Source organism: Algoriphagus sp. A40, assembly GCF_002002735.1.
GTDB lineage: Bacteria > Bacteroidota > Bacteroidia > Cytophagales > Cyclobacteriaceae > Algoriphagus.
On the sequence record NZ_MUNY01000052.1, the window covers coordinates 57,672 to 114,439 of the forward strand.

The following is a 56,768-nucleotide window of genomic DNA, read 5'->3' on the forward strand; positions in this document are numbered from 1 at the left end:
TTGTCCACACTTACGCTCCAGTCAAGTCCGTCCAATGCGTTTTTGGAGATGCGGATGGCCATGAGCAAGATCGGCATGATCACCGGAAAGCTCAAAATCGCCATCAGTGTGGCATTGTTTCCAGCCTTGGAAGCAATGCCGCTGACCATCGTTAAACTGGCCGAAAAGCCCACCGATCCTAAGACGAGATTGAGCAGAAACAAGCCTTGATCTTGTACGGGATTCCCCAAAATCACCGAAAAAACCGAATACCCCAACAAGGCCAAAATCAAGGTGAGTCCGGTGTTGTAGAGGATTTTGGAAAGGATGATCGATTCTGGCGAAGCAATCATGTAGTAATACAATTGCCTTCCTTGATGCTCCTGTACAAAGCTTTTGGCCACGGCATTCACAGCCGAAAACAGAATAATGATCCAGTAAAGGGCATTCCAAGTCGGAACGGAAAGGCTTCCCATTTTAGCCCCTACACTTAGATAGGTGATAAAAACCGCAGAAACTACATAGAGCAAAATCCCGTTGAGCGCATACTTTTGGCGCCATTCCAGGGTAATTTCCTTCCGGATCAAAACCGAGATTTCCTTCCACATGACCTAAAGGTAAGCAAGGAAAGATTGGCCACAAAGACACAATGGCTGAGAGGACTTTCTAAAAAGAACATCGGTCTAAAAAATCTCTCAACATCCAAACAGTATACGATCACTCATCGTATCTTTGACAAAAATAGAACTCATGAAGGTAACCGCATTATTACCAGATGAAATGATCAAAGAAGCCATGGAACTTTCGGAAACTTCCACGGTGACCGATGCGCTGAAAACCGCACTTGTGCATTACATTTCCATTGAGAAAATCAAAAGAGCTGCAGCGAGCATCGCAGCAGAACCACTTGAATTTTACTTTACAGCTGATGAGCTTCGATCCAAGAACCAGTCATGAATGAGGTGATCTTTGACACATCAATCTGGATCGAATATTTCAAAGGAAACACGGAATATTTCGAAACTTGCCAGCAGCTTTTGGATTCTGGGTCGGTTTATACTCTTGAGGTGATATTTGCGGAACTCATGCAGGGTGCTAAAGGCAAGCGGGAACTGGATATAATCCAACTTTTTTACCAAAATCTCCCCAAACTGGATGCACCGGATCAGATCTTTGAAGCAGGTGTCTTTTCTCAAAAAAATCAGCTTGTCAGCAAAGGAATCGGTTTGATTGACTCCATAATCATCTTCTCAGCAATCCAAAACCGAAAAAAAATCTGGACGCTCGATAAAAAAATCAGAATGTTTTTGGCCTATCAAAATTTTTGAAAGCATTTTTTTGCTCTAAACACCGAACAGGAGATTTATCCTTAAAATAGATTTGGAGTCTAGGAGACTTTGTGGCAAAATAAAAATCAACGATCTTCTGGAGACCAAAACCACCCCAAAATGACTTCCAAAGCTCCTGCCCTAGCAATCGCGATCTGTCTCCTGTATTTTTCCTGCAACGAAAAGACGCCCGAAATCGACTACACCGATTGGTCGCACTATGGAGGCCCGGAGGACGGTTCTCGCTATTCTTCTTTGACCCAAATCACCAGAGAAAACGTTGCACAACTCGAAGTCGCATGGACTTACCACACCGGTGACGCAACCGAACGCAGTCAGATCCAATGCCAACCCATCGTAGTCAATGGTTTGCTCTATGGCACCAATCCCAAATTGAATGTCTTTGCGCTCGATGCGGCCACGGGTGAGGAAATCTGGCGTTTCGATCCCTTTCAGGTTTTGGGTGGCGAAAATTCCTGGGCCGGCACCAACCGTGGAGTCAGCTATTGGGAGGAAGGAGCAGACAAGCGGATTCTCTTCACCGCAGGAAATTGGCTATTGGCCGTTAATGCACTGACCGGAGAACCTATTCTGAGTTTTGGGGATCAAGGTAAGATTGACCTGCGAAAGGATCTGGACACCGACCTCGAAGATTTCCTGATCGTTTCCAATTCGCCGGGAGTGGTTTTTGAAGATAAACTGATCCTGGGAATGCGGCTTTCCGAAGGATTGGATGCCGCCCCCGGACATGTGCGGGCCTACAACATCAAGACAGCCAAAAGGGAATGGATTTTTCACACTATACCCCAGGAAGGTGAACCAGGGTATGAAACCTGGGATCCAAACTACATCCGCCAAATCGGAGCAGCCAACAATTGGGCTGGCATGACGGTGGATCAGGACAGGGGCATCGTTTTCGTTCCGACAGGATCAGCTACTTACGACTTCTGGGGTGGATACCGACACGGGAATAACCTTTACGCCAATTCACTTTTGGCATTGGATGCCCGCACTGGCAAGCGAATCTGGCATTTTCAGGCAGTGCACCATGACGTTTGGGACCGGGATTTCCCAGCAAATCCCAATCTGGTCCGCATCCAAAAAGACGGCAAATGGATCGACGCGGTGGCTCAGATTTCCAAACAGGGCATGACTTATGTATTTGACCGGGAGACGGGCGAACCCGTATGGCCAATCCTAGAAACACCTGTGACCCAATCCACTTTGCCTGGGGAAAAAACTTCACAGACTCAGCCTATGCCGACTCTGCCGGAACCGTTTATGAATATGGTTTTTGAAGAAAAAGACATCCTCAACCTCAAACCGGAATGGGAAGCAGATATCAAATCTCAACTCAGCAATGCAATCATCGGCGACACCTGGGCGCCTCCACATCCAGAAAAACCCATCGTGCTTTTCCCAGGAATGGATGGAGGCGGAGAATGGGGCGGCGCGTCTTTTGACCCAACTAACCAAACGATGTACATCAATGCCAACCAGATTCCCTGGATCATTGAGATGACCCCAAATGCCAGCTTCGGAAATGTCGGCCAGTCCGTTTACACCAACTATTGCGGCAATTGCCACGGATTGGAACGGAAAGGAAATCCCCCGACAGTTCCGGGATTGATCGGTTTGAAAGACAAATACACGCCAGATTCCCTGGATTTACTTTTGCAAAAAGGAAGGGGTGCTATGCCAGCATTTGGTCACATTTCCAAGGAGGAGCGGGGAGTTTTGATCGATTACCTGTTGGGAAAAGCCGACGCAGATGACAAGCAGGAACTGGAAGCCGAAAGCTCCAAACTCTATCCCCGCTATTACATGAAAGGCTACAAACGCCTGACTACCAAAGAGGGAATTTACGGATCAAATCCGCCTTGGGGCTTGCTGACCGCTATCGATATGAATACCGGTAAGAAAAAGTGGCAAATTCCCTTGGGTTCGATTGATTCGCTTGCGGCTAAAGGCTTTGAAAACACAGGAATTGAAAACTACGGAGGCCCTGTAGCAACTGCGGGAGGAGTACTTTTCATCGCCGCCACCAAAGACGAAAAGATCCGGGCTGTTGACAAAGAAACCGGCAAACTCCTCTGGGAAGCCCAGCTTCCTGCAGCCGGACATGCCACTCCAGCTGTCTATGAGAAAAACGGCAAACAGTTTCTCGTCATTGCCTGCGGAGGTGGAAAAGGAACAAAAAGCGGGGATGCTTATGTTGCTTTTGCCTTGCCCGATTGAGAAGGTGATGGGCTTTTCTGTAGCTTTAGCGGGATGAGAATACTGATGATTTTAACGCTGCTCACGGTTGGCATGCTTCCTTCCGAATCATCACAAAATGAGTTTCATGAGGCTTTTCGGGAGGAATTTTCCGGCAGATATCCTGATTTTTTCCGCTATGGATCCACCGGGAAAAAGGCTGGGTTCAAATGGAAATCCGGAAAAAAATCAGGTGAAGCAGAGGACACAAAAATCCTTTCATTCAAACTCAATCCCAAAGACGAAGCTGGTCCGGGAAAAGGACCGGAGATCATTTCAAAGAAATTCACTCATTTTGGCACCTACTCCACTCGGCTCAAAGTCCCCGATCCACGTGAATCTCATCCCAATCTTGGAGCTGTGGTTGGCTACTTCACCTATCACAATGACGCCGAAAAAGGACTGAGCGAAATAGATTTCGAATGGCTTCCCGCTGATCCTGAGGTAATCTACATGGGAACTTGGACGGGTGAATCCGGGAAACTTCGCCGAGTCGGGCGGACAATCAATGTGGCAAAAGGCATCATCTACACCACCGAGGAGCGTGAAGATCATCTGAAGAAAAGGATTGAACTCACCGATGACGATAATTTACCGAAAAAGCTGGAGCCCATTGAAGGCTTTGATGCTTCGGCCCAATTTCACATCTATGGGTTCGACTGGCACCCGGATCAGATCCGCTGGTGGATGCTTCATCCGACCACAGCTGACACGGTGGTGCTTTGGGATTATCAGGGAGAAAGAGGAATTCCTCAGCATCCCTCCAAATACCGGATGAACTTCTGGCATACCGACAACTGGTCGGTAGAGACCAATCCGAATTCGCTGGAAAAACCAATCAAACGCTTTGAACTGGAAGTCGACTGGATGGAATATCGACCGTTTTGAATCTTCACTATTCGACATTCTTTAATCGGCGTTCATAATTGAGGTTTTAAAATTTCGAATAACCAATGCTAAATTTTAAACACCGATCGATTTTCAAAAACCTACCTTTGCCACATGTCCACCCCACAAAAAAGCCAGGCAGAAATCCTAACCAAACTAGGAATCGAGCAACTCAACCCCATGCAGCTCGCTGCCAAGCAGGCCATTGAATCTTCGAATGAGGTCATCTTGCTATCACCCACTGGCACTGGAAAAACCCTCGCTTTTCTTCTGCCACTGATTCAAAATCTTGATGCCACTTGTGAAGAAATCCAGCTCGTGATCATCGTACCTTCCCGGGAATTGGCGATTCAGATTGAGCAGGTGATGCGGGGAATGGGTACAGGCTACAAAGTCAATGCTGTGTATGGTGGTCGGGCTGGCTCCAAGGATCGGATCGAAATCAAACATCGTCCTGCCGTCTTGGTTGGGACACCCGGGAGAGTGGCTGATCACTTGCGAAGAGAAGCTTTTGACACTGCTTTTATCAAAACTTTGGTTCTGGATGAATTTGACAAATCGCTGGAAATCGGATTCGAAAATGAGATGAAAGATATCCTCTACCTACTCCCCAAAGTGAAGAAAATGATCTTGACTTCGGCTACGTTGGGTGTGGAGATCCCCAGATTTGTCGGGTTGAAATCCCCCGTCACAGTTGACTATTTGGAGGAAAAAATCTCCCACCTTGAGATCAAAAAGGTCCTTTCCCCGACCAAAGACAAACTGGAAACGCTCCTGGATTTGATTGCGCATTTGGGCGGTCAGAATGGGATCATCTTTTGCAATTTCAAGGATTCCATTCAGCGAGTGAGCGATTGCTTGGAGGAAAATGGAATTTCGCACGGGACTTTTTCCGGAGGAATGGAGCAAACGGACCGGGAAAGATCCCTGATCAAATTCCGAAATGGAACTCACCAAATCCTTTTAGCCACTGACCTTGCCGCAAGAGGGATCGATGTACCTGAGATCAAGTTTATCATTCATTACCATCTCCCACTCCGGAGCGAGGAATTCATCCATCGAAACGGCCGGACTGCCCGGATGAACAGCGACGGAACAGCCTATGTCCTGCATTATGAAAGGGACCCGCTACCTGATTTTATTGGAAATTTACCAATTGAAAAACTGACCAAATCTCCCCTTCCCGGTCCTTCGGAGTGGTCCACCCTGTTTGTTTCCGGTGGGCGCAAAGACAAAATCTCCAAAGGCGACGTCGCCGGCCTATTTTTCAAGCAAGGAAATCTCACCAAAGAAGACCTGGGCGTGATCGAACTGAAGACGGATTGTGCTTTCGTAGGTGTGAAAACCTCCACTTTGGAAAAGCTTTTACCCAAAGTCAACAACATGAAGTTGAAGGAAAAGAAGGTGCGGGTTACCGTCATCTGAGAATTCCTGAAATTGGATACTTACTTTTTTCCAAATCCAAAAGGACTGATTTGGAGTTCGATTGCGATAGGCAAAAAAGTCTTTCCTGAGAAAAAGTTGTACTTTGAAGACTATGGATCGAAATCAGTTTTTGAAATACGTTGGGGCATTTGCAGGGGCAACTCTGCTGCCGGATTTGGGATTTGGCTTTTCCAATTTTCCGGAAAATAAACCTGCGATTTTTGACTTACACTGCCATACCGGGAGATTTTTTGCCAAGGGAGGTCCAACCTATCCCGGAGATGAAGCCTTCTCCAAAGCAGTTACCGAAATGAATCAATCTGGGGTTATAGGAGTGTTTCTGAGCATCGTTTCTGACATCAGTTTGCTCAAAATCACGGACAAAGGCGTAGTCGTCGACAGTAAACTGGAAAAAGGAGTCGCCTGGGAATCTTACAAAAATCAGCTTGGAATTTTGAAGGAATTGGCAAAAGGCCAAAATGCCCAAATTGGAAAAACTTCCGGAGATCTGAAAAACCCGAAAAAGGTTAACCTGTTTCTTTCATGCGAAGGGGCGGATTTTGTCGAGGAGGACATTGATCGGATCAACGAAGTATATGAGCAAGGCGTCCGATCAGTCCAACTGGTGCACTATGTCCCCAACAATATCGGCGACCTCCAAACCGCCGATCCGGTGAATGGAGGGCTTTCGACCCATGGCAAGTCCATCGTGAAGCGCTTGACCGAACTTGGGATGGTCATCGATTTGGCCCATGCTTCATTTGATACCGTGAAGGGAGTGGCCGAAGTCTCAGGAGCACCACTTTTGCTTTCGCACAGCATCCTGGCAGATGAGCCCAATCGACCGATTGCTGCACGAGCTATGAGCCGGGATCATGCCAAGTTGATCGCTGAAACCGGAGGCCTGATCGGGGCCTGGCCGTCTGGATTTTCCAAAGATTTCGATGATTTTGTGGAAAACACTCTCCGATTAATCGATGCCGTCGGAGTCGATCACGTTGGTATCGGCACGGACATGGATGCGAATTTTCAGCCGGTGATCAACGATTATTATGGTGTGGAAAAATGGCTGGAAGCCCTTGCGGCAAAAGGACTTTCAAGCTCAGAAGTAGAAAAAATAGCGGGTGGAAACGCAGGGAAGTTGCTCCAAACCGTGCTAAAAGACTAATCTATTTTACCTTTTTCCTCTCTCAATTTCATCCCTTCCACCTGTAGCTTGATGACCTCAAGTTTTTCATCCGTTTTTTCCCTGATATCTTGATGTTGATAGATAGCGTGAGAAAGTGATTGAGACCGGTTGATTTCAAGATTTATCAGTTTTTCAAAGTCTTTATACCGTTGGATTTGGTTTTTTTTCTGTTCGACATATTCCCTGAATAGCAAATAGTGCAGCAAAGCCAAGCACCCAATTACCAAAATGGCCAGTATCCAAAATGCCCCATTTTCAAAATTTGATACCAGCATAGTCAGTCTCTAAATGTTCCAAAACTAACCCCGCTCCAATTCAAAAAAAATACGGCAAAAGGCCTACTTTTTCATCCAAAAGATTGTCCCACCAATACCTGAAAGTTTGATTGTGACTTTTCTAGCTTACCGGCCAAATCAACAAAACAGAGGTTCCCAATCCCAACTCAGAGTGAATCTCAAGGCTTCCCCCAATTTCCTCAGCTCGTTTCCTCATGTTGTAGAGTCCGTTTCCTGGAATGATCTCATTTTCCTCAAAGCCCTTTCCGTTGTCATGGATATTGACCAGATTTTCCTTGCCCGTGGAGTCAATTTTGATTTCTATCCGATCAGCTTCGGAGTATTTAATCGCATTTTGAACCGCTTCCTGTACCACTCGGAGTATTTGAATACTCATCGCCGATGGCAGCACCGCATCTGGACTGATACTGTCATTGATTTCGTAGTCAAATGTAATCTGGGAAGCCGAAAGCCCCGCCTTTTGCACATAATCCCGGATCCGGGAGGATAGCTGGTCCCAGGAAACTGAACCGCTGTTCATCGCCCAAATGGTATCCCGAAGTTCGGTAATTGTTTGTTTGGTAAAATTGGCAATCGTGTCGTAGCGTTGGGTGAGCTGGTCCTTGATCGGCTCAAAGTATTTCAGATTTTCTATGGCGGAAATGATAAAGGTCAGCTGGGCTCCGATGTTGTCGTGAAGATCCCGGGAGATGAGCATCCGCTGCTCCTGGAGCTTATTTTGGGTTTCGATTTGTGCCAAAGCTGCCTTCAGATCACCCTCTTGCTGAAGCTGACGATTTTTGAGTTTTTGTTGATTGTAAAGGAGATAACCGACGATTCCCAGTGCCAATGCCAAAAATAAGGAGCCATACAACTGGATATTTTTGTTTCGGATGGAGAGCTGTTGCTCCACGATTTCCCGGTCCTTTTTCTCTGTTTCATATTTGGTCTGGAGCTCGCTGGTCAATTGCGCCACTTGTTCCTCCGTCAGGGAATTTTGATAATCGATATATAAATCGGTGAAATACTGGGCACTGTCCGGCATATTGAGTGCCGCAAAGACAGGCACCAAGCGCAACTGCATCGAAGCTATTTCCTCCTTTGCTTCCAATTCAGTCAGGGTTTTGATCGCTTTTTGATATAGGTTTTTGGCTTTGAGGTATTCTCTTTTCTTCGAATACGAATTGGCCAAAGCGTACTCCATCATCGCCTGATCGTAGTAGGAATTGACTTTTGAGGCGATTTTAATTCCTTCAGTGGCTGCCTCGATGGCATCATCCGGCCGATCTGCGGCATTGTAAAGTGCCGCCAGGTTGAGGTATGTAACCGAAAGCACTAGCGAGTCTCCAGCCTTGAAGCCGTTTTCCATCGCTCGTTTGAGGTATTCTTCTGATTTATCGTATTCTTTGGTGCTTTTGTAAATGTTGCCCATGTTGTTGTACAGCATAGCCAACTCGGGAATCATCTGGTTTTTTTCACGATACTCCGCCACTTCGGCGTAGATTTCCAGTGCTTTTGGATAGTTGCGCATGTCCTCGTGAAGGACACCGAGGTTATTTTTGATAAAGTTGATATTGTGTTCATGGCCAATGCTTTCGAAATAAGCCAATGCCTCCATATAGTACATCATGGCCGAGTCCGTTTGAAAAAGTCGCTGATGCACTGAGGCCAGGTTACTTTTGGAACCTGCCATTCCGGCCGAATCAGCGATTTGAGTGCGTATTTCAAGGGATTTTTTGTAGCCAGCTTTTGCCTCTGCAAATTGCCCCTTTTGGTTGTACACGTTGGACAAGTCACTGTAAGCTTGTCCGATTGCTTTCTGATCACCCAGCTTTTCGGTCAATTCAAGCGATGCAGTTCCATAATGCAAGGCCGAATCCAAGTTTACCATAGTCCAAAACCAGGTCAATTCAGAGTATAAACCAACTCTTTCTGCATCGGTTTGGGAGGATTTGAGTTGAACTTTCAGACTGTCAATGATGTATTTGGGACTCTGGGAAAAAGACTTTTGCCCTAAAAGAGCCAACACGATCAGCAGGAATACACTTCTTTTTGACATTGATGAAAATCTGAAAATAAGTTTAAAATATGGCTTCGGCCCTGAAAGTAAGGATTTATGGAATTTTTGGGACTACCTGCTCTAAAAAAGAATGGAATCAATTCATTTCCAAAATTTTCTGAATTTTTTTGAATTAGAATCTGCCATTTATTCGGAATGCTGGATTTGGAGAAGCAAAACCTATTTTAAATCTTGGGGTTAGAATAGCTATATAAACCCAAGATTAACTGATGTTTGATTTTAACCTCACTGAAAATCAGCAAATGATCGCTGAAATGGTCCGGAGTTTTGGGGCCAAAGAGATCACTCCCTTTCGCAAAGAATGGGATGATCGGTCCTTTTTCCCAATGAAAGTCTTCAAAAAATTGGGAGAACTCGGCCTGATGGGTGTTCTGATCCCAACAGAGTACGGAGGTTCGGGCTTTGGCTACGACGAATATGTCACCGCAATTCTAGAGCTTTCCAAAGTCGATCCCTCCGTTGGCCTATCGATGGCTGCGCACAATTCCCTTTGCTCCGGCCATATCCTGAAGTTTGGCAATGAGGATCAAAAGCGCAAGTATTTGCCAAAACTCGCTACTTGCGAATGGCTCGGCGCCTGGGGTCTGACCGAACCGAATACAGGTTCGGATGCCGGAAATATGCGTACAGTGGCAACCGAAGAGGGAGATTTCTTTGTCCTAAACGGAGCAAAAAATTTCATCACGCATGGCATTTCAGGTGATGTGGCTGTGGTCATTGCCCGAACTGGAGAAGTCGGCGATTCGCATGGAATGACCGCCTTCATTATCGAAAGAGGAACGCCTGGGTTCAAAGGTGGCAGAAAAGAAGACAAACTTGGGATGCGCGCCTCAGAGACTGCGGAGATGATTTTTGAGGATTGCAAGGTTCATAAAAGTCAGGTTTTGGGAAAAGTCGGGGAAGGATTCATCCAGTCCATGAAAATCCTGGATGGAGGGAGAATTTCCATTGCAGCACTATCTCTCGGGATTGCCGAAGGAGCCCTGGAAGCCGCCATCCAATATTCGAAAGAACGCCATCAATTCAACAAGCCGATTTCCAGTTTTCAGGGAATTTCGTTCAAACTGGCAGATATGGCCACGAAATTGGAGGCGGCAAAATTGCTGACTTTCAAAGCAGCCGACCTGAAAAACAGGGGCCAAAATGTCACACTTGCCAGTGCTCAAGCCAAGTATTTTGCCTCAGAAGCTGCAGTTTCACTTTCCAATGAAGCAGTGCAAATTTTTGGTGGGTATGGATTTACCAAAGATTATCCTGTGGAAAAATTCTATCGGGATTCCAAACTTTGCACCATCGGTGAGGGAACTTCAGAAATTCAGAAAATGGTGATTGCCAGGGAAGTATTGAAGTGATCAGTGTTCAGTCCCAGTAGGCTGCTGCAATACTGAAGACTGGGACTGCAAACTGATCACTGAATTTCCTCCAAAATCCCCAAAACCAATCTCGCAGAATTGACCGATGCAGGACCCACGAACTGGTTGAAATTCACCCTTGCGTGATTGTTTGCATTGTCGCTGCAGCTGCGGATGATGACAAAAGGAATCTCCAGCGTCCTGCAAATATGAGCTATCGCCGCACCTTCCATTTCAGTAGCCAAAGCATCAAACTCTTCGTAAAGCCATCTGGCCTTTTCGTCGCTGCTGACAAAAATATCCCCGGTGGCAATCACACCGGAAAAGACCTTCGGCTTCCTTCCGGAAATCGGGACCAATTCGATGCGATTGGCGACTGTTGTACTTTTCTCCAATAAATCTGCGTCAGCTTGAATGTACAAATCCTCATGTCGACCACCGGTGAGTTTACGGAATGGAGACACTGTAAAACCCGTGGAATTCACCTGTCCAAAGTCAAACTGAACCAGCTTTTCCCCGATCACAATATCCCCTGGCAATGCCTCCGGATGAAGACCTCCTGCGACTCCGGTGAAAATCAACGTTTCAGGATCAAAGTTTTCCACCAATATCGCCGTGCTATAGGCTGCATTGACTTTGCCCACACCGGCTTTCAGGATGACCACTTTCTTGCCTTTCAGTTTGCCGGTGTAGAAGTCAATTCCTCCGTGATTTACTTTTTTGGAAGTCTTCATGGAATCCAACAAAATGGCAATTTCCTGATCCAAAGCTCCCATAATCGCAATTCTCTGAGCTTGGAGGTTCAGAGAAAAAAAGCACAAAAAAAGGAAAAGCCACTTTTTCACAGCCATAAAAAGAAGAGCGAAAGTACACTGATGATGGCCAGGATAGGGTTGATTTCAGCAGTTTTTCCTGTAATCAACTTCAAAACAGTCCAGCTGATAAAGCCAAAGGAAATCCCGACAGACAGACTGTAGGTGAAAGGAATCAAGACAATGGTGAGAAATGAAGGGAGGGACTCTTCGAGATCGGACCAATTGATTTTGGTCAGTGGAATGACCATAAACGACCCCACCAAAACCAGGGCAATCGAACTCGCAATGGAAGGAATCACAGAAAGCAACGGAGAGAAAAACATAAACGGCAAGAAAAGCAATCCGGCCGTAATCGCTGTAACTCCGGTTCGGCCACCCTCCTCGATCCCAACAGCCGATTCGATGTAGGCTGTTCCCGAACTGCTGCCTACCAAACCCGCGAAAAGCGTCGCCACGGAATCGGTCATCAGGGATTTGCGCATATTCTGCGGACTTCCGTCAGGATCTTTGAGGCCGGAAGCCTCTGCCAATCCTACAAAAGTGGAAATGCCGTCAAATAAAATAGTGAAAGTAAAGACGAAAACCACTGGCAGATAGGCATAGCGTAGTGAACCTAAAATATCAGCTTTGCCCACCAGACTGAAATCCGGCCAGGCAAAAAACCCGGTGTAGTTGACCAAGGTAGAAACTCCAAAATTTACTCCCGAAGCATCTCCCCAAAATCTCCCGATCGGCCAAGCCAAAGCCGTGGTGAAAAGGATCCCGAAAATAATCGCCCCAGAGACCTTTCGGATTAGCAAGCCACCGGTGAAAAGCAAACCTGCCAAAAACGTCAAAGTCACCGGATCTTTGAACAAGGCCATACCAACCAGTGTCGCCGGATTGTCAACGATAAAATGGGCATTTTGAAAGCCGATAAAGCAAATAAATAAGCCTATCCCCGCTGAAACTGCATGTCGGATCGCCGATGGAATGGCCTGAATGATCTTTTCGCGCGTTTTGAAAACGGAAAGAATCAGGAAAATCACTCCTGACCAAAAGACCGCGCCCAAGGCTTCCTCAAAACTCAGCCCGAATCCTTTGACTGCAGTGTAAGTAAAAAAGGCGTTGATTCCCATGCCGGGAGCAACGACGATAGGGTTTTTAGCATAAATCCCCATCATCAGGCTACCAAAAGCAGACACCAAAACAGTGGCGGTCAGCACGGCTGAAAATGGCATTCCTGCCTCAGCAAGAATCGCAGGATTGACGATGATAATGTAGAAGCAGGCTAGGAATGTGGAAATTCCGGCGAGGATTTCGGTTTTGATGGAAGGAGTTTTAGGTTTCATTTAGCTTTTGTAATTAAGCTGACTATTCTAAAGCATCTCTGAATTTTAAAAGAAGATTTGTATCGATCACCTGATCAAAACCCAAAAGCAGGAGACCATTTTTCAATTTTTTGTCCCCTGTCCAGAGATAAGTGTTCATTTTTAGGCTTAATGCGACAAACGGGGCATCAAACTCATCGATCTGCTCTACCAACCAATTCTATGGCTTTTCTCCAGGTATCTTGATCTATTGTTTCCAGGTCAACCAAAACCAATTTGGAGATGACCAGCTTTTTTAAAAAAGAAATATCCTCTTCAGAAAATTTAGAGATGGAAATCAATTTCTGATGATGTCTATCTAATTCAGTTAACAAAAAATCTGGGGCGAAAAAGGTAAAATGGTCAGCGGGGTCAAGTAGCAAATCACTGATTTTTCCGTTCGGGTTAAGGATTGCGCTAAAAATAATATTAGTATCTACGACAATATTCACTTAATGAATCGGGATTTGTTTTCCTTCCACCAAGTGGATTTGGATTCCTTTGCCAAATTCTCAATTTCCTTTTCCGAAACAGTACTTTCTGAACCGATCTCTTTCACCCTGATAAAATCAAGAATTCTCTGCAAGCCACTGAGATCAGTCTTTGAGGAAACTCTGATAATGATTTCTTTTTCAGTACGTTCTATTTGCATAACTCAATGTAAAAAGAATATTGGTTTTCTGTTAATCGTCTGTCTGGAAATAAAGTTCCTCACAACCTCCCCACCATCATTCCTCCATCCAAAACCAGAATCTGGCCGGTGGCATAAGGCAAATCCCCGCGGAGCAATGCCGCCACCACTTTGCCAATATCCTCGGGCTGCCCCATTCTTGGCTCAAGAGTTAAGCCTTTTTCGATCCGCTCCTGATAGACGGACTTCACTTTCTCGGTCATGTCCGTCTCAATAACTCCTGGCTGGATTTCATAGACCGGAATGTTGAATTCCGCCAGGCGAACCGCCAAAACCTTGGACATCATCGATAGCCCGGCTTTGGCCATGCAGTAGGCAGCGCGGTTGGTCGAGGCCAAAACCGCCGATACGGAAGTGATGGAAACAATCGAAAGCGGAATATCTGCATCTGATTTCCGGATTTCCGTCATCCACCTTGCAAAAGCCTGACTAAGAAAAAAAGTCCCCTTCAAATTGATGTCCATCAGGTGATCAAAGTCTTCCTCAACCACTTCCAAGACATCCGCCCGAATTCTGGGAGCGACGCCGGCATTATTGATTAGGAAATTGATTGTCCCGAATTTCGCTTTCACTCCGTTCAGGATACTCTCTCGATCAGCTTTTTGAGCAATATTTCCGGGAAAATATTCGACTCGGACACCGCTTTTGAGAAGCTCTTCCAAAACACCGCTGACCTCTGACTCGGCTCTCACGCCGTTCAGGGCAAGATCGATTCCTTCCTGTGCCAGTTTTTTGGCTATGCCCAATCCGATTCCTCGGGTTCCACCAGTGATCAAAGCGACGTTTCTCATTCTCCTTTCAAAACTTTAAGCTGATCGTATTCCGGCATTTCCTTGTAAAAAGGATCGAGTGGAAAGCAACCAGAAATCATCCCGTTTCTTGGTGCCGTGGTGCAGTCGGAAAAGGTGCGGCAGATTTTGGCACGCTTCAGCCCATTTCCCGAAACAATATCCGCCGGCATATCGGGATAACTGAGCACCATCCTTCCAAATCCGATTGAGTCGGCTTTTCCAGTTTTCAAAACGTTTTGTCCAACATTTGGAAGCCACTCTTGAAGGTAGGAATAGGCCGAGCCTACCACATATAGCCCGGGAAAAGCTTTCTTGATTTCGGCCGTAGCCTGGATCTGTCGCGCAACTCCGCAAAGCGGATCTTCCGGTGGCAAGTACCCATCCGAAGGTGGGAAAAGCGCCGGTCGTTGAATGTGGGGATTGTAATAGGGGCTGCCAGCTGTGGTGCAGAAGAGCTCGATTTCCAGTTTTTCAAAATCCTGAAGGAACATGAAAGTTTCATTCAAATCAGCTTTTGTTCCGCTCTTTTCTCCTCCGAAGGCATAGTTGTACGGTTCGGATTGAGCAGGAATTCCTGTTTCTTCAGGCCCTTTTTGAAAAGGAACCCAGTCAAAAATGCTCATCCTGACCCCGATCTCCAAACCTGGAGCCGCAGTTCGGATTCCAGATACAATATTCCGGAGAAAGCGGGTCCGGTTTTCAAAACTCCCTCCGTATTTCCCTTCCCGGTCATAAGCACTCAGGAATTCATGCCCCAGATACCCGTGGCAATGTTTGATATCCACAAAATGAAACCCGGCTTTTTGGGCAAGTACAGCCGCTTTCACATAGTCTACGATAATCGAATCTATCTCCGAATCGGTCATCAGCGGGTAGTCCTCACCCAAGCCAAACTTCTGATTCAATACCGGATGCGGATAAAGAATTTTAGGCTCCATCCGCTTCTTGTCATTAGGCTTGCAAAAGCGTCCTGAGTGGGTCAACTGCAAGCCAACGAGCAGATCCGAGGTGTCTCCGAAGTGCTCCTGATGGGTAGTTTTCACAAGCTCAAAAAGGTCGACAAAATCGGGAAAAGTCTGCTCATTGAGCATTAACTGATTGGGATTAGCCCGTCCTTCCGGTCTCACAGCCACTGCTTCACAACCCCAAAGGAGTTTTGCTCCGCTGAGCCCAAAATGCTTCCAACGTCGCTTTGTAAATTCTGTCGGTCTGCCGTCTTCAGTTCCATCCCAGCCTTCCATGGGCAAGATGCACATCGCATTTCCGATTTTCTGCCCGGACCGTAGGATATGGCTTTTGGCAAAAGGTGAATCGGGGCCGGATTTCAAATCTGAATCAAATTCCATGACAATGCCTTCCTTAGCCAGATGCTGTGCAAAAAGCTCGGCGGTTTTTAACTGCGCGATTCTTGGAAATAGAGGCTTATACTTTCCGCTCATTTCGGCACACAGTTTAGAAATGAATAGTATGGCTCGTTTCTCAGCATCCGCTGAACCAAAACTGCCAGCTCGCGGGCGTGATAATCTCCCCACATGCTGGATTCACCATGGGCAACTTTTCCAGCTTCGGGTTTATAATCCCAACCGTTGGGCTGGTGGTAAATCGAGTGCAAAATCAGACCCTGATGACTTTCTCCAGTAGAGAGGTAAGGCTCAGAGAATAGCGCTCCTGCGAGCTGAATTCCAGCATTTTTATACTTCTCCCCACGTTCGGGATCACTTGCTTTCAGCCAATTCCCAATTCGGATCATCCCCTGCGCTGCGATGCAGGCTGCCGAACTGTCGACAGGTTCAAATTCATTGAAGGGATCAGCCGGTCGGCTAAGATAATCCCCAAGCTTATGTAGGTTTGGCGCCCCGGTATCCCAATAGGGAATCCCGTCAGTGGGTGTATGCTCCAGATAAAATTCAGAAGTGGCAATCGCTGCCTGCAAAAGTTCAGCAATCAGATCCTGTTTTGAAATGATTTCAGAATAATCTGATTCGGGAATTTGATCCAGAATCTCAAGGGTTTCTCCCAATCCGCAAATTGCCCAAGCAAGTCCCCTTGTCCAAGTACTGAAGCCGGTATATCCCTGTTGGGAATTGGGGCAGCGATAGGCTCCGTCGTTGGTATTGAAGATGATCTCGTGCGCAGTTCGTCCGGATTCGTCGTAACTGTCCCGACCTTTTCCATAAAAAATCGAAAAGCGAACGGTACTCAGAATGTGCTGAATGGCTCGCTGGATCAAGGAAATCCGTTTGTCATTTTCGACCTGAAGCACATGCCCAAGCTGATGCGAAACGACCAAAGCCCGGCAGCTGCGGATCGTATCCACAAAGAGTGAATGCGGCCCGTTGAAGGAGTAAATAAATCCCCCGCCTGGTATCGAGGTCCAGCGGGTGGCCTGTACCGCACCGGTGACCTTCAGCGCCAGTTTATAGAATTCTTTTTCCCAGTCCGAACCCTCAATTTTGCCTTCATTGATCAGGCGGAGGAGGTTGCCATAAGTGCTCACATTGTTGAATCCATGATCGTGTACGCCGATATGGGTCAGATGGGGAGCCATTTTTTGGACTGTGTTTTGCCGTCCGATATCCAGAAATTCTCTTTCGCCAGTCGCATCAAACTGGAGAATGGCCGAGCCAAACTGGAAGCCCTGGGTCCATTCGGTCCAGCCCCGGGTCACATATTTTCCTTTTTCAGTGAATACAGGAGCGCCTTTTTGAGTGTCAAAGGAGGCTTCGATCATCCGGATTTTTTGCCCGGAAAGGTTCCAGAATCGCTCTAATAGGGATTTTAAATCAGAAATTGAAAAAGCAGAATCAAGCTTCATGGGTAGATTTTTGGGTAAAATGGTGAGCGAGCATCAAGACCGCAGTCACCGGAATCAGAATACAATACATCGCCGCATCGGTCTCCAAGCCGGCAAATCCGGCAGGCACCAACTTAAGCAATGACAACACGAAATAGCCTAAAGCAAGTGCTGAAACAACAAGCAGGGATTTGGGAGGATTTTTGAATATCACTGCTCCCAACACCACCGGAGCAATCATCGAGGTCCCGGCAAAACTCACTCTTGCCAAAAGCACCAATTCATCGCTCATGTAGGTAGAAAACACCAAAACGATCAGCGAAAAAACCAAGATTGCCAATTGGGTAATCCTCATATTTTTCTTGTCAGAACCGGACAATAGTGATCTCAACTCAGTGCCTAAAGCGAAGATTTGAGCATTGGTGGTCGAAAGACAGGCTGCAAAAAGCCCGACCACAGCCAAAGCAGCAATTGGATTCGCCTGATCAAAAAGCAAGGCTGCCGATATAAAATCAGCAGTCGAGCTATCCGGGTATTTTACCGCTCCATACAAGCCAATAAAAGCCGTGGGTAGAATCACCAAAATCGCAAATATACCTACAGCATAGGCCATTTTATGGACGGATTTCAGGTTTTTCATCACAACCAATCGCGTAGTAAACTGAGGCTGAGACACCGGAATCAAGACTATGGCAATGGCTGATGCGATCAGAAATGGGCTTGAAAAAAGTCCTTTCGGGCCGGGAAGTGACAGCAAAGCTGCATTGGTTTCCTCCACTTTGGCCAAGCCTGCTTCCAGTCCACCAGCCATTTCTAGGCAAGTCAAACCAATAATCCAAATCACAGCAAGCATGATCACTCCTTGTATCGCATCGCTGTACATGATGGCCTTCAGGCCGCCAATTTCTGAGTATACCAGCATCAGGATGACCAACAGCGATGACCAACCCCAATCCGGAATCAAATCAGGGAAAGCTGCATTGAGAAATATTGAAATCCCGCGAATTTGAATAGCTACATAGGGAATCAGGAATAGGAAGGAACTTATAAAAACCAAATATCCTGCCCAGCGGTTATTGAAGCAGCTCTGAACAAAGCCAGCCACACCTTTGTAACCGACCTGAGCAGCTTTTTTGCGAAGCGCAAAGCCAAACCAAATCAACAGAAAAACCATCAAGGCATCCGAAAAGGCCAAAAAGACCCAGGCACCTACTCCATGGACTCTGAAAAAATCGGGCATTCCCATAAAGGTAAATGCACTAAATAACGCAGCCGAAAATGTCAGAAATCCAAGGATCGAACCGATGTTGGACCCGGCAAGCATAAACTCATCCGAGCTTCGGTTTTTATTGTAAGATCTATAGGATGCGTAGCCAAGCGAGGCCAAAAAGAGCGTGAAAAAGAAAATCAGCCAGCCCGTCATGATTTTTTGGATTCTTCATGCGGAAAAAATCGGGAGGCCAAAAATGTCAATCCCACCAGCAAAACAGTCACCAGCAAACCTGTCCAAAAGACAAAAGGAACGCCCAAGAGCCTCGGGTCTACTTTGTTTTCTCGAAAAAGAAAAAGAAATGAGCCGACCGAAAGTACGAGGACAGCAAGGACAATACTATTCCAGATTTTGGGTTTCATTGATTAAGCGCGGGTTAAATGGGCAGTTTGTGAAAAACCTGAAAAAACCTTTTCAAGTCCGGCTTAAAGTAGCAATAATCTTCTGTTTTGCTAAACAGATAGAATTGGAAATCCCGAGAAAGAGCAGGGTATTTACGGAAACAATTTCGGAAAAGGAACTTCTCCAGATTACTGGAAATTCAGATAAATCGTAATCCCTTTGCGCTTGACAGATGAAATCACATCGCGGATTTCTGCAGGAGTTTTTTCTGCATAATAGATATTGTTCAGGCCGTGAGAGAACCTGATTTCGGGGGCAAACTTGAAATATTTGAAGTAGATCTCAAATCCCATCCCTGCTTCAATCGTAAAATCTTGCCCGGTGGTTACGATAGGATCAAGGTTAGCCTCGTCCTGGCCTTTGGTTCGGAATTGGTAGCTCGCACCGCCGATGAAATACATCCGAGTATTATTAAAGCGCTGTGAGCGATACTTGAATAGCAGCGGAATCTCCACCATCGTGGCTTCAGTCACTACTTCTTCTGTACGATAGCCCAGATTATTGCCGCTTGAGTTATCTGTACCCGGTACATTACTTGTCAATGGCACGTAATAATTGATGTCCGCCCGGTATTCATAGAATGCAATCTTCGGGGTCAAAAGTATATTCACCTGATCGTGCAGCCTCAAAATCCCGGTAAATCCCAGCGCAAAGCCGGGAGTATATTTGGGATAAATCGAATAAACCTGATTGTTGGCGGTGTTGGTAGGATCGAAAAAGGCCTCTGAATATTTAATCTGGTAGGTGGAAGTATGCCCTGCCAGGAAAAAACCGTAGGAAAGCAATTTATCATCCGAGCCTGCCGTGCTGGTCAATCCGAAGAGCCCCTGAGAAAATCCCGAAAAACTAATCCCGAAAAATGTCAGAATCAGGAATCCTACTTTTGTCCGACGTAGATAGAGCTGATTCCGAAAGTGAGTGGTTTGCATACAGTGCTGTGAAATCCGACTTTTTTCAATACTGCCAGAAAATCCTCCCCATCCGGAAAGGCTTGAACCGACTCGGGAAGATAAGTATAAGCAGAATTGTCTTTGGATACAATTTTACCTACTTGGGGAAGAATGGTGTTGGAATAAAACGAATAGGCCTGCTTCATTGGAAATGCTTTAGGCTTACTGAACTCCAAAATGACCGTCTTTCCTCCAGGTTTTAGCACCCGATACATATCCGCGAGACCTTTTTCTAGGTTCTCGAAGTTTCTGACTCCAAATGAAACGATGACCGCATCAAACTTATTATCCTCAAAAAGCAGTCCTTCAGAATCTCCCAGTTGCAATTCGATCTTGTCCTGAAGGCCACGCTTGATCATTTTCTTTTTTCCTTCGGAAAGCATCCCTTCAGAAATGTCCACCCCGATTATCTTATCGGGATTCAATGCAAGTGCCTCAATCGCAAAATCTCCCGTACCGGTGGCTATGTCCAAAATCAGCTTTGGCTTATCATTTTTGAGAAATTTGATTGCCTTTTTTCTCCAGATAATATCGATCCCCATACTTAGCACGTGGTTGAGTAGATCATACTTCGCACTGATGTTGTTAAACATCTCAGCGACCTGTGCCTTCTTGGGGTCTTGCTTATCTTTGTAGGGGACTACGGACATCACGAATCTTCTTTGGTGGGGCAATATTACTACAGAAACCCGAGGAATCGAAAAATGTTGCCTTTTAAGGCGTCCGAGCCCTTCTAAAATAAAAGCGTATTTTTGCAGCCAATTGAGAAAGTCATGATCCGAAAAGCAGAATTTGTTGTCAGCAATACCAACCCTGAGAAATGTCCCAAACCTGACCGCGCCGAAATCGCCTTTATCGGCCGATCCAACGTGGGCAAAAGCTCTTTGATCAATATGCTGACCGGCGTCAAAGAACTCGCAAAAACCTCCCAAAAGCCAGGAAAAACTCAGTTGGTCAATCACTTCATGATCGACGACAGATGGTATTTGGTCGATTTGCCAGGCTATGGATTTGCCAAAGTCAGCAAAGACCGAAAGGAAAAGTGGGAGAAAATGATCAGTACTTACCTCACGACTCGATCAAATCTCTGCGGTGTTTTTGTGTTGATCGACACACGTCTTGAGCCTCAGACGATTGATTTGGAGTTTTTAAATTGGTGCGGGGAGGAAAATGTGCCTTTTGTAGTCGCTTTTACCAAAGCCGACAAGCAATCCAAATCGCAAACAGATAAGAACGTGAAAGCTTTCCTCAATAAAATGGAAGACATTTTTGGAGACATCCCGGATTATTTTGTCACTTCTGCAGAAAAAGGTGGCGGGAAAGACGAGGTCTTGAAGTTTATCTCCCAACTCGTTTCGGAATATGAATCAGAGCGGACAAATTGATTGATAGTTCTATATTTGCAGCCTGAAAAGTAAAAACCATGAATTTCAAAGACATCGCAACTGTAGCCGGCAAGCCGGGTTTGTATAAAATATTGAAGCCAACCCGATCTGGTGTTGTGCTGGAATCAATGGATGACAAGAAGACCAAACTTGTGGCGGGAATGGCTCAGCGCGTATCCATCTTGAGTGACATTTCGATTTATACGCTGACAGAAGAAGGTGCTGAGCCTTTAGAATCTGTGATGAAAAAAATCGAAGCCGAGTACAAAGGCGACACCGGCGTAGAAAGCACTTCTCCTGAAAGTGAACTGAGAGCATTTCTCAAGTCTATCCTCCCTGAATTTGACGATGCCCGGGTTTATACATCCGACATCAAAAAACTGGTAACTTGGTACAACATCATCCGTGCAGCGGCTCCTGAGGTTTTACAGGAAACCAGCGAGGAACAAAAAGAAGCCTAATCCATCCGCCCCGACCCAAATCGGGGCTTTTTCATTTCATTATGAGTCAGTCCATTTCCGAGGAAACTTTTACGCTCGTCACCAAAGACTTTCAACTTCCCGAAATCAAAGAAGAATTTTCGGAAGAAAAAGCACTCTTAATTCTGACAAAAGCAATCAGTCAGCTGATGGACCGCAATTTGGAGCGACTGCTGCAGGTTTGCTACCGGGTGGACCTTGCGGAAAATAAGCTGAAGCAAATCCTGCATGAATCCGAACCGGATCATGTAGCAGCTGATTTGGCCAAAGCGCTTTGGGAGAGACAAAAGATAAAAGTAGAGATCCGGAGGAGGTATTCTCAGGGTTAAAATCACCTGGATTTATTCATTTTTTCGGGATCACGACGAGTGTCAAAAATGTCTGTAATAAAAATATGGTCTAGCTGAGGCATGTAAATGATTTTAAAATTTCCCGCCACCAAATACCTGAATTCAAACCCAGATTCCTTCAAATTCGGCTCAATTTGTCCCATTTCGGGTCGAGAAATCAGCATTTTCACTTTTCTGAATACTTCAGATTTTATCTGATTCGCCACTTTTAAACTGGCTTTTTGAGAATAATAGTGATAAATCTCCCTCAATTGATTTTTGGCAAATTCAGACCAAAAAATCTTCATTTCACCAGTTTCGGGATTCTTTTTCCAGATCGTCTTGACTTAAATATTTTCCTTTTCGGATATCTTCCTCAGCTAACATAGCCCGCTCCACAAGCTCTTCCCTCGTCAAAGGATATGGTTTCTGACCAAAATAGGCCTCAAGAAAATCAAGTGTTGTCTCGTTTTTGAGCTCCTTCACCTGATTGATTAGCTTAAGCTTTCTCTCCTCGATATTCATACAACCTGTAGTTTTTATAAATATAACCCAAAATCTACCGGTTTGGATTCCAATTATCTTGGAATCCATTTCCTGGAAGTGGATCAATTCCTAATTTTAACAAAACCCCAAACCCATGGCGAATCCCATTTGGATCATGACTTCGGCCTTTGACCAGCTCAACCTGGATCAGACCATCCAAAAAGCAACAGAAATCGGCGTGCAGGGACTGGACCTCTGTGTGTTCCGAAAAGATGGCACCAGAGATGACTTTGTCGCCACACACCTGGATTATGAAAACTTTGGTCCCGATCAGTCCAAGGCACTGATTGATCAATTCAACGGAGCTAAACTCCGGCTTTCCATCGGTGCTTTTGAAAACCTGATCGGCGGAGATCCGATACATCGCATCAAAAACCAAAACCATCTACTTCGCCTGATCCGTATCGCCTATCTGCTTGGCGGAGATGAAAACGATGTCAAAGTTGGCACTTTCGTCGGCTACAACCATGAATTGGGCAATCAGGAAGGCGGTTTTGAGAAAAATATGCTTGAATATCAGCGGATCTTTGGGCCCATTATCCGCTATGCAAACAGCGTTGGAGTCACTGTTTTGTATGAAAACTGTCCGATGGAAGGATGGAGAAGCTCTGGCCATTTTGGCACTTTCAACAACCTCACTGGAGTTCTTGCAGCCCGCAAACTCATGTACGAACTCGTCCCGGAGAAAAATCACGGGGAAATCTACGATCCCTCTCACGATGTCTGGCAGCACACAGATCCTGTGGAAGTCATTAAGCATACCGATATCGACAGGTTGAAGCGCATCCATGTCAAGTCCACCCGGAATGTTCCAGATCCATTTTGGGGAAATATGTATCCCATGCAGCAAATCCGTCCCGAATGGGCTGAGAAACTGGGCATCCCGTCCAGCACCAACCCTTGGGATCGCCATCATTACGAGGCGACTTTGCCGGGTTTTGGATTGGGTGACTCAATGGACTGGAGGGCTTTTGTTTCGATTTTGAAAGAAAAAGGCTTCTCAGGACCTTTTGAAATCGAAAACGAGGCTGTTCTTTCCAAGCAAACCGGGAAATTGGGAGCAATTGTGCAAGGTTGCAAAGCGGCAGTTCAAAACCTGGCCCCGCTTTTATATGAGCTGGGAGACGAAGGTTGGCAGTATCCTGCCTCTTCATATCATGCCCTCCAAGACTTAGACCGCAAAGACATTCCCCTGCAAACGATGGATTCTCTAGGCTGAGATCAGCTAAAAGAGTGAATCAATTTAGTTTACGTTTAAAACGTAAACTATTGTATTTTATAAATGTACACTTTTATACTTTCTCAAAATAAATGCTATCTTTGAGTATCTAAAAGGCTTAGATCATGATACTTAAGGAGGAAATAGCAGCGGCAGTAGAAGGACAGCAAAAGGTGATAACCAAGCGTTTTCCGCTTACCAAACGTGAAGCGAGCGGCAAAATAAAACCCACCAGCACCCATATCGAAGTAATCACTGGAATACGTCGCTGCGGAAAAAGCACCCTCATGCGGCAACTCATCGCCGAAACGCATGCTTCGTATTCCTACCTGAACTTTGAGGATCCGAGAATATTCGGCTTCGAAATAAGCGACTTTCCGAAGCTCGACGAGGTGTTTGGAGAGGAGACTTCCGTCTATTTCTTTGATGAAATACAAAACGTCCCCGGTTGGGAAGTGTATGTCCGGCAGCTGCACGACCGGGGCGAAAAGGTCTACGTCACAGGTTCAAACGCCTCCCTTCTCAGCAGCGAACTGGGCACTCGACTGACGGGCAGACATCTCGCTTACGAGATATTCCCTTTTTCCTACCCGGAATTTACAGACTATAGTCAGTTGCAAGACAGCGCCGAAAGTTTTCTGGAATACTTGCTCTCGGGTGGCTTTCCCGAATACCTGCGCGACAGAAATCCCGAAGTCCTGCAAAACCTCCTCAAAGACATCGTCTTTCGCGATATTGCCATACGGTATGGGATAAAAAACACAAAAACCCTCATGGACATCACGCTCTTTTTGATATCCAATGTCGGCAAGACGATGAGCTTCAACAGCCTGAGAAAGACCTTCGAAGTGGGTTCCCCGACCACGGTGTCAGATTATTTGTCCTGGCTGGAAGACGCGTACCTGCTCTTTTTCCTTCCGAGATTCAGTTGGTCTGCCAAAAGCATCTCCAAGAATCCGAAGAAAGTCTATTGCATAGACACCGGCTTTGCGAGAGCAAACTCGCTTAGCTTTAACGACGACCGAGGAAGGTTGCTGGAAAACTTGGCATATATCCTACTGCGAAAGACCAAGCTTGACCTCTATTATTTCAAAGAAATGAAAGAGTGCGATTTTGTGGTTTTTGAAGGAAATACCTGCAAATGGCTGATCCAAGTGACTGAAAAACTTCACGTAGATAATCAAAAGCGGGAAATGGACGGATTATTGGAAGCGATGGAGTTTTTTGGAAAAACCGAAGGCTATATACTCACGCTAAACCAAACAGACTCATTTTCTTCTGATGGAAAAGCAATCCATATCCTGCCGGTAAAAGACTTTCTACGGGACTATCTCCAAGCTCTTTCTTAAGAAAAGTCCCTACAAACTCGCCTCGTACCCTGTATCAGCGGGCAAATTACGACCTTCCGCAGCTGCCACGGCGAGTTGGTCGCAGCGCTCGTTTTCCGGGTGACCCGCATGGCCTTTTACCCAAAAAAACTTCGGCTTGTATTTGAGATGAAGAGGAATGTATCTCAACCAGAGATCGGGGTTTTTTTTGTCCTTGAAGCCTTTTTTCTGCCAGCTCCAAAGCCAACCCTTTTCGATTGCATCCACGACATATTTGCTGTCGGAATAAATCTGGACGGGAAATTCGGTGGATTTGAGTTCCTGCAGAGCCCGGATTACTGCCAATAGCTCCATACGGTTGTTGGTTGTGAGGCGAAAACCCTCCGAAAGTTCTTTGCGGTGCTGCCCAAATTTTAAAACTGCTCCGTAACCGCCTGGCCCGGGATTGCCCTTGGCTGCACCGTCGGTGAAAATGATAATCATGCTGCAAAGAAAAGAAAAAAGCTGTGAGTCCGACCATGAGAAGGCCTATCCTACAGCGATGGGAAAGGCATTTGTCTTGAAAATTTTGACTGCAATGGACAAAAGGATAATTCCAAAAATCCTTCTCAGGACATCCAAACCTGTTTTTCCAAGTTTGCTTTCCAACCAGGTCGTGCTTTTCAAAACAGCATAGACAAAGATCAGATTGAGCAAAATGCCGACGGCAATATTGACTTGCTCGAACTCTGCCTTCAAAGTCAAAATCGTAGTCAAGGTACCTGCTCCGGCAATCAGCGGAAATGCGATCGGAACAATGGATGCACTGGAAGTTGCCTCAGGATCCGGCTTGAAAAGCTCGATACCAAGGATCATCTCAGCTCCCAAAGCAAAGATGATCAGCGCACCAGCTATCGCAAAATCGCTGACTCCGATTCCAAAAAGCCTCAAGATCGATTCCCCCACCAGCAAAAAAGCAAGCATCAACAATCCCGCAGCAAGTGTCGCCCGCTCAGACTTGATGTGACCGACTTTTTTGCGAAGGTTGATCACGATCGGGATTGAACCCAAAATATCAATCACCGAAAATAAGATCAGAGAAACGGAGAGAATCTGCTTGAAATCTAACATGGCGCAAAGGTATAGGATTTCGGATCTGGGAGGTGGGATTTCGGATTTGAGATTCTTTGAGGAGTGGAACCCAACATCATGCATCTAAAGCTGAAAACCTCTTGAAAATAATAAAAGCCCGGATTACCGAGCTTTTATTTCCAAAATCGAAATTCCGAAATCCGAATTATTTTATTCCAGTCCTTTGTCTCTCATCTTTTGGAATTCGTCAAAACGGCGGAAAATCGCCACTGAAAATCCAATCAACATGATGATCGTCCCTATCCAAAGCACATTGATGTATGGCTTTACGATTGCCTTCATCACCACATAGTCTTTTTGGTATTGATTGACCTTGAAGACAAATTTGTTTTGCTCTGGCAGAATATTTTCCAGACTGACTTTTAGTCCCAATTCGGTATCGATCACAGGAAGTTTTCCAACCTGATTATTTCGGATAATAAAGGTCGGTTCCAGAGTTTTTTCCACATCATAATCCAAAACGCGAAGTTTGGCTTTCACAGCTACATCACCCTCCTGGAGCTGGTATCCTTCGATTTCCTTGAGAACTTCTGCCCCGTCGAAATACGTCACAAAATCGGCAATGTGAAATTGGTCCCCGGGGGCGACTTCGTAATTTTCGTCTTCTTTCCACTCCGGATCTTCGTAATCGTTCATCGCTGCAACATACGTATAAAGGTCCCTGTTGAGGTAAATCTTGGAATCCGGCGAGGAGATCAAGCCTCCCATCCCTTCATTGAATTGAGACATTGGGCTGAGTGAAAATTTCAAGACCTCATTCTGCATGTAATCGATCTTGAAGTAATCATTCTCTTCAAGCACAATTTTCACAGAATCCCCTTTTTTGAAGAAATCCTTGTAGTCCTCGAGTGCCAAAGCTTCATTAACGTTGCCTGTGGATTCCAAAATCTTGGCAGGAACGTACTCAGGAACACCGACCACCTTTTTCTGACGGCCACGATAGATGACCGTATAATCCTTCATTTGGGTTGGTTTATTGATCCAAAGCAGAACGTGCTCTTTGTTCATTTCGTCTTCCCAGCTGTTGCTGTAAGTCAGACCTGACATGTTGATCGAAATCACATCAGAATATCCCGAGCTGAACATGATCCCAATCAAAATCATCCCTAGTCCGATGTGTGCCAATGAGCCCCCAGCGAGTTTGAAGGTTGATTTTTTGAGAATTTTCGCCAAAATAACTGCGTTGGCAACAATAGTAAACGTGCCAGCCAATACAATAATGATGTATTTCCAGTCATATACTTTGGCCAAAACTATGATCACCGCCGAAAGCAAAACCGAAATAATATAAGGCAATACCAAGGCATCCTTGAGGGCTTTCTTGTCGATTTTTTGCCACCAGAAAAACTGGCCTACCGAAGTCAGTAAGGCAATCGCAACAGCGAACCACAACTGGAATTTCGTGTAAAATTCAATCTGATCTGCCGGAGGCGCCATGTTGGAAATGCCTCCAAAGCTTTCGACCAAAGCATTCCATGCAGGGATTGAAGTAGGCAAAATGACTTGAAAAGACATCAACCCAAGCGTAACTGCACCCAAGAAAATCCAGAATTCACGGGAATAAACAGAAGCTTCCTTTTCGGAAGTGGGAATATGTTTCCATGCTCTTGCTGCCAGAAAAATTGCGATAACCATGAAAAATAACATGTAAATCAGCAATTGTCCGGAAAGGCCCAAGTCCGTAAATGAGTGAACAGAAGCATCGCCCAAAACTCCGGATCTTACCAAAAACGTCGCGTAAAGCACCAGGATAAAGCTCATAATCACCAGCACGATCGAGGTTTTCAGTGCAGTTGCGCTTTTCTTGAAAGTGATCATGGTATGGATCGAAGCCACCAAAATCAACCAAGGAACATAGACGGCATTTTCCACCGGATCCCAATTCCAATAACCTCCAAAATTCAAAGTGACATAAGCCCAGTAAGCACCCATGATTATTCCCATGCCCAGGATCATTGCTGAGAAAATCGCCCAGGGCAATGCCGGACGAATCCACTCAGAATATCTTTTGGTCACCAAACCGCCAATCAAAAAGGCAAATGGCACCAGAGTAGAAGCATAACCCAAGAATAGGGTCGGAGGGTGGATCACCATCCAGATATTTTGCAAAAGCGGGTTTAACCCTGTGCCGTCTTCAGGAACAAAATCCGGGTTCATCTCGAAAATCGGTGCCTGAGTAGCGTCCCTCAGAAGCATGAAAGGCGAACTTCCAATCTTCAAATCTCCGATCACAACTCCCATGATCATGGAAATCAAAAAGGCTTGAACCAAGGCAAATACCACCATAACCGGTGCTTCCCAGAATTTGTTGGTTTTGATCAATATCAATCCCAACACCACATTCCAAAAGGCCCAAAGGATGAATGCTCCTTCTTGCCCTTCCCAAAAACTGGAAATCATGTAATGAACCGGAAGTGCCTTGGAAGAATGGGAATAAGCGTAAAAGTACTCGTAGCGGTGATTGTAAATGATTTCAAAAAGTGATGCCGCAATCATGGTGGTCGCTACGGCATGAATGTAAAAGCTGATCCGGCTGAATCGTCTCCAGCTTGCCTTTTCAATTTCGTTTGCCCGGAAATACTGGATATAGGCGTAGGCCGTGACCAAAGCACTGACAAAAGCCACGATGGTCATCAGGTGGCCCATATTACCCACAAAGGTATTGATCATGATTGTTTGCTTGGGATTATACTCAACATCACATTCCTGCCGCCTGAACGTCAGTTTCCTGATATTTGGAAGGACACTTCATTAGGATTTTGTCTGCCACGAAGATCTCCTTTTCACGGTAAGAACCGATTACCACAACTTGCTCGGATCTTTGAAAATCTGCCGGGACAGGTTCGTTATAATATACTTTTTGCTCGGTACCGTCATTATCAACCAACAGGAAGGTAAAGGAGGTTTTGTCCTCATTAACTTCAAGTCCGGTTACTTGTCCGGAAGTATCTTTCTTCAATTTGCCTACGACATGGATAGCTTTATCTTCGCCGTCTTCTTTCATTTCCCAAGCTGTATTGAAGCTCTCATAGCTGCTGGCATCGCCAATGGAGGTCATGATGATCACAATTGCGATGGCTATGATTCCGAGTCCGATGATATGTCCTTTTTTCATGTTCTTGAGAATTAGGATGAAATACTTTTTTCAATTCTGGAAAGCTTCCGATCGGTAAAAACGAGATAAGCCGTGATACCGATGAAAATAATAACGATTATTCCGACGACGATATAGATTTTGCCATTTGACCGCATCATGTCGGCCATGTCCACACTGCTATTGGTGTAGTCAGAGGTTGTCACTGGTATTTTTTCCTGTGCCAAAGCAACAAAACTGAAAAGCGACAGGGCAATGGGTAGTATTTTTTTCATTGATCAGGAATTTAGCAATCGGTCTTCGAGGGTTCTTTCCACCCTACGCATTCTTATCCGTACAGTTGCGATCCAGGTGCCAAAAAGAGCCCATCCGATAATCGCCGGGTAAAAAACCAGCTTTAAGTTTGCATCAGTGTCGTAAGCATTAAATCCCGGATTGCCTCCGTTGCCGGGGTGCAGGCTATCCGTCATTCTAGGCAAAATGTAGACAAGCGGAATATAAGCCGCAAAAGCAAAAATGTTGTAAATGGCACTGATTCGACCTCGCTGTTGGCTATCTGTAAGGCTTCCTCTTAATATCAGGTAGGCAAAATACATCAACAGGGCAATAGCGGCGGCATTTTGTTTGGGATCACCACTCCAGTAGTCTCCCCAGGCGAATTTTGCCCAAAGCATCCCGGTAAAGATTCCCAGCATTCCAAAGAGAATCGCCACATTGGCAAACTCAATAGCCACATCGTCGTCCTTCAAATTATTTCCTCTCAGGTATCTGATGCTATAAATCATCGAAACAAGCAGCGCTATCAACATCCCAAACCACATCGTGACATGGAAGTAAAGAGCGCGAATGGTCTCGTTGAGAATCGGAAGACGAGGTACGTCCCACAGAAGACCAGCAGTGAGGGTGTACAGCAGCAGGGCGATCGCCAGGATTTTCCACCAGGATTGGCGCATAGGGGTTATTGCTTTTTCGTGTGCAAAAGTACGTCATAAGTTCCTGAATCCCCTGCTTTTTTCTGATAAATGGCTTGAGTAAAAGTTTGAAAAAATCTATCATTCGGTTCACTTTCCAAACCACGAATCAAGTCCTTCAAGCTAAAAAAGATTTCCAGTACTTTCAACTTTCCACATTCCGACCCAACCGCAATTTTTCAATTTTGAAATTTTTCAATTTTCCAATCCCTAACTTTGCTCCGTGGAAAATCAGAAAAAAGACATCCGTAAACTCAGCCTCGCCGAATTGGAGGAGTTTTTTGTGGCCCAGGGAGATAAAAAATTTCGGGCCAAGCAGGTCTATGAGTGGCTTTGGAATAAGTCCCTGAAAAACTTTGACGACATGAGCAATATCTCCCTTTCCACAAGGGAAATGCTCAAAAACAACTTTGCCATCAACCACATCCATGTGGATCTGATGCAGCACAGCAATGACGGCACCATCAAAAATGCGGTCAAGCTTTTCGATGACAAAATTGTAGAATCTGTCCTCATCCCTACCACCAAGCGGATCACGGCTTGCGTTTCATCTCAGGTCGGATGCAGTCTGGATTGCAATTTTTGCGCTACGGCAAGACTCAAGCGCATGCGTAACCTCAATCCGGATGAAATCTACGATCAGGTAGTAGCGATCAAGGAAGAAGCAGAGACCTACTTTCAGCGTCCTTTGACCAATATCGTGTTTATGGGAATGGGGGAACCACTCCTGAACTATGCGAATGTCATTGAGGCAATTGACAAAATCACCTCCCCTGAAGGCCTGGGAATGGCGCCTCGCAGGATCACGCTTTCTACGGTCGGTATTACGAAAATGATCCGAAAAATGGCTGATGATGAAGTCAAATTCAATTTAGCAGTCTCCCTTCACTCAGCGATCAACGAAACCAGATCCTGCCTGATGCCGATCAACGATTCCAATCCCTTGGAGGATCTTGCGGAGGCCTTGAAATATTGGTACCAAAAGACCAAGCGGAAAGTCACTTACGAATACGTCATTTGGGAAGGGATCAATGACGATGAAAAGCATGTTCGGGCACTCGCCAAATTCTGTAAGTTAATTCCCTCCAAAGTCAATCTGATTCAATACAACCCGATTGACGAAGGTGAATTCCGTCAGGCAAAACCAGAAGCCGTGCAAATGTATGTTCGGATTTTGGAGCAAAACGGAATCATTGCCAAAGTCCGAAAATCCCGTGGACAGGACATCGATGCTGCTTGTGGTCAGCTCGCTAACAAAAATGAAGTGGCACATCTAGGCAGCCTTTGAGCTTTTTTTAACTTGCTTTTGCACTAAGGAATAGTTTTCTTACTTGGGTTTTTAATTACCAGCTATTCTACCCATGAAGCTTCTTTTTTCTGTTCTGCTGTTGGTAGCCTTCCAATCTATTGCATTTGATTCTCAGGCACAGGAAACTCTTCCGGAGAAAATCCAGCACTACTTTGAGACCATCCAAAAGGAATATCCATCGGAGAAATCCTACCTGCATTTGGACAAAAGAACCTACACTCTTGGGGATGATGTCTGGTTCAGCGCTTATTTAGTTGCAGGCAGCAATCAGATTCCTTCGCCTTTGAGCAGAATCCTATATGTCGATATTTTCGATGGAGAGGGATTGCTTCTAGAGCAGAGGAAAGTCAAAATTGAAAGCGGTCACGGTGCGGGAGATTTTAGAATCCCACGATTCGGCAAAACGGGCATTTATCAAATCAAAGCCTATACTGCATGGATGCAAAATTTCGGGGAGGATTATTTTCTGACCAGCAATTTTTTGGTTGTTGATGGAGCAGGAGGGTCTTTCCTCCCAAAAGTGAACTTTACAACTATCACCGCAACAGGTGGCCAGGTAAAATACCAAGTTGAACTTGAAGCTGTGTCCAGCGCCGGAAGTCCCCTTGCCAACCAAACCCTGGAATTGCGTGTACTTGCCGGCGAAATAGAATTGCACAAGCAATCGCTCGCTCTCAATGCACAAGGCCAGGCTTCTTTTTCTTTTTCAATTCCGGAAAAAGCCAATCCCAGTCAAAGTCTGGAGATGACTTATTTCGAAAATGGGGACTATCCTGTCGTCCAGAAAATCAGGCTTCCCTATAGTTTGAATTTTGCAGATGTCCAGTTTTTGCCGGAAGGAGGACATTTGGTGGTCGGAAAAAAATCCAATCTGGCATTTCGGGCCATCGACCCGGACGGGAATCCATTGGAAATCGAAGGAGAAATTGAAGGCCAGCAATTTTCCACCCGGTTTGGCGGCATGGGAAAAATGGAATTCACTCCGACAAAAGCCGAAAACACTGCAAAAATCACCAACCCAAAAACCGGAGAAGTCCGCACAATCCCAACTCCAAAAGCAGCTCCTGAAGGACTGGTTTTGCAGGTGGTAAACAATCCAAATACCGCTTACATCACGGCCTTTGTGCAGGGAAATTCCGCTTCTGAATCTCTCCTGCTTGTGTCACAAACACGGGGGTTGATCAATTACATGATTCAGGGAACTCTCACAAATGGGGTTTGGGGCGTCAGGATTCCAAAAGAAAATCTGATTTCAGGAATCAACCATATTACAATTTTGAGTGCAGCAGGAAATCCATTGCTGGAGCGGTTAATTTTTGTCCAAAAAGATGACCAGCTCAAGCTTGAGCTTTCGACTTCCGGGTCGGTAGATCCCCGTGGAAAAATTGCATTGGATTTATCCAGCTCCTTTCAAAATCAGCCAATGGATGGCACATTCTCCATAGCAGTCAGTGATGCTGACCAAGTAAATGATGAAACTGACACTTATGGAAACATTTTTTCCAGCCTTCTTCTTACTTCTGACCTTCGGGGAATAATCCATCGACCCGGTTATTATTTCAAGGATCAGGAACCTGAAACTTTGGAAATCCTTGATTTGGTGATGCTGACCCATGGCTGGAGACGGTTTTCCTGGGAGGATCTGGTTGCCGGAAATTTCCCAAAAATCGACCATTTCATAGAGCGGGGCATCAATATCGAAGGTCAAATCACCGAACAGCAAGAAACCAAAAAAGGACTTGGAGGTGGAAAAGTTAATGCGATAGTGGGAGAAGGGCTGGAAATCATAGGTTCAGAATTTGGCCCAAACGGAAGGTTCATTTTGACAGAAATGGATTACCAGGATTCGGTGACAGTAACGATCACTGCTGAAGACAGCCGAGTGAAAAACTTTGTAGATGTGAGCATCATCCAACCTGAAGCAGTTTTTACGACAATCGACGGAAGCTATCCGTCAGAAATCACTTGGCCGGCAGCTTTGACGGCAACATTTCAGGAAAGAAACCTCATGCAACAACTCAATGAAAACCAGAATGTGTTGGAATTGGAAGAGGTAACGGTCGAGGCTCAAACCATACAAAAAGAGGATGAAGGAGTGCGAAAACTATTCGGCACAGGCGATGTGACGATCAATCCGGACAAAATCCCGGGGAATGTTGCTTTTTCCAATGTTTTCCAACTAATCCAGGGAAGAGTTTCAGGAGTCCAGGTTTTTGTTTCTGGACTTGATGTGTCGGTTCAGATCAGGGGAGTCGGCTCGGTCAATGCAGGCACCTCACCGCTTTTTTTGCTTGACAATATGCCCGTGGATGCAGCCACTCTAATGCAGGTCAATCCAAGAAATGTATCTAGTGTGGATGTGTTCAAAGATCCTGCCCGGGCTGCGATTTTCGGGTCACAAGGTGCAAATGGAGTCATTGCAGTTTATACTAAAACGGGCGCCGGAATGAATTTCCAAAGTGTGGGTGGCACATTGGTCACCAGATACGGAGGTTATGATTCTCCCAGGGAATTTTATGCTCCAATTTATGAGGAGAAAACAACAGAAAATGCTACTTCAGACAAAAGAGCGACAATTTATTGGCAACCTTTAATTAAGACTGATACCTCCGGGAAAACTCAAATCGAATTTTACAATTCCGATGCAGTTAAACGATTACAGGTGGTAATTGAGGGAATGGATGCCCAGGGGCGTTTGGGAAGAATCGTCAAAATCCTCAATTAGGAATTTGCAAAGCTCAGCAAAGCCGCCTACCTTTTTCTTTCAAACCCCAGAAAAAATGAAAAAATCCCTACTGCTTTTTATACTGATTTGGGCCATGATCGCTCAGACAAATGCCCAGGAAAAGGGGGATGCCAGAATTCACGCACTGGGATTTTATGGTCTTAAATACAATGAATTTGGAATTGCGGGCGGTGCTGAATATTTCTTTGCAGACCGCTTTGCAGTGATGCCAAGCTACACCAAGCTCTTTCCCGAAGTGGGCAATGCCAGTAATTTCAGCTTTGACCTCCGCTATTATGTGACTGAAGGTGCTTCGCAACTATACTTTATGGCTGGGTATAGTCAGTCTTTTCAAAACACACAACCCGACCAGGCAGGAACAAAAAAGGATTATGTCGGAGCAAATGCAGGGGTGGGAGCTTACATTGTTTTGACAGATTGGGTTGGCTTGAGCACCGAGTTCAAATTCCAAAGTCAAGTCCCTCAGGAATCCGGATTTCGGATAGGCTTGGCATTTCCTCTTTAAATATCAGAAAGCGAAAAATATTATTTCCCTTGGATGATTTTAAACTCTCATCAATCATCCATCAGAAACCTACTTTTTACTGAATTCAAACAATTTCCGCTTCTCCTCTTTGGAAAGGGCATCGTAGCCTTTTGCAGCAATTTTGTCAAGGATTTGATCGATTTCTTCCTGAGAAGTTTCTTGGGTTTTGGATACCGGCGCAGAGCTGGATTTGGTTGAAAAGCTTCCAAATCCACCGGTGCTTGTTGTTTTCGCTTTGCGGTAACTTACTTTCACTTTGCTCCGATTGCGATTAAATAGGTTTTCAAAGAAGATCCCAACCTTCTGCACAGGAAGTCCCAAATCGTTCCCTTTTCGCAGCTGAACAATATAGAGGTAACCCAACAGCGCTCCACCCAAATGGGCAATCTCACCGCCGGCATTGGATCCAATAGAGTTGGCAAAGGACAAAATCACATAAAATGCGGCGATGTAAACGATCTTAACCGGCCCGAGCAGAATCAAAAAGAAGGTGGTATTTGGGGTCAAGGTCGCGGCTCCGACTACGATGGCAAATACTCCGGCACTTGCTCCCAGCATCATCGAGGTATCAACCGAACCGCTGAAATAGGGAGCCAAATTATAAATCAACACATAAAAAATGCCTCCAAAAAGACCGCCAAGGATATACAGATTCGCAAGCTTCCTGCTGCCAAGGTATTGATGGATTAGCAAGCCAAACCAGTACAGAAAAAGCATATTGAAGAGAATATGAAATACCCCTTCGTGCAAAAACATGTATGAAAAAATGGTCCATGGCTGTGTGACAAGCTTGGGCAAGGAAGCTGGCATCATCAGGTAGTTTAGACCAGCCTTGTACAACTCTTCCAGTCCGCTGATCGTCAGGAGAACTCTGACAACCAAGAGTACAAAAAACACCAAAACATTGATCGCAATCAGCTTATAAAGGCTATTGTCGCTGTGCCGGAAGGCATTTCTCAGATTTTCCCAAAAGCTACCGTACATATCAATAAAATGAGTTTCTGTCCTTTTTCCAAAAATAAACCAAAACTGCTCCGATCACCAGTCCGCTCAGGTGGGCAAAGTGCGCCACGTTGTCCGTGGAACTATTTAGCAATACGTTGTAAACCGTATATAGTGCATACGCTCCCACCAAATATTTTGCCTTGACCGGCATCGGCGGGAAGAGCAGGAAAAGCTGAGTATTGGGAAAAAGCATCCCAAAAGCCACCAAAATCCCGAATAGCGCTCCTGACGCTCCGACCATCGGTGCATTGGCGTGAAGTCTAAGAATCGCATCCAGCGTTTTTTCTGCCCGGTCAATGTACATAGGATCCTCAGGGTTTCTACTGTACTGATCCACAAAATCAAAAACCTCGGGAGAAAAGTAACCCCTGTTTTCCAACACCAGCTTATTAAAATATTCCGGATCGGGATTTCCTTCAAAAGCCAGGACTTTTTCTTCCATATTTTTATACTCGTAGAGGGAATAGCCTGTATACAGCACCCCGGCTCCTACGCCACACACCATCCACAGGGCAAATAATTTCTTTGGCCCTAGAAACTGCTCCAGCAGCGGACCAAAGACCAACAGCCCTAGCATATTGCTGAACAAATGCCAGAAATCGGCATGCATAAACATGTATGTCAAAAACTGGAAAGGCTTGAAATAGGCGCTTTGAATGTTATAAAGCGCAAACCATTCATCTAGAACTGGAAAGACGAAGCTTGCCAGCACAAATACGACGATGTTGATCAGCAATAGATTTTGAACGACCGGGGTAATATTTCTAAACATGCTATTTTCCGAAGAAGGAGTGAATGCTATTTAAATCCAATTTCACAAAAGTTTTGTTCCCAGATGGGGAATAGTTTGCGTTTTGGCAGGAAAAAAGCTGACCTACGAGGGTTTCCATTTCCTGGGGGTTAAGTTTTTGTCCTTTTTTGATAGATGATCTACGGGAAAGTGACCTCGCGAGATTTTCTCTTTTGTCCAGAGAAAGCTGATTCTTGAAATTTTTAAACTGTTCGACCAAACCCTCAAAGAGTTCTTTTTCATTTTTCACAGCAATATCAGCAGGAACTCCTTGAATGAGCACAGTGTCTTTGCCAAATTCCTCCACCACGAATCCCAAACTGTGGAGCTCCGGCAACATTTCCATCACCAATGCAAAATCCCCGGCGTTCAGTTGAACTGTCGGCGGGAAAAGGCACTGTTGGGAAGCTCCACGGGCAGATTGTAGTTGGCGGATGTAGCGCTCATATAGAATCCGCTCGTGTGCCGATTGCTGGTCAATGATCAGCATTCCAGACGAAAGTTGCGCCACGATATAGCTCAACTCCACCTGAAAGGTCGTCCCTGTAGCTTCAGATTCCTGTGGCTGAATCATAAACCTGGGCTCATCTGCCGAGGCACGGCTAGGGAAAGTCAGGATTTCGAGTTCCTCATCCGAATCCTTTGAAGTTTTCGGTTCGGGTTTGAAATCCCCTTCAAAAAGGCGCTCCCATCCCGAAACAGAGGACTTTTTAAATTCTGGCGTATTGAATGTCTTATAGCTGTATTCCCGGTCAACCTGAACTTTCGTGTCAGGATTTTTGGTCCAGTTTTCCTGAAAATTGACATCCAGCGAAAAGTCCAAAGACGGCATAACATGATGTGCACCCAAGGCCTGCTTAACGGCCGATCGGATCACGGCATATACCGTCCGCTCGTCGTCAAATTTGATTTCTGTCTTGGTCGGATGCACATTGATATCGATATGCGCCGGATCGATGTCCAAAAACAGGACATAAAACGGATGCTGGTCATTTTGAATGAGTCCTTCGAAAGCAGAACTCACCGCATGGTGCAGGTAGGAACTCTTGATGTAGCGGTTGTTGACGAAGAAAAACTGCTCACCACGGGTCTTTTTCGCATGCTCCGGTTTGCCGATGTAGCCTTTGATATTGACATGGGGTGTTTCCTCATCACAGGGAACCAACTGCCCTTGGTAATTCTTTCCAAAAAGTCCCACAATCCGTTGACTCAGCTTTCCTGAAGGAAGGCTAAAAACCTCCATGTCCTGCTGAAACAGTGAAAAAGCAACTTCAGGGTAAGAAAGTGCAACCCGCTGAAATTCATCGACAATGTGACGCATTTCCACCGGATTGGATTTAAGGAAATTCCGACGCGCAGGAACGTTGAAAAATAGGTTTTTCATGGCTACTGAGGTTCCAACCGGAACGGCTACTGGCTCCTGTTTTTTCATATCCGATCCCTCGATCTGGATCAAAGTCCCCAGCTCCGAATCCGACTGGCGGGTCTTGAGTTCGACCTGAGCCACCGCCGCAATGGAAGCCAAAGCCTCTCCCCGGAAGCCAAAAGTTCGGATTCTAAAAAGGTCCTGGGAGGTCCTGATTTTGGAGGTGGCGTGCCGCTCAAAACTCATCCGAGCGTCAGTGGCTGACATCCCTTTTCCATTGTCGATTACCTGAATCAACAGCTTTCCGGCATCTTTGATAACAACCTGGACTTGGGTAGCCCCGGCATCGACTGAGTTTTCCAAAAGTTCCTTGAGCGCAGAAGCAGGGCGCTGTACTACTTCCCCGGCTGCAATCTGATTGGCAATTGCATCCGGCAGAAGTTGGATGATGTCAGTCATCTTTCCCCTTCTTTAAAAATCTAATCAAATAGTAACCCACTCCGATAACCAAAATTCCACCAAGAAGGTAATTAAGAATAATCGGTCCGATGTAAATATAGCCGAAAGCCCCGATGACCATTACCAGGAAAAGTATTGTTCGAATAATTCCAGTTGAACTGGCGATGGCGGTTTTCTTTGGCTTAATCCCCCGATTTGAAAAAGATCCGCGAATTCCTGTTCCTATACCCTTCCGATTTTGGTTGTCCTCCTTAATCAATTGCCCTTCCTCCTCCAATTCCTTTCTGATGCGTGAGGAACGATCTTCGATATCTTCTTTGATCGGATCATAATATCTAGGCTTGATCTCAAATCGCGTAGGTGTAACAGAGCGAAAGATGGAAGGGAATTTCATAGTTTAATTTTTGGCGAGTTCTTGGAACAAGGTTTCGGAAGGAATTTTGTAGAGTTCTTGGGCGAGGAAATACCGTAGATCACTTTTCTGCGTTTTTTAACCTTAATTGATACTCAATGTTTCCCAATCTTCACTATATTCAGTTAATTGTCCCTCTATCCAATGCACACATGCGACCAGGGATAACAGGAAGAATCAACTTCTGTCGCGATCACAAATATATTTTGAAAGTTAAGGATTAAAAACTGAACTCAGTAATGAACAAAAAGCATTGGAGTCTGATTTCTCTTTTGATTTTGATGGGATTATTCATTTCCGGTAATGTCGATCCTTTTGTTTCAAATGAAGATCCTCTAATGTCCAAAGATAGAATGGCCCAGGAAATCTGGGTGGACAGTGTCTTCAATGCGCTCAACTTCGAGGATAGATTAGGGCAGCTTTTCATGGTCGCGGCCTATTCCAACAAAGACCAGAAGCACGTCGATGAGATCAGTAACCTGGTCAAAACCGAAAACCTCGGCGGATTGATATTTTTTCAGGGAGGCCCCAACCGACAGGCCAGATTGACCAATTATTATCAGGCACAGGCTAAAACCCCTTTGTTGATTGCCATGGATGCGGAATGGGGCATTGGGATGCGCTTGGATTCGGTGGCCAATTTCCCAAAAGCCATGACTTTGGGTGCAATTCAAAATCCGGACTTAATCTATGAAATGGGCTCGGAAATCGCCCGTCAGTTTAAGGAACTGGGAATGCACATCAACTTTGCTCCTGTGGTGGATGTGAATTCAAATCCCGATAATCCGGTGATCGGCTACCGGGCTTTTGGAGAAAACAAAGAAATGGTCACCCGGCGGGCAGTAGCCTACATGAAAGGATTGCAGGACAACGGAATCATTGCAAACGCCAAACATTTTCCTGGTCACGGAGATACTGAAACTGACAGCCACCATGTCCTACCGGTGATCAATCATCCGGAAAAAAGAATCTGGGATATTGATCTCTATCCGTATCAGGAACTTTTCAGGGAGGATCTGATGTCAGTCATGGTTGCCCATCTAAATGTCCCAAGCTTGGACAACGGATCAAATATTCCTACCAGTCTTTCCAAACCGATTGTGACTGATTTGTTACAAAAACGCATGAATTTTCAAGGCTTGATCTTCACAGATGCACTGAACATGGAAGGTGTGGCCAATTTTAGCAAACCGGGTGAAGTGGATTTAAAAGCGCTCTTAGCAGGGAATGATGTGCTTTTGTATTCCCAGAATGTTCCCAAAGCAAAAATTTTGATCAAAGAAGCGGTAGACAAGGGCCTGATCTCCGAATCGGAAATCAACCGTAGAGTCAAAAAAGTCCTCAAAGCAAAATATTGGGCAGGATTGGATCAGTACAAGCCCATAGACACTTACCAAATTGCCGAGCGCCTCAATACCCCAAAAACCAGTGCTGTGATTGAAAAGCTCTATGCTGAATCCATCACGGTAGCTGCCAACAAGGGAGATTTGCTACCATTCAAAAACCTCGACCTCAATAAATTCGCCAGCCTTTCGATAGGTGACGATGGCAAAGTTTTCAGCCAATATTTAAAAAACTATACTTCTGTAGACCACTTTACCATTCAAAAAGCAGCAGGAGAGTCCGCTCATTACAACCTTTTGAAGCAGCTGGAGGATTACGATGTCGTGGTGGTGGGATTAATGGGAGTGACCAACAGCCCACAGCGGGCATTTGGAATCGCACCGGGGGATGTCCAGCTGATCCGGGAGCTTGAAAAAAGACAAAAAGTGGTCACGGTTCTTTTTGGCAATGCCTATGGAGCCAAAGCACTTGAAGGCTTTGGAAATGTGGTTTTGGCTTATGAAAACTCATCAGAAACCCAAAAATTGGCTCCTCAAGTACTTTTTGGAGGCAGGCCTGGAAAGGGAATTTTACCTGTAACGGTCAGCGGACAATATTCCCACGGCGTGGGTGGATATCTGGAGGATGCAAACCGACTTTCCTACGGATCACCCGAAAGTGTCGGCCTCGACAGCAAAACCTTGGATCGAATCGATGCCGTCGCTGAACGAATGATTTTAATCCAAGCTGCACCGGGGGCAAATGTGTTGGTGATGAAAGAAGGAAAAGTGGTCTTTCAGAAATCTTATGGATACCTCGATTACCAAAAGACAAGTCCAGTAACTGCGGAAACCGTCTATGATTTGGCATCCATTACCAAAGTGCTGGCTACCACTCAGGCAGCCATGTTCCTTCACAGCCGAGGCGAGTTGGATATGAACAAAACCTTGGGATACTATTTGCCTGAGTTGAAAGGCACCAACAAAGCCAGTCTTGTATTGAAAGATGTGCTCACCCACGAAGCCGGATTGAAATCCTTTATCCCCCATTATGTCAATACCGTACAATCCGGACAATGGCGAGGTGACTATTACAAGCCCAGCCCAGAACCTGGATTTACCCGGCCTGTCTCCAATGATATGTATGGAAAAGATGCACTCCGGGACAGCATTTGGAACTGGACCGTGAAATCCGACCTGCTTCCAAAACCGAATAAATACGTCTATTCAGATCTGACCATGTATTTCATGCAGGCGGTCATTGAACGGATTGTCAATCAGCCTTTGGATGAATTTTTGGACCAAAATTTCTACGCTCCATTGGGATTGAAAACGATGACATTCAATCCTTTGCTTAAAATGCCAATGGATAAGATCGCTCCGACAGAAAATGACGTGGCTTTCAGAAAGCGCCAAGTCCACGGCTTCGTCCATGATCCTGGAGCTGCAATGTATGGTGGAGTAGCGGGTCATGCAGGACTTTTCGGTACTGCAAACGACTTGGCAGTGATGATGCAATTGATGCTAAATAAAGGAACCTACGGGGAAATTTCCCTGATCAAAGCCGAGACGGTAGATGCTTTTACTAAGCGTCAATCCACGATGAGTCGCCGGGGTTGGGGCTGGGACAAACCCGAGCCTGAGCATGGAAAAGGTGGATCAGCAAGCAAATTAGCAGCAAAAAGCACCTTTGGACATACCGGATTTACCGGGACCTGTGTCTGGGCTGATCCGGATAACCAACTGGTCTATGTTTTTCTGTCCAACCGGGTCTATCCTGCAGCTGAAAACAACAAACTTTTGGATGAAGGAATCCGGACCAAAATTCATGATTTGGTTTATGAAGCGATGGGAAAGTGAAGTAGATTATAGAAGATAGGCCATGGCCTTACATTGGCGATAGGCACAATCGGCGCTTAGTGAAGAAGCGGATTTCGAAACACTAAACGGTATGCTATCACTGAAATACGAAGCACAAAACTTCCTTTAAGCACTGAACCCGCTTTTTTGCCAAACGCCTCTTATAGGGCGTTTTTCTTAGATTACTTTCCACCATTTTTCTTTCTTAGTCAATTGTTTGATTGTTAAAATTTTTGTCGGCTTTGGTTTTGTTAATTCAGATTCAAATTGTCTTTCTGCAGCATTATTCATACTCCAACCTGCTGTCCACGAAGGTTTGAACAAATAACCTTTTCCGTCATGATTCTTAGTCTCATACTCTAAGTCCACCGAAATTCTTCCAATATTTTCGTAAATGTCAGCATAGTCTTTATAAAATAAGTCAGGCATATACCAAGTTACATCTACTTTGTCTTGCCACTGTCCAAAATTGCAAATTAGTACTTCTGTATTTTCAAAGTCTTTCAGTGTCGGTTTGTTGCTTTGATTAAGTCGAGTTGTTGCTACTAAGTTGTATGCAGTTTCAGGATTATTGTCTGCCGCTAAAACAACTGCTCCGCCATAATTTCCATTTGTCAATTTAAAAACCAAGCAGTCGCCAGTTGAAAAAATTGGCGTTTTTAATTTTTCTCTTTTTCTTGGTTTAGCCTTTGGTCTTTCTGACTTTATTTTTTCAAGGAACCTGTCAAGTGCAATTTTTCGCTTTGTAATGTCTTGTTCACTTGCTCCAAGGTCGAGCCAAATTTTCAATTCAACACCTGATAAAATTAGGTCTTCAACTATCGTCAATACTTTTGGGTCAAGCGATTTTGTCTCCCATTGGGCTAAGGCAAGAGCAAACCACAAACTGTTTTTTTCTTCTTCAATTTCAAGAATTTCCCAATTGTCGTCTACAATTTTTTTGGATATAATGTCAGGTTGTCCGCCTTTGTTATATAGGTCGAAAAATTCGCCGTATATGTCAGCAAATGCGTCACTGTCTTTTATGGCTGTTCCCCAAGTTCCCATTTCTGTGTAGTCTTTTAAAATGTCCTATAGCAAAGAAGTATATTTACCCACTCAAAATTGTTCCTTAACATACTGTTTATAAAGTTTTTACAATCATAAAAATTAAAAAAACCAAGATTCTGTCATTGAACTTCTTCAATTCAAACTCTACTTAAAACTTAAAAAAGCCATTAAGAATTGAGTTCTTAATGGCTTTTTTAAGTTTTAAACCTACCTGCCTCGCTCTGATCTTACTCGATTCTTGGTTCTTGACTATTGGTATTTAAGTATAGCGTCTTGATACTAGAGTCTAGGTACTTATTCCTTAATCTCGATCACCTTAAACTCGGTACGTCGGTTGGTCTGATGCTCTTCTTCGGTCTGAGCTTCTTTGATGATCAATTGGGATTCACCATAGCCTTTGGCGACAAGTCTTTCAGCCGCAACCCCCTTCGACACCATGTAGTCTACAGCAGACTGGGCTCTTCTCTGGGAAAGATCAAGGTTGTAAGTATCGCTTGATCGCGAGTCGGTATGGGAACTCAGCTCGATTCGGATAGTTGGATTGTCAAGCAAGATTTTCACCAGTTTATCCAGCTCCACAGCTGCGTCAGTTCTGATTTCAGCCTTGTCCAGATCGTAATAGATATTGTCCAGTACGATGGATTTTTCCAAAATCAATTGGTCCAATATAATTGTAGTGTCCAGTGAAACGTTAGTCACTTCCTGGATCAAGGTGGCTGGATCAGGCGTTTTTCCCCTGGTGGTATAAGGGATGGATTTGGAGAAATAGCCTCCTTTGGATGCAATAATGGTGTAATCCGCATCCGTGGTCATGGTAAATCTCACTCGCCCGTTGGTATTGGAGAAATCTCCACCCTGCTGCTTGTTATCCGAACCATAAAGCACCACTCTAGTTTGAGGCAAAATTGCTTCTGTTCCATCAGGCTTAGCTTCTTTGGTGTATACATTCAAAAGGACATTGATGATTTTTGGTTTTGGAGTTTTGTCCTCGAAAAAGTAAATGTCATCGTCTCCAATCCCACCTTCTCTGTTGGAAGAAATAAAACCAGATTTCGGATATTCTGTAAAGAAAATTCCAAAATCATCGTCTTTACTGTTGATATTTTGACCCAGATTTTTGATAACCTGAGTTCCGGATTCATTGTTTTCTGCGACAAACAAATCCAACTTTCCATAGCCAGGATGACCATCCGAGGCAAAGAAAAACTTTCCGTCAGGAGTCATTCGGGGAAACATTTCATTTCCTGGAGTATTGATAGTTGGTCCTAAATTAACCGGATTTCCAAAGTCACTGTTTGCAAGCCTTGTAGCTTTCCAAATATCTATTCCACCAAAACCTCCTGGTCTGTTAGATGCAAAGTAAAGTTCGGAACCGTCAGGGCTGAAAGCCGGTGTGGAATTCCACCAGGTTTCGTCTTCATTAACAGGCATCCAGATCGGTTGGGTAAATCCCGCTCCGCGGAAATAAGAAACGAAAAGTGCTACATCAGGAAGATCTTTGGAGGAAGTTGAATTCCCCCTTGCATAAATAATGGTATTCCCATCAGGGCTGATAGCAATAGCTGCTTGGTTTAGCCCATCTTCATTTCGGAATTCTGGTAAAGCTTGGATAGCTCCCACATCCACTTTTACTCCGTCTGCTCTTGCCCGAAAAAGCTTGGTATAAGGAGTGCCCGTTGCTGGATACAATCCAGAAGCCTGTCTTCCTGAAGTGAAATAAAGGAAATCCTCACTGAATACCGGCGCATAATCTGCACCGGCAGTATTAAGTTCTTTGTAATTGACCAATTCATGATTTGGCCAATAGTTCTCGATACCTACAGCCAGTTTGATTGCTTCGATTTCCCGCTGATTCTTTGCCAAAATCGCTTCGTCGGAAGTGTAACTTTTTGCTTTCTCAAATGCAGCAATTGCCTCTTCATTTTTTTGTTGGGCTTTCAGACTTTGCCCTAGGAAAAAATAAGTATCAAATGAAGGCTCCTTTTCAGCCAATTGAGAATAGTAGGGCTCTGATTTCTCGATCCTGTTCGAAAGCCTGTAGCTCTCCGCGATTACCTGATTTGCCTCCAGATTAGAAGAATCCTGCTCCAAAATCTGGGTAAAGGTATTGATGGCATATTGGTATTGTCCGGAAAGAAACTGGTCGTTCCCTTTTTCCTGGAGGCTTTTACAGCCAGCCAGCACAAACAGAATCAAAACATATATCCACAAAAAATGCTGCTTCATCGAAATGCGATTGTCGGTCAATACTGAATATTACTAATTAATTTGGAAAATACCTGTTTAGCCAACTATTTCGGACAGGTTGCCACAAATTTTTAAGATCTGCTTTGATCCGGATCGTCGGGTTAATGACTTCGGTTTCGAGATCGATTTCTCCGGAAGTCACCCGGGCCTTCACACCCAATCCAGGAATGACTTTCAATTCCCCCGAGGCCTTTTTCAGACTGATTTTGCCCTGATCAGTCAGATTGGTTTTTATGAGCTCTTCCAGCTCGCGCAGAATCCGGACAGAACTGTCTATCGAACAGCCACTTGCGCCCAAATTGCTTTCATCCACTGCCAAAATCAATATCTGGTCTTCTACCAATTCAAAAGAAGTTGGCATCAGATTGCCGTGGGTATTCCAGCCTTCGCAAAAGCGGTTCATTCGCTCTCTAACAGTTTTTTGCTCGGAATCCGAAAATCTATGATCTGCCTGATACACCCAAACCCGGGAATTTTCTGGCATTTGTTCAAAAGGTAGGTACATAAGCTCGTTTGTCTGACAAAGAAAAACCCTTTCTGCATAACGGCAAAAAGGGTAGAATTGATTCAATGAGTCCGATTAAATACCCATGTCCTTGGCAACCATTTCTGCCAAGTCATAGACTTTGACGTCGGCTTCCCGGTTTTTGTTTTTCACCCCGTCCGTCATCATGGTCAGGCAGAATGGGCAGCCAACCGCAATGGCCTGAGCTCCAGTAGCCAAGGCCTCTTCTGTCCGCTCCACATTGATGTCTTTCTTACCCGATTCTGGTTCCTTAAACATTTGCGCACCACCAGCACCACAGCAGAGGCCTTTGGTTTTGCAGCGCTTCATCTCGACCAATTCGACATCCAGCGCTTTGATTATTTCACGTGGAGCCTCATAGACATTGTTTGCCCGACCCAGGTAGCAGGAGTCATGAAAGGTGATCTTTTTACCTTTAAACTCTCCCCCTCCCTGTAAGCGGACTTTTCCCTCATTGATCAGCTGCTGGAGAAACTGAGAATGGTGAATCACCTCGTAATTTCCCCCCAAGGCAGGGTACTCATTTTTGATGGTGTTGAAACAATGGGGGCAGGCAGTCACAACCTTTTTGACTTCGTAGGCATTCATCACCTGAATATTGGCAACGGCCTGCATCTGGAAAAGAAATTCGTTGCCCGCTCTTCTTGCCGGATCTCCGGTACAGGTTTCCTCCGGTCCAAGCACCGCAAAACTGACCCCGACTTTATTCAATATTTTCACAAAAGCCTGCGTGACGGCTTTGTATCGCTCGTCAAAAGAACCGGCACATCCCACCCAGAAAAGAACTTCCGGGCTTTGCCCATTTGCGGCCATTTCGGCCATGGTTGGAACTTTATATGTTGACATAATCTGGATTTACGATTTCTGATATACGATTTACGAGGCCTTAATTATTCTTGAGGATCAACTCAACCAATTAAGTCAACCCTATAAAACTGTTTGCTCTTAGAATTACAAACTTTTATCCGCCTACTGAACACTGCGAATGTTCACTGAGACTGAACAAAGCCAACTGATCACTGCTCACTCTCCTTCACCTTATCCGCCCAATTGAAGCGATCAGAAGGACTGAATTTCCAAGGTGAAAAGCTGGTTTCCATATTTTGGAACATCGAATTCCATTGTGCGGGCGTACCCGATTCCTCCATAGCAACATAGCGACGCAATTGCAAAATGATGGACAGCGGATCGATATTTACGGGGCAGGCTTCTACGCAGGCATTGCAGGTGGTACAAGCGTTGATTTCTTCTTTGGTGATGTAATCTCCCAAGAGGGACTTTCCATCTGCGAAACCGGGGCCTCCTGCGTCTATACTTTTTCCAACCTCCTCTGCTCGATCACGCACATCCATCATGATTTTACGAGGCGAAAGTTTCTTTCCTGTCAAGTTTGCAGGACATTCAGCAGTGCATCGACCACATTCCGTGCAGGAATAGGCATTGAGCACATTGATCCAACTGAGATCATTTACATCTTTTGCGCCAAATCGCCCGATCTCGGCAGGAGGCTCAACCGGATTTTCCACCGGAATTCCCAACATCATATTCACCTCATTGGTCACCTCAGGCATATTTTTCATTTCACCTTTCGGCTTCAGATTGGAATACCAGGTATTCGGGAAAGCCAAAAAGATGTGCAAGTGCTTGGAATAGGTCACATAAACTGCAAAACCCAAAATCCCGATGATATGAAACCACCAGGCAAAACGCTCAATAAAAACCAGCACCCCGTCGGACATTCCCTCAAAAACCGGTCGAATCAAGCTGCTGAAAAACAAGGTGCCAAGTGCCAAGTAGTGTGGATTGCCTCTTTCGGCCAAAATCTGATCTGTGGCATTCATGGTCAGAATTGCAAACATCAGCACAATCTCGATCACCAAAATCAGGTTCGCATCCTTTACCGGCCAGCCTTTCAATTCGGGCTTATTTAGGCGCTCGACCTTCATCACATTTCTTCGGATCAAAAAAGCAAAACAGGAAACCAGCACCCCAAAAGCCAAAAATTCAAACATATTCATGGCCGCAGTATAAAATCCTCCCAGGAAAGGAGCGAAAAGCCGATGCGTCCCAAAAATCCCGTCAAGGACGAATTCCAGCACTTCAAGGTTGATCACCAAAAAACCCACATAAATCAAAAGATGAAGAAAAGCCGGAACAATCCGCTTGAACATTTTTTGCTGACCAAAGGCAACCAGCAACATGGTCTTCCATCTGTTTTCAGGCTGGTCGTTTCGGGTTTCAGCTTTACCCAAAAGGATATTTCTTCTGAGAAATTTGATCCTTTTACTCAAAATATACCCCGCAGCACCTAAAATCAGCACAAATGCGAGTTGCGGTAAAATGCTCATAGTGATCAGATTAGCTTGTTTTTTGTAATTTTAGGCTTATTTTTTCTGAAAAGGGTTTGTATCAAATAGTCAAATTTCTACCTTTGCATCACTTTACGAGTCGGTGATATAGCTCAGTTGGTAGAGCATCGGACTGAAAATCCGTGAGTCGGTGGTTCGAGTCCACTTATCACCACCCTCCCGATCCCCACGGATCGGGATTTTTTTTGTCCTTTTCTCAAAATCCAGCTCGGTAAAAGCAATTTTTTCATCCCTGCAAAATATAAAATAGTCTGCATGCATACTATTTATTGATCCAAATTTAAATTGAATTTAGGACTATCTCCGGCTTGATCCCAGCCACGATCTTATCCCTAACTCGCTCTATTCAGCTCAGTTTTAGGCTTAGGGAAATATTTTTCCGAAATTTTCTTATTCGAGTGTAACATTTCCCCTTCATCCGCATCACCTTCTTAAATGAATTCATTTTTCGAGACGCACATCTGGCCAATGCGGGGCAAGCTTTACAGGCTGGTCTACCTTTGGATCAAGGATCGCTCCCTGGCTGAGGATGTCCTTCAGAATGTATTCGAAAAAACCGTGGAGCGTCAAAAGGAACTCCAGACTCATCCAAACCTCGCGGGATGGATGGTCAAAAGTCTGAAAAATGAGGTGCTGATGCATCACCGGAAAAACAACCGTCTGGACGGATTGGAAGGAATGCCCGAACCAACTGCGGTGGAAACTGATCGACTGGAAGCTGCAGAATCGCATCAAATGATTTTCTCTTTGGTCGACAGACTTCCTGAAAAACAGCGCGAGATCTTTCATCTCCGGGAAGTCGAAGAAATGAGCTACGAAGAAATTGCAGCACATATGGAAATCAGCCTCGATCAGGTAAAAGTCAACCTGCACCGCGCAAGAAAGACCCTGCGGGAAAAATTAATCAACCAAGGAATCACCAGATGAAGACAAGAATCGAAGAACTGTTGGAGAAGTATTGGGAAGCAGAAACTTCCCTCAGCGAGGAAAAAGAGCTTCGAAAACTTATCCTTGAATCCGAGGGATATGAAAAGGAGAAAGAACTTTTCCAAGCTCTTGGAAATTTTCGGACTGAAGAGCCGCAAAACCTAAGCATCCCAAAAACCAAATTGCGCAGGATAAACTCCACTTGGATTAGCTGGGCAGCATCAGTCGCCATCCTGCTGGGCAGCTTTTGGGGATGGAGGACTTACGAGCAAAAACAAGCCGAGCAAGCAGCCTACGAAGAAGTCATGCACGCCTTGGCGCTGATTCAAACGAATTTCTCCAAAGGAAAACAACAAATGCAGCCGCTCAATGATCTGAAATACCTGAATACTACGAATCAGGTTTTCCAAATGGACCAAAAAACTAAGCAATGAAAAAGACCTACCTATTAATCTTATTCCTGATTGGACTGGCAAGTTCGGCCTTTGCCCAGGAGGATGCCATCCAGAAGTTTTTCTCCAAATACATGGAAGACGACCGGTTTTCACGGGTTTACATCTCTCCGAAAATGATGCAAATGGCCGGAGGATTTCTCAAAAACAATGCTGATGGGGATGCAGATGCAGAGGAGCTCGGAGCTTTGATTTCCAAAATCAAAGGAATCCGAATCCTTTCCTCAGAAGAAGTCGACGGGATGACCCTCTATAAGGAAGCCATGGGAACGCTGAAAAAAAATCAATACGAGGAGCTGATGGATGTTCAGGACAAGGGCACCAGCCTCAAGTTTATGGTTCGTGAAGAGGCCGGATTGGTGAAAGAACTCACAATGCTGAATGGTGACACCAAATCCTTTACACTGCTCTCCATGCTTGGAAGTTTCACTTACGAGGATTTAAATATTCTGGCAGAAAAGACAGACATCCCAGGAATGGAACAATATGGGAAAGGCTCTAAGGGCCCTAAAGGACAAAAGTAAAACCTATTCTCTTAATACAATATATTTTGAAAACTAAACCCACACCTCATCAACAAATGAAAAAGCTCCTATTAACATTGACATTTTTGGCCGTGGTTTTTGCGGCAAATGCCCAAAGCAACAGTGTCGCCGCCTTGAAAGACAAATACAAGGCTGATGATGATTTCTTCCACCTCGAACTTGGCGGCAATTTCATGGACTTCGCAGAAGGATTCAAGATAGACATCGATGAAGACGATATGGCCACTGTAGCCAAATCAGTAGAAAAACTGAATTTCTTCACATTACCTGAAAGTTCCAGCAACTACGCAGAATTTAAAGCCCTTCAAAAGAGCCTGGAAAAAGAGCGGTATGAACTGCTGATGGAAGCCATGGAAGGCAAAGGCGGCGTAATGGTGTACTCCAAAGGAGCTTCAATTATCTCCGATTTGGTTATTCTGGTAGGAGATGAAAAAGAAGGTGACCTAATGGTGATCGAACTCAAGGGAAAATTTACCCAAGAGTCACTCGCAAAGGCAACTGCCAATCTAAATTGAGCCCAAAAGGAAACCATATTTTCAACTTTTAACGCAAAAAGCCCGGAAAACCTGGGCTTTTTTGTTTGACATAGATCAAAATCAAAAATATTTTCAACTTCTACAATCGATTGCGGAATAGGGTAAACTTCAAATGATGTAATTACATCATTTTGATTATTTCATCCTTTACAAACTTTTATTCTGTTTTTATGAAAAAAGCCCCCACAAAATCATCTTCGCAATCGTTAACGAGCTTCAATTATGCTATTTTCAATAATATGGCTTTTTTGTTAAGGAATTATAAATTTTTTTAAAGTTTTGTTGAAACTTTTGCAATTGTATTTCCGTCTGGTATCTTTGTATTGTAATTCGAATTGCATCGAAGACCCTGTAACCCAAAATGTCCCCCTGGTAGAATCAGTCTATCCTGTGGTTACAATCAAAATCAGAAACCTATTTAAACCAACTAGTAAAATGAAAAAATTATTCACTATGCTTTTTGTTGCGGGGATCGCAACTGGAGCGTTCGCTAAAAACGACGAGAAGTCTGTAGAAATCAGACAAACAGAACCGGCTAAAGTAATGGTAGCCGTTGCATCTGTACCGCAAGGTACAATGACCGTGAAAATCACCGATGCTGACGATCGTCTGGTATTGCGTGACAGAATCACTAAAACCGAAGCTTTTGCAAAAAGATACGACCTGAATGCACTTCCAGTAGGTGAATATTCAATCGAAGTATCTGATGAAAAAGGCACTTTGAGAACTGCGACCTTCAATACTCAGGCAATTGTGAAGCCTGTTGTTTACTCCCGAGTGACAGAAATGGGTGACAATCAATACAGATTGTTGGTATCCAACCTGGAAGCAAAGGACGTGACTGTGCAAATCTATGACGGAGACAAACTGATCCACACTGAGTTGATCGACAATCCTCAGGGTCTTCACAAAATCTACACTATTGACGAGCCAGGAACTCCAGGAGCAATCAGCTTCAAAGTGACTACTTCTAGTGGATTCGAAGCATACGTAGCATCAAGCAAATAATTAAACCAACTTTAAAGTGAAACCCCTGCTGAGGCAACTCGGCAGGGGTTTATTTTTTGTCCCGAATCCAAAATGGGAATACCTTGGGGTCCGTTAAAAAAGATCCACTTTAAAGTTTTTCAAAAACCAACCTGGCATGTCCCATGATTTCTCTTTCGAAGCAAACTCTGTTTGGTCGTACCCGAAGAATAGCCAATTGATGTCTGAATTCTTTGTCTGTAAATAGCTTGGGGACCAAAGAGGCAAACCAGAGGTATTTTTTCAGGCTGAATTGGTAAAACCGCTTAGTCCATTCCCGATTTGTCTTGACATAATCTAATCTTCCGTCACTGTAGTAGGTGTTTTTGAAAAAAGGACTGGCAGTCCGCACGATATGCTCATAACCATAAGCAATCCAGGAATCAGGATTATGCTTCAGCAAAAGTGCAATAATATAACTGTCAGAATCTTTTGGAGCATTGATATCGATCTGATCAAATGGGATCATGTTTTTCTCGAACGTCATGCTTTGCATGTAAAATTTACCTCCGGGTTTGAGAAGATTCGATACGTGACGGAAATAATCCTCATAAACCTCGTCCTGTCTGCCGTCAAGATAATCCTTCACAGAGGACACATGCTCGAAACTTCCAAAAGCGGTCACCGCGTCGAATGTTCCAAAATCTTCAGGTTTGACAAAACGGGCGTCTTTGATGTATGCGGTCAAGCCATTTTGACGACAGGCATTCACCTGACCATCGGAAAGATTGACACCGATCCCGTCCGCTCCAACCACGTCTTTAAGATATTTGAGCCAGCCTCCCCAGCCACAACCCAAATCCAGAACCCGGCTTCCTTTTTTTATTCCCAAGGCCTCGGTGACAAATGCATGTTTTCTTCGTTGGGCTTCCTCCAGTGTAAGTGAAAAATCACCAAGATACATGGCATTGCTGAAAACAGGATTTTCTCCTAAACTATATCGTATAAACTTATCGATATTAGTGTAAGTGAAGTCCATCTCCTTCTTTTTGTCCCAAGCCTGACCCTCTCTCTCGCTGACACTAGATCCACTCCAAGACTTAGTTAATAACTCTTTGTTGATTTCTGTTTGATCCATTTGAATGTGATTGGTTTGGGGTTAAATCAAGAATTTAAAAAACTGATTTTCAGTAGTCTAAAAGTTAGTAGTTCTTTTCAAAAAAAAAAATCAACATTCCTGAGATAGCCGACAGAGATAGAAACTGATAGATCAATAAAAAATGGAAGCTTATTAAGTTCCACTTAACTTTTCAATCAAGAACTTGCGGAAAAGCAGCCACTAATTTTGCAACTCGGCTTCCAAGCCCAAACCCTTTTCTTAAAAACACCTCTTCCAATTCTCCTTTACCAAAAGGCTCTTCACCCGTTATCGCTGAGGCTCCAAATGCAGCATCCGCCTCTTCCCCTCCCACCACAATCATCCCATATATCAGCATGGAATGAAGCATATTGAGCATGACCAATTCCTCACCGATCGAAATCCCTCCTCCCGTTGAAAATGCCGCCCCTAACTTATTTTTTAAAGGCCTCCCCTCAAATGGCCAAGAATTGATAAACTCCTGCACCGCCGGAGCAACGTTGGCATTATAGACTGGCGAACCCACGATAATCGCAGAGGCTTCCAGTAAATCGCTTTCGGTCACTTGGTCAATGGATAAAAGTTTAACCTCTACACCTTTTATTGAACTTGCTCCCTCTGACACAGCCTGAGCTAGGCTTTCAGTATTACCCGATTTAGAATAATAGGCAATCAGTACTACCGGCAGATCTTGAGAGAAAGAACTGAATGCCAAACCAATGATAAAACACAAAACCAACGTAAGCCTTGTCATCTTCAACTACTTTGGAGCTATTTTCGAAATGATCGATCTGATCAAGCTGGGAGAAAGTTTTGCTATGAATGCAAGAATTTTTCCATGTCCCGTGAAGACAAATACCTTTTTCCTTTTATTGATGGCTCTTACCATCACTTTTGCAGCTTTTTCTGTTGGCCACATCAAATTTGCCGGGCGGGGATCTTGACGATCGGGATGAAAGATTCCATCATTATCTACCCTGGCAATGTTGCTTTCTACAAATCCCGGGTGAATCGTAGTGCAGGAAACCCCGCTTCCTTTCAGTTCCACTTGCAGCGACTCCCCAATGTTTTGGACAGCAGCTTTGGACGCTCCGTAGGCACCTACTCCAGGATTGGGGACAAAAGCTGCGACACTTCCAATCAAGGCCAACCGTCCTTTTGTTTTCCGCAAATGTGGCAAAGCAAACTTGCAGGTAAGTGCCAATCCGGTCACGTTCACGGCCAACTGACGTTGCCAATCACTTTCACTGAGTTCTTCTATTTTTCCCAATACCCCATACCCAGCATTGGCAACAGCGATATCCAATCTTCCAAAATCCAGAATTATTTGGCGCACACACGCATCTATACTTTTCGAATCCAAGACATCACAATAGTAGGCCTTGGCTTTTCCTTGCTTGGCTTGGATTTCCCGGACTACCTCATTCAATTCATCCATTCTTCTGGCGGAAATAGCCACAGTCGCCCCTAAGGAAGCAAATTCGAGAGCCATTCCCCTACCCAAGCCTGAGGATGCTCCTGTAATCCAAACTACTTTATCTATTACTGCCATTGGGTTTCTTCGTCTTTGTTGATTAGAAAAAAGTAATTCCTTAAAAGTTTAGAGGATAGGTGATTTCATAAGTTATGGATTTTTACAAAAAAATCCCTGTTCTACGAGTAGGACAGGGATTTAGAATTATAACCCAAAAGAAATTACTTCTTCCAGCTGGCTTTTCCGCCCTTGGCAGAATCTACCGTGATGCTGTAGTTAGATCCAGAAGACACTATCCATTTCACTTTTACAGCGCTCATACCCGGAACATTCTCAACAGCCAATCGGTCAGGGGAAGCTTTTTGCTCCTTGAATTTCTTCATATCCTCATCCTCCACGACAAACCCTGCCACCACTTTCGCGCCTGAAATCGTCACATAATCCGGTCTTTCGATCTTGTATTTCAAGTCCTGGCTCGCATGGGTTGGCATCATCCGCTCATTAAAAACAGTCGCTGTGATGGCTTTCAGTCCTCCACCCAAATCTTCCTCTTTCACATCCATAACTGAAAGTTTTGGAGTGTGATAGGCATGATAGATCGTGAAAGCAGCGTTTCGATGTGCATCCTGCTCAAGCAAAAATCCCGGATGTGCACGTCCAAAGGTCTTCTTAAATCCGCCAATTTCTACCGAGCCAAACTGAGGATGGCTGAATTCTTTCCAATTGACGAATGCATCCCCTAAAGTCAGCAATTGGTCTACTTTCATTTGCTCATCCTGTCCGCCTCTTCCGGAAGATTCCTGGTGGAAATAGAGATATGAAACCATCAGTTCGTTGGAATAGGTGAAGACACCTCGGTTGCCATAAAACCAGTCCAATTCACCCCCAAACACGGAATACAGATCTTTATACACAGTCAGGTAACGGTAACCGGGGATCATTTCCTCTCCTTTTTTACCAATCGCATCATAGATCCTAATGTCATTTTGATTGTAAGTATTCACATCCTCTTCCGCTCCCGGACCACGAAGAATCATACCTCCTGAATTGTGGAAACTCTGCGCTCCTGCGATGTTCGGATGCTTCATCACAAACTCCATCACAGACCTGTTTTCAGGCAAAGTAAACGGATATTTCAATGCTCCACGCTGAATGTAATCCGGCTGCCAGTTCCAACCCCAATCGCGGTTTGGATCGTAATAGCCAATGCCGTCGTCATTGACCTCTCCATCACCGTCGTTGTCTGTCCCTTCCTGGCCCAGCATTTCGTACTCTCCAACCTGATCAGGACCTACTGCCATCAATCTTCTTGGGTCCAGAGGATCTTTGATAAATCTGCCTGTTGGCGACTTACGGATCATCATGGTGATATGTCCGTCTCCATCGAGATCGTCCATTCTATCTTCGCCATTTTGCCCGTCACCGTCATTATCCAAGACGATCATCCCTGATCTAGGAGTGTTGGCGGTATTAGGCTCTTTGAAGAAGTTGTTTCTGGCGTCAGGATTGATAGTCGGGGTGATGTAAAAGGTCTTATCTCGAAGCAATTCCTTGACAAATTCATTGTCAGCATGCATTTCGGTCAGATACCAAGCTACATACAGAGAAAATTCCCCGCCCTGGACTTCATTGGAGTGAATATTTCCATCAATCCACATGGCTGGTTTGTCGGTGTCTTTTCCTGTTGAAAAATCTGTAATCGTCAGCGTCATGATGTCCCGGCCTTCGTAGGATTTGCCGATTGATTCGATTTTAGCCAAGTCCGGATGTGCCGCGGCTATCTTTTTCATCCAATCCCAAAGTACCTCGGAGCTATAATAGCGGTTCCAGGCGATTTCTACTTTTGGTTTATGCGGAGTTCCGATGGCCCGAAAGTAATTTTCCTGCTGTGCATTGGCTTCAAAAGACCCAAAACTCAATACTCCCAAAGCCAGGGCAACGATCAATTTTCTTGTTTTTAGATTTTTCATGGCTTAGAGTTTTACAGTTTCAGTGGCAAAACCTGTGTGGGAAGCTCCGGCTTTGAGTGTGATAGAACCGGTACCTCGGATGATCCAGCTGAAGGTTGCTTTTTCAAAAGCTCCCATGGAGTCCATTAATTTAATTTTGTCTCCAGAGACGATTTTGTCAGCGGATGCATCCAAATCTATTTTGATTTTCCTGAGCCATCGGGACCTTGCTCCCATTTCTGAATGGGTCGGCAGCGGCGAATTGTTGAAAAGATCCACTGTGACACGGGTAAGGCCATTTCCCAACGCTTCGGTCTTCAGGTTATGGAATTCCAGCTTGGGTTGCATTTCAGCCATTTTGAGAATGAAAGCAGTATGCTCTGCTGCAATTTCCCCCACTTTTTCAAATGGTGGATTGACCATCAAAAATGGTTTGATGCCTCCGACTTCCACTTTTTGATTTGGGAAATCAGGATGC

58 protein-coding genes and 1 tRNA gene (2 of these 59 cut by a window edge) are annotated in these 56,768 nt (G+C 44.9%); 22 read left to right on the forward strand and 37 right to left on the reverse strand.

The genetic code is table 11. From position 1 onward, the window contains the following. Positions 1–587: the 5' portion of a heme exporter protein CcmB gene (locus B0E43_RS30745; RefSeq protein WP_077349889.1), read on the reverse strand. Its footprint begins 79 nt before the window's first position; only the first 587 of its 666 coding nucleotides appear in the window; the start codon lies at positions 585–587; its stop codon lies off the left edge, out of view. Positions 588–729: 142 nt separating this feature from the next. Between B0E43_RS30745 and B0E43_RS30750 the strand changes: the two genes are divergently transcribed. The 6 genes from B0E43_RS30750 to B0E43_RS30775 all read left to right on the forward strand — a co-directional run bounded on the left by B0E43_RS30750 (position 730) and on the right by B0E43_RS30775 (position 7,044). Next, the gene (locus tag B0E43_RS30750; RefSeq protein ID WP_077349891.1) at positions 730–936 is read left to right on the forward strand and encodes a DUF2191 domain-containing protein; all 207 of its coding nucleotides are present in this window, start codon (positions 730–732) and stop codon (positions 934–936) included. Continuing rightward, a complete protein-coding gene (locus B0E43_RS30755; protein ID WP_077349893.1) occupies positions 933–1,307 on the forward strand; it encodes a PIN domain-containing protein in 375 nt (124 codons plus the stop codon). Before B0E43_RS30750 ends, B0E43_RS30755 begins: the two co-directional genes overlap by 4 nt. Before the next feature lie 120 nt (positions 1,308–1,427). Further along, complete coding sequence (locus B0E43_RS30760) at positions 1,428–3,545, forward strand: PQQ-binding-like beta-propeller repeat protein (RefSeq protein ID WP_077350079.1); 2,118 nt, start codon at positions 1,428–1,430, stop codon at positions 3,543–3,545. A gap of 45 nt (positions 3,546–3,590) precedes the next feature. Continuing rightward, the gene (locus tag B0E43_RS30765; protein ID WP_254423418.1) at positions 3,591–4,451 is read left to right on the forward strand and encodes a glycoside hydrolase family 16 protein; all 861 of its coding nucleotides are present in this window, start codon (positions 3,591–3,593) and stop codon (positions 4,449–4,451) included. Positions 4,452–4,565: 114 nt separating this feature from the next. Then, the gene (locus B0E43_RS30770; protein WP_077349897.1) at positions 4,566–5,876 is read left to right on the forward strand and encodes a DEAD/DEAH box helicase; all 1,311 of its coding nucleotides are present in this window, start codon (positions 4,566–4,568) and stop codon (positions 5,874–5,876) included. A 112-nt stretch (positions 5,877–5,988) separates the two neighbouring features. Then, the gene (locus tag B0E43_RS30775; protein WP_077349899.1) at positions 5,989–7,044 is read left to right on the forward strand and encodes a dipeptidase; all 1,056 of its coding nucleotides are present in this window, start codon (positions 5,989–5,991) and stop codon (positions 7,042–7,044) included. On the opposite strand, the gene B0E43_RS30780 is transcribed toward B0E43_RS30775, so the two are convergent. Together B0E43_RS30780 and B0E43_RS30785 are read right to left on the reverse strand one after the other, a co-directional pair. Continuing rightward, complete coding sequence (locus B0E43_RS30780; protein ID WP_077349901.1) at positions 7,041–7,340, reverse strand: hypothetical protein; 300 nt, start codon at positions 7,338–7,340, stop codon at positions 7,041–7,043. The genes B0E43_RS30775 and B0E43_RS30780 overlap by 4 nt on opposite strands. A 121-nt stretch (positions 7,341–7,461) precedes the next feature. Next, on the reverse strand, positions 7,462–9,399 hold the full coding sequence (locus tag B0E43_RS30785) for a sensor histidine kinase (RefSeq protein ID WP_077349903.1): 1,938 nt from the start codon (positions 9,397–9,399) through the stop codon (positions 7,462–7,464). A gap of 230 nt (positions 9,400–9,629) precedes the next feature. Here B0E43_RS30785 and B0E43_RS30790 point away from each other — a divergent pair, with 230 nt between their 5' ends. After that, complete coding sequence (locus B0E43_RS30790; protein WP_077349905.1) at positions 9,630–10,772, forward strand: acyl-CoA dehydrogenase family protein; 1,143 nt, start codon at positions 9,630–9,632, stop codon at positions 10,770–10,772. A 56-nt stretch (positions 10,773–10,828) separates the two neighbouring features. Here the strand turns inward: B0E43_RS30790 and B0E43_RS30795 are convergent, their stop codons facing one another. The 12 genes from B0E43_RS30795 to ubiE all read right to left on the reverse strand — a co-directional run bounded on the left by B0E43_RS30795 (position 10,829) and on the right by ubiE (position 20,484). After that, complete coding sequence (locus B0E43_RS30795; RefSeq protein WP_077349907.1) at positions 10,829–11,623, reverse strand: 5'-methylthioadenosine/adenosylhomocysteine nucleosidase; 795 nt, start codon at positions 11,621–11,623, stop codon at positions 10,829–10,831. After that, positions 11,614–12,918, reverse strand: coding sequence for an NCS2 family permease (locus B0E43_RS30800; RefSeq protein ID WP_077349909.1), 1,305 nt, complete (start codon positions 12,916–12,918; stop codon positions 11,614–11,616). Before B0E43_RS30800 ends, B0E43_RS30795 begins: the two co-directional genes overlap by 10 nt. A 22-nt stretch (positions 12,919–12,940) precedes the next feature. Beyond that, on the reverse strand, positions 12,941–13,111 hold the full coding sequence (locus B0E43_RS31385; RefSeq protein WP_077349912.1) for a PIN domain-containing protein: 171 nt from the start codon (positions 13,109–13,111) through the stop codon (positions 12,941–12,943). Then, on the reverse strand, positions 13,092–13,388 hold the full coding sequence (locus B0E43_RS31390) for a PIN domain-containing protein (RefSeq protein WP_077349914.1): 297 nt from the start codon (positions 13,386–13,388) through the stop codon (positions 13,092–13,094). The genes B0E43_RS31385 and B0E43_RS31390 overlap by 20 nt, the downstream gene beginning before the upstream one ends. Then, positions 13,385–13,588: a hypothetical protein gene (locus B0E43_RS30805; protein WP_077349916.1), complete on the reverse strand. Its 204-nt coding sequence runs from the start codon at positions 13,586–13,588 to the stop codon at positions 13,385–13,387. The genes B0E43_RS31390 and B0E43_RS30805 overlap by 4 nt, the downstream gene beginning before the upstream one ends. 59 nt (positions 13,589–13,647) lie before the next feature. Further along, positions 13,648–14,418, reverse strand: a complete 771-nt coding sequence (locus tag B0E43_RS30810; RefSeq protein ID WP_077349918.1) for a 3-ketoacyl-ACP reductase — start codon at positions 14,416–14,418, stop codon at positions 13,648–13,650. Continuing rightward, positions 14,415–15,857 carry an NADH:flavin oxidoreductase gene (locus tag B0E43_RS30815; protein ID WP_077349920.1) on the reverse strand — a complete coding sequence of 481 codons (1,443 nt, stop codon included), beginning with the start codon at positions 15,855–15,857 and terminating at the stop codon, positions 14,415–14,417. Before B0E43_RS30815 ends, B0E43_RS30810 begins: the two co-directional genes overlap by 4 nt. Then, positions 15,854–17,233, reverse strand: coding sequence for a glycoside hydrolase family 88 protein (locus B0E43_RS30820; protein ID WP_077349922.1), 1,380 nt, complete (start codon positions 17,231–17,233; stop codon positions 15,854–15,856). Before B0E43_RS30820 ends, B0E43_RS30815 begins: the two co-directional genes overlap by 4 nt. Then, positions 17,223–18,635, reverse strand: a complete 1,413-nt coding sequence (locus tag B0E43_RS30825; RefSeq protein ID WP_077349924.1) for a sodium:solute symporter family protein — start codon at positions 18,633–18,635, stop codon at positions 17,223–17,225. The genes B0E43_RS30820 and B0E43_RS30825 overlap by 11 nt, the downstream gene beginning before the upstream one ends. Further along, the gene (locus B0E43_RS30830; protein WP_077349926.1) at positions 18,632–18,844 is read right to left on the reverse strand and encodes a hypothetical protein; all 213 of its coding nucleotides are present in this window, start codon (positions 18,842–18,844) and stop codon (positions 18,632–18,634) included. The genes B0E43_RS30825 and B0E43_RS30830 overlap by 4 nt, the downstream gene beginning before the upstream one ends. Before the next feature lie 168 nt (positions 18,845–19,012). Next, positions 19,013–19,813 (reverse strand): porin family protein, encoded by an 801-nt coding sequence (locus B0E43_RS30835; RefSeq protein ID WP_077349931.1) that lies wholly within the window; start codon positions 19,811–19,813, stop codon positions 19,013–19,015. Further along, positions 19,762–20,484, reverse strand: coding sequence for a bifunctional demethylmenaquinone methyltransferase/2-methoxy-6-polyprenyl-1,4-benzoquinol methylase UbiE (gene ubiE, locus B0E43_RS30840; protein ID WP_077349933.1), 723 nt, complete (start codon positions 20,482–20,484; stop codon positions 19,762–19,764). Before ubiE ends, B0E43_RS30835 begins: the two co-directional genes overlap by 52 nt. 123 nt (positions 20,485–20,607) lie before the next feature. Here ubiE and yihA point away from each other — a divergent pair, with 123 nt between their 5' ends. Genes yihA through B0E43_RS30855 form a run of 3 tightly spaced genes read left to right on the forward strand, consistent with a single transcriptional unit; the run spans position 20,608 to position 22,027 of the window. After that, entirely contained in the window at positions 20,608–21,219 is a 612-nt protein-coding gene (yihA, locus tag B0E43_RS30845) for a ribosome biogenesis GTP-binding protein YihA/YsxC (RefSeq protein WP_077349935.1), read from the forward strand. 38 nt (positions 21,220–21,257) lie between these two features. Next, the gene (locus B0E43_RS30850; protein ID WP_077349937.1) at positions 21,258–21,680 is read left to right on the forward strand and encodes a DUF5606 domain-containing protein; all 423 of its coding nucleotides are present in this window, start codon (positions 21,258–21,260) and stop codon (positions 21,678–21,680) included. 41 nt (positions 21,681–21,721) lie between these two features. Then, on the forward strand, positions 21,722–22,027 hold the full coding sequence (locus B0E43_RS30855) for a hypothetical protein (protein WP_077349939.1): 306 nt from the start codon (positions 21,722–21,724) through the stop codon (positions 22,025–22,027). A gap of 2 nt (positions 22,028–22,029) precedes the next feature. Here the strand turns inward: B0E43_RS30855 and B0E43_RS30860 are convergent, their stop codons facing one another. Both B0E43_RS30860 and B0E43_RS30865 read right to left on the reverse strand, forming a co-directional pair. Continuing rightward, positions 22,030–22,335, reverse strand: coding sequence for a type II toxin-antitoxin system RelE/ParE family toxin (locus B0E43_RS30860; protein WP_077349941.1), 306 nt, complete (start codon positions 22,333–22,335; stop codon positions 22,030–22,032). A gap of 1 nt (position 22,336) precedes the next feature. Then, entirely contained in the window at positions 22,337–22,552 is a 216-nt protein-coding gene (locus tag B0E43_RS30865; protein ID WP_077349943.1) for a hypothetical protein, read from the reverse strand. 115 nt (positions 22,553–22,667) lie between these two features. Here B0E43_RS30865 and B0E43_RS30870 point away from each other — a divergent pair, with 115 nt between their 5' ends. Together B0E43_RS30870 and B0E43_RS30875 are read left to right on the forward strand one after the other, a co-directional pair. Then, positions 22,668–23,792, forward strand: a complete 1,125-nt coding sequence (locus tag B0E43_RS30870; protein ID WP_077349945.1) for a sugar phosphate isomerase/epimerase — start codon at positions 22,668–22,670, stop codon at positions 23,790–23,792. Positions 23,793–23,917: 125 nt separating this feature from the next. Further along, complete coding sequence (locus tag B0E43_RS30875; RefSeq protein WP_077349947.1) at positions 23,918–25,141, forward strand: ATP-binding protein; 1,224 nt, start codon at positions 23,918–23,920, stop codon at positions 25,139–25,141. Positions 25,142–25,150: 9 nt separating this feature from the next. On the opposite strand, the gene rnhA is transcribed toward B0E43_RS30875, so the two are convergent. The 6 genes from rnhA to ccsA (B0E43_RS30905) form a co-directional block, all read right to left on the reverse strand. Next, a complete protein-coding gene (gene rnhA, locus B0E43_RS30880) occupies positions 25,151–25,603 on the reverse strand; it encodes a ribonuclease HI (RefSeq protein ID WP_077349949.1) in 453 nt (150 codons plus the stop codon). Between the two features lie 45 nt (positions 25,604–25,648). Then, entirely contained in the window at positions 25,649–26,230 is a 582-nt protein-coding gene (locus B0E43_RS30885) for a MarC family protein (RefSeq protein ID WP_077350081.1), read from the reverse strand. A 171-nt stretch (positions 26,231–26,401) separates the two neighbouring features. Further along, complete coding sequence (gene ccsA, locus B0E43_RS30890; RefSeq protein ID WP_077349951.1) at positions 26,402–28,921, reverse strand: cytochrome c biogenesis protein CcsA; 2,520 nt, start codon at positions 28,919–28,921, stop codon at positions 26,402–26,404. Positions 28,922–28,949: 28 nt separating this feature from the next. Further along, positions 28,950–29,366, reverse strand: a complete 417-nt coding sequence (locus B0E43_RS30895) for a cytochrome c maturation protein CcmE (protein WP_077349953.1) — start codon at positions 29,364–29,366, stop codon at positions 28,950–28,952. Between the two features lie 11 nt (positions 29,367–29,377). Further along, a complete protein-coding gene (locus B0E43_RS30900) occupies positions 29,378–29,620 on the reverse strand; it encodes a CcmD family protein (RefSeq protein ID WP_077349955.1) in 243 nt (80 codons plus the stop codon). Positions 29,621–29,623: 3 nt separating this feature from the next. Continuing rightward, on the reverse strand, positions 29,624–30,298 hold the full coding sequence (gene ccsA / locus B0E43_RS30905) for a cytochrome c biogenesis protein CcsA (protein ID WP_077349957.1): 675 nt from the start codon (positions 30,296–30,298) through the stop codon (positions 29,624–29,626). A 241-nt stretch (positions 30,299–30,539) separates the two neighbouring features. On the opposite strand from ccsA (B0E43_RS30905), the gene rlmN reads away from it, so the two are divergent. The 3 genes from rlmN to B0E43_RS30920 all read left to right on the forward strand — a co-directional run bounded on the left by rlmN (position 30,540) and on the right by B0E43_RS30920 (position 34,876). Continuing rightward, a complete protein-coding gene (rlmN, locus tag B0E43_RS30910; RefSeq protein ID WP_077349959.1) occupies positions 30,540–31,604 on the forward strand; it encodes a 23S rRNA (adenine(2503)-C(2))-methyltransferase RlmN in 1,065 nt (354 codons plus the stop codon). A 73-nt stretch (positions 31,605–31,677) separates the two neighbouring features. Continuing rightward, positions 31,678–34,350 carry a TonB-dependent receptor plug domain-containing protein gene (locus B0E43_RS30915; protein ID WP_077349961.1) on the forward strand — a complete coding sequence of 891 codons (2,673 nt, stop codon included), beginning with the start codon at positions 31,678–31,680 and terminating at the stop codon, positions 34,348–34,350. 55 nt (positions 34,351–34,405) lie between these two features. Then, positions 34,406–34,876 carry a hypothetical protein gene (locus tag B0E43_RS30920; protein WP_077349963.1) on the forward strand — a complete coding sequence of 157 codons (471 nt, stop codon included), beginning with the start codon at positions 34,406–34,408 and terminating at the stop codon, positions 34,874–34,876. A gap of 69 nt (positions 34,877–34,945) precedes the next feature. Here the strand turns inward: B0E43_RS30920 and B0E43_RS30925 are convergent, their stop codons facing one another. From B0E43_RS30925 to B0E43_RS30940, 4 genes are read right to left on the reverse strand one after another with little or no spacing between them, the layout of a single operon-like run. Then, a complete protein-coding gene (locus B0E43_RS30925) occupies positions 34,946–35,881 on the reverse strand; it encodes a rhomboid family intramembrane serine protease (RefSeq protein WP_077349965.1) in 936 nt (311 codons plus the stop codon). 1 nt (position 35,882) lies between these two features. Continuing rightward, complete coding sequence (locus B0E43_RS30930) at positions 35,883–36,674, reverse strand: rhomboid family intramembrane serine protease (protein ID WP_077349967.1); 792 nt, start codon at positions 36,672–36,674, stop codon at positions 35,883–35,885. 1 nt (position 36,675) lies between these two features. Continuing rightward, entirely contained in the window at positions 36,676–38,517 is a 1,842-nt protein-coding gene (gene mutL / locus B0E43_RS30935; RefSeq protein ID WP_077349969.1) for a DNA mismatch repair endonuclease MutL, read from the reverse strand. Beyond that, positions 38,510–38,911 (reverse strand): hypothetical protein, encoded by a 402-nt coding sequence (locus B0E43_RS30940; RefSeq protein WP_077349971.1) that lies wholly within the window; start codon positions 38,909–38,911, stop codon positions 38,510–38,512. Before B0E43_RS30940 ends, mutL begins: the two co-directional genes overlap by 8 nt. A 257-nt stretch (positions 38,912–39,168) precedes the next feature. Here B0E43_RS30940 and B0E43_RS30945 point away from each other — a divergent pair, with 257 nt between their 5' ends. Next, complete coding sequence (locus B0E43_RS30945) at positions 39,169–42,111, forward strand: glycoside hydrolase family 3 N-terminal domain-containing protein (protein ID WP_077349973.1); 2,943 nt, start codon at positions 39,169–39,171, stop codon at positions 42,109–42,111. 177 nt (positions 42,112–42,288) lie between these two features. On the opposite strand, the gene B0E43_RS30950 is transcribed toward B0E43_RS30945, so the two are convergent. The 5 genes from B0E43_RS30950 to B0E43_RS30970 form a co-directional block, all read right to left on the reverse strand. Next, positions 42,289–43,158 (reverse strand): hypothetical protein, encoded by an 870-nt coding sequence (locus tag B0E43_RS30950; protein ID WP_077349975.1) that lies wholly within the window; start codon positions 43,156–43,158, stop codon positions 42,289–42,291. A 297-nt stretch (positions 43,159–43,455) separates the two neighbouring features. Continuing rightward, the gene (locus tag B0E43_RS31335) at positions 43,456–45,387 is read right to left on the reverse strand and encodes an OmpA family protein (protein ID WP_077349977.1); all 1,932 of its coding nucleotides are present in this window, start codon (positions 45,385–45,387) and stop codon (positions 43,456–43,458) included. A 37-nt stretch (positions 45,388–45,424) separates the two neighbouring features. Then, on the reverse strand, positions 45,425–45,892 hold the full coding sequence (locus B0E43_RS30960; protein ID WP_254423419.1) for a hypothetical protein: 468 nt from the start codon (positions 45,890–45,892) through the stop codon (positions 45,425–45,427). A gap of 96 nt (positions 45,893–45,988) precedes the next feature. Continuing rightward, on the reverse strand, positions 45,989–46,780 hold the full coding sequence (locus B0E43_RS30965; RefSeq protein ID WP_077349981.1) for a (Fe-S)-binding protein: 792 nt from the start codon (positions 46,778–46,780) through the stop codon (positions 45,989–45,991). A gap of 170 nt (positions 46,781–46,950) precedes the next feature. Further along, positions 46,951–48,282: a 4Fe-4S dicluster domain-containing protein gene (locus tag B0E43_RS30970; protein WP_077349983.1), complete on the reverse strand. Its 1,332-nt coding sequence runs from the start codon at positions 48,280–48,282 to the stop codon at positions 46,951–46,953. 102 nt (positions 48,283–48,384) lie between these two features. Here B0E43_RS30970 and B0E43_RS30975 point away from each other — a divergent pair. The 6 genes from B0E43_RS30975 to B0E43_RS31000 all read left to right on the forward strand — a co-directional run bounded on the left by B0E43_RS30975 (position 48,385) and on the right by B0E43_RS31000 (position 51,771). Further along, positions 48,385–48,457 (forward strand) — tRNA-Phe (locus B0E43_RS30975). Between the two features lie 281 nt (positions 48,458–48,738). Further along, complete coding sequence (locus tag B0E43_RS30980) at positions 48,739–49,230, forward strand: RNA polymerase sigma factor (RefSeq protein ID WP_077349985.1); 492 nt, start codon at positions 48,739–48,741, stop codon at positions 49,228–49,230. Continuing rightward, positions 49,227–49,664, forward strand: coding sequence for a hypothetical protein (locus B0E43_RS30985; protein WP_077349987.1), 438 nt, complete (start codon positions 49,227–49,229; stop codon positions 49,662–49,664). The genes B0E43_RS30980 and B0E43_RS30985 overlap by 4 nt, the downstream gene beginning before the upstream one ends. Continuing rightward, positions 49,661–50,206: a DUF4252 domain-containing protein gene (locus B0E43_RS30990; RefSeq protein WP_077349989.1), complete on the forward strand. Its 546-nt coding sequence runs from the start codon at positions 49,661–49,663 to the stop codon at positions 50,204–50,206. Before B0E43_RS30985 ends, B0E43_RS30990 begins: the two co-directional genes overlap by 4 nt. A gap of 56 nt (positions 50,207–50,262) precedes the next feature. Continuing rightward, complete coding sequence (locus B0E43_RS30995) at positions 50,263–50,742, forward strand: DUF4252 domain-containing protein (protein WP_077349991.1); 480 nt, start codon at positions 50,263–50,265, stop codon at positions 50,740–50,742. A gap of 456 nt (positions 50,743–51,198) precedes the next feature. Further along, on the forward strand, positions 51,199–51,771 hold the full coding sequence (locus tag B0E43_RS31000) for a hypothetical protein (RefSeq protein ID WP_139352751.1): 573 nt from the start codon (positions 51,199–51,201) through the stop codon (positions 51,769–51,771). Between the two features lie 109 nt (positions 51,772–51,880). Here B0E43_RS31000 and B0E43_RS31005 read toward each other — a convergent pair whose 3' ends face one another. The 5 genes from B0E43_RS31005 to B0E43_RS31025 all read right to left on the reverse strand — a co-directional run. Further along, positions 51,881–52,867, reverse strand: a complete 987-nt coding sequence (locus B0E43_RS31005; RefSeq protein WP_077349995.1) for a cyclopropane-fatty-acyl-phospholipid synthase family protein — start codon at positions 52,865–52,867, stop codon at positions 51,881–51,883. 172 nt (positions 52,868–53,039) lie between these two features. Next, a complete protein-coding gene (locus tag B0E43_RS31010) occupies positions 53,040–53,621 on the reverse strand; it encodes a flavodoxin family protein (RefSeq protein WP_077349997.1) in 582 nt (193 codons plus the stop codon). A gap of 6 nt (positions 53,622–53,627) precedes the next feature. Beyond that, positions 53,628–54,419 (reverse strand): SDR family oxidoreductase, encoded by a 792-nt coding sequence (locus tag B0E43_RS31015; protein WP_077349999.1) that lies wholly within the window; start codon positions 54,417–54,419, stop codon positions 53,628–53,630. 143 nt (positions 54,420–54,562) lie between these two features. Next, entirely contained in the window at positions 54,563–56,311 is a 1,749-nt protein-coding gene (locus tag B0E43_RS31020) for a M14 family metallopeptidase (protein WP_077350001.1), read from the reverse strand. Positions 56,312–56,314: 3 nt separating this feature from the next. Next, positions 56,315–56,768: the end of a M14 family metallopeptidase gene (locus B0E43_RS31025; protein WP_077350003.1), read on the reverse strand. The gene runs 1,133 nt beyond the window's last position; 454 of the gene's 1,587 nt are visible here — the last part of the coding sequence; its start codon lies off the right edge, out of view; the stop codon is at positions 56,315–56,317.

Excerpts from the sequence above, each read along its gene's own strand:
- B0E43_RS30750 (WP_077349891.1), top strand. The coding sequence starts at position 730 with ATGAAGGTAACCGCATTATTACCAGATGAAATGATCAAAGAAGCCATG.
- B0E43_RS30755 (WP_077349893.1), top strand. The coding sequence starts at position 933 with ATGAATGAGGTGATCTTTGACACATCAATCTGGATCGAATATTTCAAA.
- B0E43_RS30760 (WP_077350079.1), top strand. The coding sequence starts at position 1,428 with ATGACTTCCAAAGCTCCTGCCCTAGCAATCGCGATCTGTCTCCTGTAT.
- B0E43_RS30765 (WP_254423418.1), top strand. The coding sequence starts at position 3,591 with ATGATTTTAACGCTGCTCACGGTTGGCATGCTTCCTTCCGAATCATCA.
- B0E43_RS30770 (WP_077349897.1), top strand. The coding sequence starts at position 4,566 with ATGTCCACCCCACAAAAAAGCCAGGCAGAAATCCTAACCAAACTAGGA.
- B0E43_RS30775 (WP_077349899.1), top strand. The coding sequence starts at position 5,989 with ATGGATCGAAATCAGTTTTTGAAATACGTTGGGGCATTTGCAGGGGCA.
- B0E43_RS30780 (WP_077349901.1), bottom strand. The coding sequence starts at position 7,340 with ATGCTGGTATCAAATTTTGAAAATGGGGCATTTTGGATACTGGCCATT.
- B0E43_RS30785 (WP_077349903.1), bottom strand. The coding sequence starts at position 9,399 with ATGTCAAAAAGAAGTGTATTCCTGCTGATCGTGTTGGCTCTTTTAGGG.
- B0E43_RS30790 (WP_077349905.1), top strand. The coding sequence starts at position 9,630 with ATGTTTGATTTTAACCTCACTGAAAATCAGCAAATGATCGCTGAAATG.
- B0E43_RS30795 (WP_077349907.1), bottom strand. The coding sequence starts at position 11,623 with ATGGCTGTGAAAAAGTGGCTTTTCCTTTTTTTGTGCTTTTTTTCTCTG.
- B0E43_RS30800 (WP_077349909.1), bottom strand. The coding sequence starts at position 12,918 with ATGAAACCTAAAACTCCTTCCATCAAAACCGAAATCCTCGCCGGAATT.
- B0E43_RS30805 (WP_077349916.1), bottom strand. The coding sequence starts at position 13,588 with ATGCAAATAGAACGTACTGAAAAAGAAATCATTATCAGAGTTTCCTCA.
- B0E43_RS30810 (WP_077349918.1), bottom strand. The coding sequence starts at position 14,418 with ATGAGAAACGTCGCTTTGATCACTGGTGGAACCCGAGGAATCGGATTG.
- B0E43_RS30815 (WP_077349920.1), bottom strand. The coding sequence starts at position 15,857 with ATGAGCGGAAAGTATAAGCCTCTATTTCCAAGAATCGCGCAGTTAAAA.
- B0E43_RS30820 (WP_077349922.1), bottom strand. The coding sequence starts at position 17,233 with ATGAAGCTTGATTCTGCTTTTTCAATTTCTGATTTAAAATCCCTATTA.
- B0E43_RS30825 (WP_077349924.1), bottom strand. The coding sequence starts at position 18,635 with ATGACGGGCTGGCTGATTTTCTTTTTCACGCTCTTTTTGGCCTCGCTT.
- B0E43_RS30830 (WP_077349926.1), bottom strand. The coding sequence starts at position 18,844 with ATGAAACCCAAAATCTGGAATAGTATTGTCCTTGCTGTCCTCGTACTT.
- B0E43_RS30835 (WP_077349931.1), bottom strand. The coding sequence starts at position 19,813 with ATGCAAACCACTCACTTTCGGAATCAGCTCTATCTACGTCGGACAAAA.
- ubiE (WP_077349933.1), bottom strand. The coding sequence starts at position 20,484 with ATGTCCGTAGTCCCCTACAAAGATAAGCAAGACCCCAAGAAGGCACAG.
- yihA (WP_077349935.1), top strand. The coding sequence starts at position 20,608 with ATGATCCGAAAAGCAGAATTTGTTGTCAGCAATACCAACCCTGAGAAA.
- B0E43_RS30850 (WP_077349937.1), top strand. The coding sequence starts at position 21,258 with ATGAATTTCAAAGACATCGCAACTGTAGCCGGCAAGCCGGGTTTGTAT.
- B0E43_RS30855 (WP_077349939.1), top strand. The coding sequence starts at position 21,722 with ATGAGTCAGTCCATTTCCGAGGAAACTTTTACGCTCGTCACCAAAGAC.
- B0E43_RS30860 (WP_077349941.1), bottom strand. The coding sequence starts at position 22,335 with ATGAAGATTTTTTGGTCTGAATTTGCCAAAAATCAATTGAGGGAGATT.
- B0E43_RS30865 (WP_077349943.1), bottom strand. The coding sequence starts at position 22,552 with ATGAATATCGAGGAGAGAAAGCTTAAGCTAATCAATCAGGTGAAGGAG.
- B0E43_RS30870 (WP_077349945.1), top strand. The coding sequence starts at position 22,668 with ATGGCGAATCCCATTTGGATCATGACTTCGGCCTTTGACCAGCTCAAC.
- B0E43_RS30875 (WP_077349947.1), top strand. The coding sequence starts at position 23,918 with ATGATACTTAAGGAGGAAATAGCAGCGGCAGTAGAAGGACAGCAAAAG.
- rnhA (WP_077349949.1), bottom strand. The coding sequence starts at position 25,603 with ATGATTATCATTTTCACCGACGGTGCAGCCAAGGGCAATCCCGGGCCA.
- B0E43_RS30885 (WP_077350081.1), bottom strand. The coding sequence starts at position 26,230 with ATGTTAGATTTCAAGCAGATTCTCTCCGTTTCTCTGATCTTATTTTCG.
- ccsA (WP_077349951.1), bottom strand. The coding sequence starts at position 28,921 with ATGATCAATACCTTTGTGGGTAATATGGGCCACCTGATGACCATCGTG.
- B0E43_RS30895 (WP_077349953.1), bottom strand. The coding sequence starts at position 29,366 with ATGAAAAAAGGACATATCATCGGACTCGGAATCATAGCCATCGCAATT.
- B0E43_RS30900 (WP_077349955.1), bottom strand. The coding sequence starts at position 29,620 with ATGAAAAAAATACTACCCATTGCCCTGTCGCTTTTCAGTTTTGTTGCT.
- ccsA (WP_077349957.1), bottom strand. The coding sequence starts at position 30,298 with ATGCGCCAATCCTGGTGGAAAATCCTGGCGATCGCCCTGCTGCTGTAC.
- B0E43_RS30915 (WP_077349961.1), top strand. The coding sequence starts at position 31,678 with ATGAAGCTTCTTTTTTCTGTTCTGCTGTTGGTAGCCTTCCAATCTATT.
- B0E43_RS30920 (WP_077349963.1), top strand. The coding sequence starts at position 34,406 with ATGAAAAAATCCCTACTGCTTTTTATACTGATTTGGGCCATGATCGCT.
- B0E43_RS30925 (WP_077349965.1), bottom strand. The coding sequence starts at position 35,881 with ATGTACGGTAGCTTTTGGGAAAATCTGAGAAATGCCTTCCGGCACAGC.
- B0E43_RS30930 (WP_077349967.1), bottom strand. The coding sequence starts at position 36,674 with ATGTTTAGAAATATTACCCCGGTCGTTCAAAATCTATTGCTGATCAAC.
- mutL (WP_077349969.1), bottom strand. The coding sequence starts at position 38,517 with ATGACTGACATCATCCAACTTCTGCCGGATGCAATTGCCAATCAGATT.
- B0E43_RS30940 (WP_077349971.1), bottom strand. The coding sequence starts at position 38,911 with ATGAAATTCCCTTCCATCTTTCGCTCTGTTACACCTACGCGATTTGAG.
- B0E43_RS30945 (WP_077349973.1), top strand. The coding sequence starts at position 39,169 with ATGAACAAAAAGCATTGGAGTCTGATTTCTCTTTTGATTTTGATGGGA.
- B0E43_RS30950 (WP_077349975.1), bottom strand. The coding sequence starts at position 43,158 with ATGGGAACTTGGGGAACAGCCATAAAAGACAGTGACGCATTTGCTGAC.
- B0E43_RS31335 (WP_077349977.1), bottom strand. The coding sequence starts at position 45,387 with ATGAAGCAGCATTTTTTGTGGATATATGTTTTGATTCTGTTTGTGCTG.
- B0E43_RS30960 (WP_254423419.1), bottom strand. The coding sequence starts at position 45,892 with ATGCCAGAAAATTCCCGGGTTTGGGTGTATCAGGCAGATCATAGATTT.
- B0E43_RS30965 (WP_077349981.1), bottom strand. The coding sequence starts at position 46,780 with ATGTCAACATATAAAGTTCCAACCATGGCCGAAATGGCCGCAAATGGG.
- B0E43_RS30970 (WP_077349983.1), bottom strand. The coding sequence starts at position 48,282 with ATGAGCATTTTACCGCAACTCGCATTTGTGCTGATTTTAGGTGCTGCG.
- B0E43_RS30980 (WP_077349985.1), top strand. The coding sequence starts at position 48,739 with ATGAATTCATTTTTCGAGACGCACATCTGGCCAATGCGGGGCAAGCTT.
- B0E43_RS30985 (WP_077349987.1), top strand. The coding sequence starts at position 49,227 with ATGAAGACAAGAATCGAAGAACTGTTGGAGAAGTATTGGGAAGCAGAA.
- B0E43_RS30990 (WP_077349989.1), top strand. The coding sequence starts at position 49,661 with ATGAAAAAGACCTACCTATTAATCTTATTCCTGATTGGACTGGCAAGT.
- B0E43_RS30995 (WP_077349991.1), top strand. The coding sequence starts at position 50,263 with ATGAAAAAGCTCCTATTAACATTGACATTTTTGGCCGTGGTTTTTGCG.
- B0E43_RS31000 (WP_139352751.1), top strand. The coding sequence starts at position 51,199 with ATGAAAAAATTATTCACTATGCTTTTTGTTGCGGGGATCGCAACTGGA.
- B0E43_RS31005 (WP_077349995.1), bottom strand. The coding sequence starts at position 52,867 with ATGGATCAAACAGAAATCAACAAAGAGTTATTAACTAAGTCTTGGAGT.
- B0E43_RS31010 (WP_077349997.1), bottom strand. The coding sequence starts at position 53,621 with ATGACAAGGCTTACGTTGGTTTTGTGTTTTATCATTGGTTTGGCATTC.
- B0E43_RS31015 (WP_077349999.1), bottom strand. The coding sequence starts at position 54,419 with ATGGCAGTAATAGATAAAGTAGTTTGGATTACAGGAGCATCCTCAGGC.
- B0E43_RS31020 (WP_077350001.1), bottom strand. The coding sequence starts at position 56,311 with ATGAAAAATCTAAAAACAAGAAAATTGATCGTTGCCCTGGCTTTGGGA.